The 50,502-nt window shown below is 70.3% G+C and carries 53 protein-coding genes and 3 pseudogenes; 33 read left to right on the forward strand and 23 right to left on the reverse strand.

What is annotated here, in order from left to right; translation table 11 throughout:
- Nucleotides 1-307 (reverse strand): hypothetical protein (locus ITP53_RS56115; protein ID WP_207756173.1); only part of this gene is annotated, 307 nt, incomplete at its 3' end.
- On the opposite strand from ITP53_RS56115, the pseudogene ITP53_RS20005 reads away from it, so the two are divergent.
- Nucleotides 306-548, forward strand: a pseudogene (locus tag ITP53_RS20005) (IS256 family transposase); the annotation flags it as partial. The gene ITP53_RS56115 and the pseudogene ITP53_RS20005 overlap by 2 nt on opposite strands.
- A 13-nt stretch (nucleotides 549-561) precedes the next feature.
- Here ITP53_RS20005 and ITP53_RS20010 read toward each other — a convergent pair.
- Nucleotides 562-1,527: an ArsR family transcriptional regulator gene (locus ITP53_RS20010; protein WP_195896938.1), complete on the reverse strand. Its 966-nt coding sequence runs from the start codon at nucleotides 1,525-1,527 to the stop codon at nucleotides 562-564.
- 59 nt (nucleotides 1,528-1,586) lie between these two features.
- Between ITP53_RS20010 and ITP53_RS20015 the strand changes: the two genes are divergently transcribed.
- A complete protein-coding gene (locus tag ITP53_RS20015; RefSeq protein WP_195896939.1) occupies nucleotides 1,587-2,741 on the forward strand; it encodes an MFS transporter in 1,155 nt (384 codons plus the stop codon).
- 409 nt (nucleotides 2,742-3,150) lie between these two features.
- Nucleotides 3,151-3,834 (forward strand): tetratricopeptide repeat protein, encoded by a 684-nt coding sequence (locus ITP53_RS20020; RefSeq protein WP_195896940.1) that lies wholly within the window; start codon nucleotides 3,151-3,153, stop codon nucleotides 3,832-3,834.
- A 282-nt stretch (nucleotides 3,835-4,116) separates the two neighbouring features.
- Here the strand turns inward: ITP53_RS20020 and ITP53_RS20025 are convergent, their stop codons facing one another.
- The 3 genes from ITP53_RS20025 to ITP53_RS20035 form a co-directional block, all read right to left on the reverse strand.
- Nucleotides 4,117-5,238: a cytochrome P450 gene (locus ITP53_RS20025; RefSeq protein WP_195896941.1), complete on the reverse strand. Its 1,122-nt coding sequence runs from the start codon at nucleotides 5,236-5,238 to the stop codon at nucleotides 4,117-4,119.
- Nucleotides 5,239-5,367: 129 nt separating this feature from the next.
- A complete protein-coding gene (locus ITP53_RS20030; protein WP_195896942.1) occupies nucleotides 5,368-5,643 on the reverse strand; it encodes a transposase in 276 nt (91 codons plus the stop codon).
- A 6-nt stretch (nucleotides 5,644-5,649) separates the two neighbouring features.
- Complete coding sequence (locus ITP53_RS20035; protein WP_195896943.1) at nucleotides 5,650-7,131, reverse strand: MFS transporter; 1,482 nt, start codon at nucleotides 7,129-7,131, stop codon at nucleotides 5,650-5,652.
- Nucleotides 7,132-7,192: 61 nt separating this feature from the next.
- Between ITP53_RS20035 and ITP53_RS20040 the strand changes: the two genes are divergently transcribed.
- The 16 genes from ITP53_RS20040 (at nucleotide 7,193) to hypE (ending at nucleotide 21,529) form a co-directional block, all read left to right on the forward strand.
- Nucleotides 7,193-8,164 carry a helix-turn-helix transcriptional regulator gene (locus ITP53_RS20040; RefSeq protein ID WP_195896944.1) on the forward strand — a complete coding sequence of 324 codons (972 nt, stop codon included), beginning with the start codon at nucleotides 7,193-7,195 and terminating at the stop codon, nucleotides 8,162-8,164.
- 810 nt (nucleotides 8,165-8,974) lie between these two features.
- Complete coding sequence (locus ITP53_RS20045) at nucleotides 8,975-9,271, forward strand: TolB-like translocation protein (RefSeq protein ID WP_195896945.1); 297 nt, start codon at nucleotides 8,975-8,977, stop codon at nucleotides 9,269-9,271.
- A gap of 295 nt (nucleotides 9,272-9,566) precedes the next feature.
- Nucleotides 9,567-11,855, forward strand: coding sequence for a carbamoyltransferase HypF (gene hypF, locus ITP53_RS20050; protein WP_236051006.1), 2,289 nt, complete (start codon nucleotides 9,567-9,569; stop codon nucleotides 11,853-11,855).
- Between the two features lie 166 nt (nucleotides 11,856-12,021).
- Nucleotides 12,022-13,068, forward strand: coding sequence for an NADH-quinone oxidoreductase subunit B family protein (locus ITP53_RS20055; RefSeq protein ID WP_195896947.1), 1,047 nt, complete (start codon nucleotides 12,022-12,024; stop codon nucleotides 13,066-13,068).
- Between the two features lie 16 nt (nucleotides 13,069-13,084).
- On the forward strand, nucleotides 13,085-14,890 hold the full coding sequence (locus tag ITP53_RS20060) for a nickel-dependent hydrogenase large subunit (protein WP_328815140.1): 1,806 nt from the start codon (nucleotides 13,085-13,087) through the stop codon (nucleotides 14,888-14,890).
- The gene (locus ITP53_RS20065; RefSeq protein WP_195896948.1) at nucleotides 14,887-15,333 is read left to right on the forward strand and encodes a NifU family protein; all 447 of its coding nucleotides are present in this window, start codon (nucleotides 14,887-14,889) and stop codon (nucleotides 15,331-15,333) included. Before ITP53_RS20060 ends, ITP53_RS20065 begins: the two co-directional genes overlap by 4 nt.
- Nucleotides 15,330-15,956, forward strand: a complete 627-nt coding sequence (locus ITP53_RS20070; protein WP_195896949.1) for a DUF5947 family protein — start codon at nucleotides 15,330-15,332, stop codon at nucleotides 15,954-15,956. The genes ITP53_RS20065 and ITP53_RS20070 overlap by 4 nt, the downstream gene beginning before the upstream one ends.
- A complete protein-coding gene (locus ITP53_RS20075; protein ID WP_207756174.1) occupies nucleotides 15,953-16,171 on the forward strand; it encodes a hypothetical protein in 219 nt (72 codons plus the stop codon). The genes ITP53_RS20070 and ITP53_RS20075 overlap by 4 nt, the downstream gene beginning before the upstream one ends.
- Entirely contained in the window at nucleotides 16,171-16,809 is a 639-nt protein-coding gene (locus ITP53_RS20080; protein ID WP_195896950.1) for a DUF6084 family protein, read from the forward strand. Before ITP53_RS20075 ends, ITP53_RS20080 begins: the two co-directional genes overlap by 1 nt.
- A 6-nt stretch (nucleotides 16,810-16,815) precedes the next feature.
- Nucleotides 16,816-17,742: a hypothetical protein gene (locus ITP53_RS20085; RefSeq protein WP_195896951.1), complete on the forward strand. Its 927-nt coding sequence runs from the start codon at nucleotides 16,816-16,818 to the stop codon at nucleotides 17,740-17,742.
- Nucleotides 17,739-18,554, forward strand: a complete 816-nt coding sequence (locus ITP53_RS20090; protein ID WP_207756175.1) for a hydrogenase maturation protease — start codon at nucleotides 17,739-17,741, stop codon at nucleotides 18,552-18,554. Before ITP53_RS20085 ends, ITP53_RS20090 begins: the two co-directional genes overlap by 4 nt.
- 11 nt (nucleotides 18,555-18,565) lie before the next feature.
- Nucleotides 18,566-18,673, forward strand: a complete 108-nt coding sequence (locus tag ITP53_RS61130) for a DUF6893 family small protein (protein ID WP_407941267.1) — start codon at nucleotides 18,566-18,568, stop codon at nucleotides 18,671-18,673.
- A gap of 6 nt (nucleotides 18,674-18,679) precedes the next feature.
- Nucleotides 18,680-19,045, forward strand: coding sequence for a hydrogenase maturation nickel metallochaperone HypA/HybF (locus tag ITP53_RS20095; protein WP_195896952.1), 366 nt, complete (start codon nucleotides 18,680-18,682; stop codon nucleotides 19,043-19,045).
- A complete protein-coding gene (locus ITP53_RS57680; protein WP_195896953.1) occupies nucleotides 19,023-19,295 on the forward strand; it encodes a HypC/HybG/HupF family hydrogenase formation chaperone in 273 nt (90 codons plus the stop codon). Before ITP53_RS20095 ends, ITP53_RS57680 begins: the two co-directional genes overlap by 23 nt.
- A gap of 9 nt (nucleotides 19,296-19,304) precedes the next feature.
- Nucleotides 19,305-20,459, forward strand: coding sequence for a hydrogenase formation protein HypD (gene hypD / locus ITP53_RS20105; protein ID WP_195896954.1), 1,155 nt, complete (start codon nucleotides 19,305-19,307; stop codon nucleotides 20,457-20,459).
- Entirely contained in the window at nucleotides 20,456-21,529 is a 1,074-nt protein-coding gene (gene hypE, locus ITP53_RS20110; protein ID WP_195896955.1) for a hydrogenase expression/formation protein HypE, read from the forward strand. The genes hypD and hypE overlap by 4 nt, the downstream gene beginning before the upstream one ends.
- Here hypE and ITP53_RS20115 read toward each other — a convergent pair.
- The 5 genes from ITP53_RS20115 to hutC all read right to left on the reverse strand — a co-directional run bounded on the left by ITP53_RS20115 (nucleotide 21,458) and on the right by hutC (nucleotide 24,620).
- Complete coding sequence (locus ITP53_RS20115; protein WP_195896956.1) at nucleotides 21,458-22,108, reverse strand: D-sedoheptulose-7-phosphate isomerase; 651 nt, start codon at nucleotides 22,106-22,108, stop codon at nucleotides 21,458-21,460. The two genes, hypE and ITP53_RS20115, sit on opposite strands and share 72 nt — an antisense overlap.
- Entirely contained in the window at nucleotides 22,108-22,329 is a 222-nt protein-coding gene (locus ITP53_RS20120; RefSeq protein WP_328815146.1) for a HypC/HybG/HupF family hydrogenase formation chaperone, read from the reverse strand. Before ITP53_RS20120 ends, ITP53_RS20115 begins: the two co-directional genes overlap by 1 nt.
- On the reverse strand, nucleotides 22,319-22,963 hold the full coding sequence (locus ITP53_RS20125; protein WP_207756177.1) for a phosphoheptose isomerase family protein: 645 nt from the start codon (nucleotides 22,961-22,963) through the stop codon (nucleotides 22,319-22,321). The genes ITP53_RS20120 and ITP53_RS20125 overlap by 11 nt, the downstream gene beginning before the upstream one ends.
- 10 nt (nucleotides 22,964-22,973) lie before the next feature.
- Nucleotides 22,974-23,444: a CBS domain-containing protein gene (locus ITP53_RS20130; protein WP_195896957.1), complete on the reverse strand. Its 471-nt coding sequence runs from the start codon at nucleotides 23,442-23,444 to the stop codon at nucleotides 22,974-22,976.
- A gap of 420 nt (nucleotides 23,445-23,864) precedes the next feature.
- Nucleotides 23,865-24,620 carry a histidine utilization repressor gene (hutC, locus tag ITP53_RS20135; protein WP_195896958.1) on the reverse strand — a complete coding sequence of 252 codons (756 nt, stop codon included), beginning with the start codon at nucleotides 24,618-24,620 and terminating at the stop codon, nucleotides 23,865-23,867.
- A gap of 161 nt (nucleotides 24,621-24,781) precedes the next feature.
- Between hutC and ITP53_RS20140 the strand changes: the two genes are divergently transcribed.
- The 3 genes and pseudogenes from ITP53_RS20140 to ITP53_RS56120 form a co-directional block, all read left to right on the forward strand.
- Entirely contained in the window at nucleotides 24,782-26,221 is a 1,440-nt protein-coding gene (locus tag ITP53_RS20140) for a purine-cytosine permease family protein (RefSeq protein ID WP_195896959.1), read from the forward strand.
- A 65-nt stretch (nucleotides 26,222-26,286) separates the two neighbouring features.
- Entirely contained in the window at nucleotides 26,287-27,942 is a 1,656-nt protein-coding gene (gene hutU / locus ITP53_RS20145; RefSeq protein ID WP_195896960.1) for a urocanate hydratase, read from the forward strand.
- Between the two features lie 169 nt (nucleotides 27,943-28,111).
- Nucleotides 28,112-28,501: pseudogene (locus tag ITP53_RS56120) on the forward strand (formimidoylglutamate deiminase); the annotation flags it as partial.
- A gap of 42 nt (nucleotides 28,502-28,543) precedes the next feature.
- Here ITP53_RS56120 and ITP53_RS57685 read toward each other — a convergent pair.
- A pseudogene (locus ITP53_RS57685) lies at nucleotides 28,544-29,665 on the reverse strand (amidohydrolase family protein); the annotation flags it as partial.
- A gap of 213 nt (nucleotides 29,666-29,878) precedes the next feature.
- Entirely contained in the window at nucleotides 29,879-30,025 is a 147-nt protein-coding gene (locus ITP53_RS20155; protein WP_195896962.1) for a hypothetical protein, read from the reverse strand.
- Nucleotides 30,026-30,254: 229 nt separating this feature from the next.
- On the opposite strand from ITP53_RS20155, the gene ITP53_RS20160 reads away from it, so the two are divergent.
- On the forward strand, nucleotides 30,255-30,833 hold the full coding sequence (locus tag ITP53_RS20160) for a dihydrofolate reductase family protein (RefSeq protein WP_195896963.1): 579 nt from the start codon (nucleotides 30,255-30,257) through the stop codon (nucleotides 30,831-30,833).
- Between the two features lie 28 nt (nucleotides 30,834-30,861).
- Here ITP53_RS20160 and ITP53_RS20165 read toward each other — a convergent pair whose 3' ends face one another.
- Nucleotides 30,862-31,911 (reverse strand): aldo/keto reductase, encoded by a 1,050-nt coding sequence (locus ITP53_RS20165; protein ID WP_195896964.1) that lies wholly within the window; start codon nucleotides 31,909-31,911, stop codon nucleotides 30,862-30,864.
- Between the two features lie 148 nt (nucleotides 31,912-32,059).
- On the opposite strand from ITP53_RS20165, the gene ITP53_RS20170 reads away from it, so the two are divergent.
- Nucleotides 32,060-32,665, forward strand: coding sequence for a TetR/AcrR family transcriptional regulator (locus ITP53_RS20170; RefSeq protein ID WP_195896965.1), 606 nt, complete (start codon nucleotides 32,060-32,062; stop codon nucleotides 32,663-32,665).
- Nucleotides 32,666-32,792: 127 nt separating this feature from the next.
- On the opposite strand, the gene ITP53_RS20175 is transcribed toward ITP53_RS20170, so the two are convergent.
- The gene (locus tag ITP53_RS20175) at nucleotides 32,793-33,422 is read right to left on the reverse strand and encodes a hypothetical protein (RefSeq protein WP_195896966.1); all 630 of its coding nucleotides are present in this window, start codon (nucleotides 33,420-33,422) and stop codon (nucleotides 32,793-32,795) included.
- A 217-nt stretch (nucleotides 33,423-33,639) separates the two neighbouring features.
- On the opposite strand from ITP53_RS20175, the gene ITP53_RS20180 reads away from it, so the two are divergent.
- The 4 genes from ITP53_RS20180 to ITP53_RS20195 are packed head-to-tail and all read left to right on the forward strand — an operon-like array spanning nucleotide 33,640 to nucleotide 36,198.
- The gene (locus ITP53_RS20180; RefSeq protein ID WP_195896967.1) at nucleotides 33,640-34,197 is read left to right on the forward strand and encodes an ArsR/SmtB family transcription factor; all 558 of its coding nucleotides are present in this window, start codon (nucleotides 33,640-33,642) and stop codon (nucleotides 34,195-34,197) included.
- Nucleotides 34,194-35,435 carry an MFS transporter gene (locus tag ITP53_RS20185; RefSeq protein WP_195896968.1) on the forward strand — a complete coding sequence of 414 codons (1,242 nt, stop codon included), beginning with the start codon at nucleotides 34,194-34,196 and terminating at the stop codon, nucleotides 35,433-35,435. Before ITP53_RS20180 ends, ITP53_RS20185 begins: the two co-directional genes overlap by 4 nt.
- Nucleotides 35,436-35,475: 40 nt before the next feature.
- Nucleotides 35,476-35,691 (forward strand): hypothetical protein, encoded by a 216-nt coding sequence (locus tag ITP53_RS20190; RefSeq protein ID WP_195896969.1) that lies wholly within the window; start codon nucleotides 35,476-35,478, stop codon nucleotides 35,689-35,691.
- A 33-nt stretch (nucleotides 35,692-35,724) separates the two neighbouring features.
- A complete protein-coding gene (locus ITP53_RS20195) occupies nucleotides 35,725-36,198 on the forward strand; it encodes a GNAT family N-acetyltransferase (RefSeq protein WP_328815154.1) in 474 nt (157 codons plus the stop codon).
- Between the two features lie 27 nt (nucleotides 36,199-36,225).
- Here ITP53_RS20195 and ITP53_RS20200 read toward each other — a convergent pair whose 3' ends face one another.
- Nucleotides 36,226-36,720, reverse strand: coding sequence for an AAA family ATPase (locus tag ITP53_RS20200; RefSeq protein ID WP_195896970.1), 495 nt, complete (start codon nucleotides 36,718-36,720; stop codon nucleotides 36,226-36,228).
- A 182-nt stretch (nucleotides 36,721-36,902) separates the two neighbouring features.
- Here ITP53_RS20200 and ITP53_RS20205 point away from each other — a divergent pair, with 182 nt between their 5' ends.
- Nucleotides 36,903-38,252, forward strand: a complete 1,350-nt coding sequence (locus tag ITP53_RS20205; protein WP_195896971.1) for a sensor histidine kinase — start codon at nucleotides 36,903-36,905, stop codon at nucleotides 38,250-38,252.
- Nucleotides 38,249-38,854: a response regulator transcription factor gene (locus tag ITP53_RS20210; protein WP_195896972.1), complete on the forward strand. Its 606-nt coding sequence runs from the start codon at nucleotides 38,249-38,251 to the stop codon at nucleotides 38,852-38,854. Before ITP53_RS20205 ends, ITP53_RS20210 begins: the two co-directional genes overlap by 4 nt.
- Nucleotides 38,855-38,957: 103 nt before the next feature.
- Here ITP53_RS20210 and ITP53_RS20215 read toward each other — a convergent pair whose 3' ends face one another.
- The 8 genes from ITP53_RS20215 to ITP53_RS20250 all read right to left on the reverse strand — a co-directional run bounded on the left by ITP53_RS20215 (nucleotide 38,958) and on the right by ITP53_RS20250 (nucleotide 47,931).
- On the reverse strand, nucleotides 38,958-39,629 hold the full coding sequence (locus ITP53_RS20215) for a response regulator (RefSeq protein WP_195896973.1): 672 nt from the start codon (nucleotides 39,627-39,629) through the stop codon (nucleotides 38,958-38,960).
- The gene (locus ITP53_RS20220) at nucleotides 39,626-40,942 is read right to left on the reverse strand and encodes a sensor histidine kinase (protein ID WP_195896974.1); all 1,317 of its coding nucleotides are present in this window, start codon (nucleotides 40,940-40,942) and stop codon (nucleotides 39,626-39,628) included. Before ITP53_RS20220 ends, ITP53_RS20215 begins: the two co-directional genes overlap by 4 nt.
- A gap of 43 nt (nucleotides 40,943-40,985) precedes the next feature.
- A complete protein-coding gene (locus tag ITP53_RS20225; RefSeq protein ID WP_195896975.1) occupies nucleotides 40,986-42,215 on the reverse strand; it encodes an acyltransferase family protein in 1,230 nt (409 codons plus the stop codon).
- Nucleotides 42,208-43,164 (reverse strand): alpha/beta hydrolase, encoded by a 957-nt coding sequence (locus tag ITP53_RS20230; RefSeq protein ID WP_195896976.1) that lies wholly within the window; start codon nucleotides 43,162-43,164, stop codon nucleotides 42,208-42,210. Before ITP53_RS20230 ends, ITP53_RS20225 begins: the two co-directional genes overlap by 8 nt.
- Nucleotides 43,165-43,410: 246 nt before the next feature.
- Nucleotides 43,411-44,058, reverse strand: a complete 648-nt coding sequence (locus ITP53_RS20235; protein ID WP_195896977.1) for a class I SAM-dependent methyltransferase — start codon at nucleotides 44,056-44,058, stop codon at nucleotides 43,411-43,413.
- A complete protein-coding gene (locus ITP53_RS20240) occupies nucleotides 44,055-45,479 on the reverse strand; it encodes an aldehyde dehydrogenase family protein (RefSeq protein WP_195896978.1) in 1,425 nt (474 codons plus the stop codon). The genes ITP53_RS20235 and ITP53_RS20240 overlap by 4 nt, the downstream gene beginning before the upstream one ends.
- Entirely contained in the window at nucleotides 45,476-46,666 is a 1,191-nt protein-coding gene (locus ITP53_RS60345) for a cytochrome P450 (RefSeq protein ID WP_195896979.1), read from the reverse strand. The genes ITP53_RS20240 and ITP53_RS60345 overlap by 4 nt, the downstream gene beginning before the upstream one ends.
- 167 nt (nucleotides 46,667-46,833) lie before the next feature.
- Nucleotides 46,834-47,931, reverse strand: coding sequence for a nitric oxide synthase oxygenase (locus ITP53_RS20250; RefSeq protein ID WP_195896980.1), 1,098 nt, complete (start codon nucleotides 47,929-47,931; stop codon nucleotides 46,834-46,836).
- Nucleotides 47,932-48,231: 300 nt separating this feature from the next.
- On the opposite strand from ITP53_RS20250, the gene ITP53_RS20255 reads away from it, so the two are divergent.
- From ITP53_RS20255 to ITP53_RS20265, 3 genes are all read left to right on the forward strand, one after another.
- The gene (locus ITP53_RS20255) at nucleotides 48,232-48,753 is read left to right on the forward strand and encodes a class I SAM-dependent methyltransferase (protein WP_195896981.1); all 522 of its coding nucleotides are present in this window, start codon (nucleotides 48,232-48,234) and stop codon (nucleotides 48,751-48,753) included.
- A gap of 90 nt (nucleotides 48,754-48,843) precedes the next feature.
- Nucleotides 48,844-49,578 (forward strand): enoyl-CoA hydratase/isomerase family protein, encoded by a 735-nt coding sequence (locus ITP53_RS20260; protein WP_195896982.1) that lies wholly within the window; start codon nucleotides 48,844-48,846, stop codon nucleotides 49,576-49,578.
- A partial coding sequence (locus ITP53_RS20265; protein WP_195896983.1) for an alpha/beta fold hydrolase occupies nucleotides 49,575-50,502 on the forward strand: 928 nt, incomplete at its 3' end. The genes ITP53_RS20260 and ITP53_RS20265, both read left to right, overlap by 4 nt.

Here is a 50,502-nt window from a genome sequence, read left to right on the forward strand (position 1 = left end):
CGAGATGACAGCAGAACCCCGACCCCCGCGGAGAAGCCCGACAGAACCTCGACAGGAGCCCATGGTCACTGTCCGTCGACCTACTCGTTGACCAGGGGGAACCCTGCGGTATTTCGGTCAACGGGTCTTCTTGTCCTTCGCGGTAGGCCTGACGGATCTTCCCGCCGTTGCCGTGGCAGATCTTGCGGGCCAGCCGGTTCGTCGTGACCAGCTCGGGTTTCGGCCCGGCGTCGACGTTGATCAGGCAGTCCAGGATGGTTTCGAGATAAGGCCGACGTTGCAGCGTCGGTTGGCCGGGCACACCCATGCCGCTTACCGTAGTGCCCGAGCTGCCCGCTGACGACGGCAACTCGACGTCCGAGTCGTCGTCGCTGATCGATCAGATCGTCCGCGAGGGTGCCCGTAAGATGCTGGCAGCCGTGTTGCAGGCCGAGGTGGATGCCTACATCGCCGCCTTCGCCGACGAGCGTGACAAGTTCGGTCGCCGCCTGGTGGTGCGTAATGGCTACCACGCGGCGCGCGAGATTCTCACCGCGGCCGGCGCGATACGGAACGCTGCCTTTACTTTTGGCCCTGGGCCAGGACGAGAACGTCCCCGGCGTCCGTGCGGTAGTACAGCACCGATCGCCCGGCCCGGCGGCGGCGCACGAGGCGGGCGTCGAGGAGCACTTTCAGGTGCCGGCCCACCGACCCCAGGCCCTGCCCGGTCAGCGCCACGAGCTGGGTGGTGCTCTTCGGGGTGGCGAGAAGGACGAGGACTGCGGCACGAGTGGGGCCGAGCAGCCGGCCCAGCGCTTCGGGCACCGGCTCCCAGCCCGGTTCGGCGAGCACACCCGAACACGGGTAGATCACGGCGTACGTGTGAGGCTCGTCCCAGGCGACCCAGGCGTGGCCGTGAGTGACAGGGACGAACAGCAGACGCGCGCCGGAGCTGATTGTCCGTGGTGGACGGTTGTAGGCGTTGATCTGCAGCCGGCCGTCTCCGAGCCAGCCCATCCCGGGGCGCAGGTCCTGCAGTGCCACGGCCCAGCCGCCATGGCTGAGCTGGGCCGTACGGGAGACGATGTCGGCCTCGATGATGCGGCGGCGACGCGGCCAGTCGGGCAGTACGGCCTGCGTCCATACCCACTCCAGCAGGTCGGCGATACGTTCGGGCAGATCGGGGCGATCGAGCTCGGTGGGAAGTGAGCCGCGCATGGACACGGCCACGTCCGCGCGGGCGACGTCGGATGGCGTCCGACGAATGATCTCCAGTTCCTCCGCGAAGGTGCGCCGCTCCTCAGTGGGTGGAGGGACGCAGAAGTCGGCGATCCATTCTTGTCCCAGCGCAGCCTGCACCAGCAGCGCAGTGACGGCATCGAGTCGCTCGCGGTAGGCCGGCAAGTGAGCGGCGAGCCACACCTTGCCCGCCGGGTGCGTGGCCGTCCCGGCCGCCAGGGTACACAGGCTCGCGGTGGCCTCGGCCAGCGGCGACACCACGAACCTGCTGCCCGCCAGCGTGTCGGCATTGAGCTGCCACCACCCCATCGTTTCGCCTCCCGGCGAAACTTTAACGCCCGGGCGCGTGAGGCCCTCAGGCTCTCGGCATGCGGACCTATGGACAGCTTCTGCGCACCCCCGAGTTCACGCCCCTCTTCGCAGCGACATCTGCGCACGCGGCGGCCTCAACGGTAAGCGGACTGGCGCTGGGCGTACTTGTATATGGGGCGACGCGGTCGCCGCTGCTGGCCGCGCTGAGTATGTTCGGCCCCTCCCTGGCGCAGGTGATCGGGGCGGTGGCGCTTCTGTCGGCCGCCGATCGGCTGTCACCGCGCGCCACGCTGAGCGGTATCGCCGTGGTCTTCGGCCTGGGTACCGCCGTGCTGGCCGTTCCGGGACTGCCGGTGTTGGGGGTATTCGCGATCGTGCTGGTGCTCGGGTTGGTCTCCTCGCTGAACGGCGGGGTGCGGTGGGGGCTGCTCAACGAGATCCTGCCGCGTGAGGGGTATCTGCTGGGCAGGTCGACGATGAACATGACCATGGGAGTCCTGCAGATCTGCGGGTTCGCGGCGGGGGGCGTGCTGGTCGCCGCGCTGTCGTCGCGCGGGGCCCTACTCGTCAGCGCCGTGCTGTACCTGGCCGAGGCGGTCATCACCCGGTGGGGTCTTAGTGATAGGCCGCCGCGGGGCACAGGGCGGCCGTCGGTTGCCGCGACGTGGCGGACGAACGTGCAGTTGTGGTCGTCCGTGCCCCGCCGTTACGTGTATCTCGCGCTGTGGGTGCCCAACGGGTTGATCGTCGGCTGCGAGTCGCTCTTCGTCCCCTACGCGCCGGAGCACGCCGGCCTACTGTTCGCCGTCGCGGCGGCGGGCATGCTGGCGGGTGACATACTGGCAGGCCGGTTCATCCCCTCCAAGTGGCGGGCACGCCTCGGGGCCCCGCTACGTCTCCTGCTGGCCGTACCGTATTTGGTCTTCGCGCTACAGCCGGGGATCACGGTGGCGGCGGTAGCCGTAGCGGCGGCGTCAGTAGGGTATGCGGCGAGCCTGTCGCTGCAGGAGCGTCTGATGGCACTGACGCCGGAGGAACTGAGCGGGCACGCCCTTGGGCTGCACTCCTCGGGCATGCTCACCATGCAGGGCGTTGGCGCCGCACTTGCGGGGGCGGTCGCGCAGGTCGCATCGGCGACGACCGCCATGGCGGTGATGGCGGCGTTGTCCGTGGCGGTCACGCTGGCCCTCACTGGTGGATTGCGGCCTTAACTGCTGGTGTTGGCAGTCATCGAGTCCGTATCGGCTCGCAGAGAAGCTCCCGCGCAGTCGCGGCCGAGTGGGTTGTCGTCTCTGGATGGCCGCAGGCGACGGGCATGCGTACACGACAGACAATCCTCGCGGCCAAGGACTTACAAGATGATCACCCTTGCCTCGCCCGGTCTTGTTGGCGACCCTGACGGGCGGCATTTTCCCCTCGGTTTACGGTGGTGCTGTCAATTCTCATCGACATTACTTGCGGGTAGCACCGCCCAGTGCTGTTCGAAGTCGTTGCCCTGTGACACCGAACCTTGAGTTCGTGCCATCGAAGGTTGGACGGATCTGAGAGCTTGTTGAGATCGCCGCTGTACGGTCTCATGGACCGCATACGAGGGGCATTACCGAAAAGAGCGGGGCAGGCATGGAGGGACGCATCGAGAAGGCCAAGCTGTCCTATGAGCATGCTGTCTTCGTCGGCGATGTCGGTGAGCTGGCAGCGGCGGAGCGGGAGTTGGACAAGGTCGAAGCCGATCTCGCTGTGGCCCGGGGACGGATCTTGCACGCGCGGTTCCTCGATGACCGGCGCGAGGATCCGCGTGAGCTGGCACTGTTCGAGCGTGCGACACACCTGTACCGGACGCTGGGTGATGCGGCGGGCGAGGCGGATTCGGTGTTCTGGGAGGGCTGTTTCCACCAGGTCGTACGGAGCGACCCCGACCGCGCCATTCCTCTCCTTGAGCAGTCGTACGACCTGGCAACGGCGGCAGGCGCCCGATACACCCAGTCGGAAGCGCTCCGGCACCTGGGGATCGCCGACCATGCCGCAGGCCGGCTGGACGCCGCCCGGGAGCATTTGGAGGCATCGGTACGGCTACGCCGGGAGATCGGGCTGCTGGCCGGTGTCGCCGCCGACCAGGTAGGGCTGATCTACATCGCCGCCGCGCAAGGCCGACAGGACGACGCGGTGGCGCTGGCCGCAGAGGCGTATGCCACCGCCGAGGAGTGCGGGGCCCGCCGCATCATGCGGCAGGTCGCGGAGGCGCGTATGCAGATCATGGCGCCGGACACCGATCACGGCGAGACCTACAAGCAGGGCGCACCTTGAGCCGCTGAAGCTTCGATGTCGCAAGCTCAAGGTGCATGGTCACCGGACGGAAGTCGCCGACAAACGCTGCTGTTCCTCGCCGACATAATCACCACAGGTTGAGACCCCTCGGGGCGAGCCGCGGATGCACTCATCCAGCGAACCACCCGCATGACTACCTGGTCGGTGACGCCCACCAGGTGCTGGATGCCCTCGTCGTACGGCGAGATCGTGATGTTGTCCGGGCTGTCATAGGGTGTCCTCGTCGGGGAGGGGTTGACGCCGAATCCTCCTGTGGACGGTTCACCAGGTGGTGTGGACGGCCTTGGGCCCGATGTCCACTGCGTTGGTCGTCCATTCGATGTCCTCGACCGGTCCTTGCAGTCGCAGCCCGGGCAACCGCCTGGCCAGGGCGCGGAGGGCGGCGGTGATCTCGATGTGGGCCAGGGGTGCGCCGAGGCAGTAGTGCATCCCGTGCCCGAACACCAGAGGCGTGCCGGCGCGCCGCTCGGGCCAGAATCGGTCCGGGTCGGCGAAGTGCTCGGGGTCGCGATGGGCGGCCTCCAGCCGGACCAGGACCAGGTCGCCCGCGGCGATCGGCACGCCACCCAGTTGCAGGTCGTCCTGGGCGTAGCGGGGGAAGGGCTCGCCGGTCCGTCCCGCCTGCAGGCGCAGGACCTCCTGGACAGCCGTGTCTGTCTGCTCGGTCGTGGACGTCGCAAGGGCGGGCAGCCGGCCTTCGGCCAGAAGCCGGATCGCGCCGGTGGAGATCGCGTTGGAGGCCGACAGGTAGCCGGCGGAGACGATGGTCGTGGTCATGGCGATCAGCTCGGCGTCGCTGGGTGTCTCCCGCTTGGCCGCGACCAGTTCCCCGGCGTAGGCGCCGAGCTCGTTCCATGCTTGCGCGGCCGTGGCCAGGTCCTCCTCGTCGGCGAAGAGGAAGTCCGTAGCGCTCGCGGCGTCGGCGAGCCCGCGCAGCCGCGCGCGATCGCCTGTCGGCACACCGAGTAGCTCGCCGATCACCCTGATCGACAGGGGGGCGGCGAGGTCCGTCACCAGGTCGGCGGGTGGCCCGTGGTCCGCGAGCGTTGAGACGTAGTCGCCGGCCAGCCGCTCGACGTGCGGCCGCAGGGCGGCGATGCTCCGTGGGCTGAAGGCCTTCGACACCAGGCGCCGGAGCCGGGCGTGGGCTTCGCCGTCCTGGAACAGGGTGTCATTCCCCGACATGTCGGTGCCGGGTGGCGCCAGCCCGAATCTGCGGTCGGACAACACCGCCGCGACGGTCTCGTACGAGGTGACCAGCCACGCGCGTCGCCCATCCGGCGTGAGCACCGGGGCGACGGGTGCGCTCGCGCGCAGCCGCGCGTACTCAGGCGGCGGCGTCAGAGGGTCGGGTCGGTCGAACGGCAGGGTGGGCGTCGTCATGGTCACTGTGGCTCCTCATCTCTCTCGGATCCAGTGAAAACGTTGACGTCGCGTCAAGGTCAACCCAGGGAACGGCGCGGCACCGGCTCGGTTCCGGACATCTGTTGCTCGAGCGGACGAGAACGCGTTTCAATCCCGGTCCTGGGTGAGATGCCTGGCGGTCCCACTCACCGGCTGGCGCCAGGGTGCTCCCATGAACGTGGCCGGGTGACAACTGCCGGTCGAACGCGATCGCGCCCACGGCGCCGGGCCGGCCTCCGGGGCGGCGATCCACGAGTACTTCCAGCCCGGCACGATCTGCGCCGCCCCACGGCTGCGACCGTAGACATGGCAGAACGAGCGGTCCGGGCTGGTGGCGGCGTCCGGGCGCGACCAGTTCGACACGTCGACCGCGAGGTCCCCCACACGGGTTCACTGGTCGACGTGCTCGGCCGCGGTCTTCGGGAGCGCGAGCATCACGAGTGCCGCCACGACGTAGAGCACCGCGGAGACGACGAGGGCGATGCTGAGCGCGTGACCGTAGTCGGCCAGTCCCGGTGTGCCGGTCGTCGATCCGGTGACGGCGGTGAAGAAGACCGTGCCGAGAACGGCGATGCCGATGGCGCCGCCGATCTGGTTGACGGTGGAGAGCAGGCCGCCCGCGGCGCCTGCGTTGCGTCCGGGAATGCCGGCGAGGACGACGTTGACGAGGATGGGGGCGGCAAGACCGAGCCCGAGACCGCCGATGAGAAGAGCGAGGGCAAGATGCCAGTATCCGGGATCGTTGCCGTCCCTGATGATCGCCCACAGGACGAGCTGGGATGCCGCGATGGTGAGCGAGCCGGTGATCAGCAGGGCTCTCCCGGCCTTGGCGGCGAGAGCGACGCCGAGCCCTGAGGTGATGATCGAACCGAGTGCGTAAGGCAGGATCACCAGGCCGGTCTCCCACGCGGTGCGGTCGGTGCCGTTTTGGAGGTAGACCGACAGGGTGAGGAAGAACGACCCGATGCCGCCGAAGAAGAGCACGGACGCGCTCAGGCCGATCGCGAAGGCGCGGATTCGGAGCAGAGCCGGATCGAAGACGGGTTCGTTCCCGCGTCCGGTGAGGCGGCGCTCGTAGGCGAGGAAGATCGCCAGCACGATGATTCCGGCGGCGAGGAGGGCGTAACTGGCCCAGGTCCATCCCCCGGTCTCGGTCTGGATGATCGGCAGTAGCAGGAGCAGGATGCCCGAGGCCGCGAGCAGCGCGCCCAGGAGGTCCAGCCGCGCGGTCGAGGTGGAGCGGGACTCCGGCAGAACCTTCGCGCCGATGATGAGCGCCAGGATCGAGACAGGCACGTTGATCCAGAAGATTGTGCGCCATCCCAGGTCGAACAGGTCGCCGTCAACGAGCAGCCCGCCCAGCAGCGGGCCGGCGACCGACGCGAGACCCTGGACCGCCCCGTAGGCGCCGAACGCCTTGGCACGCTCGCCCGGAGCGAACGATGCCCGGATGATCCCGAACACCTGCGGGACCATGATCCCTGCGGTCAGTCCCTGCGCGGCGCGCATGCCGATGAGCATTCCCGGATCGGCTGCCAGCGCGCAGAGTGCGGAGGTGAGCATGAACCCGGCCAGCCCGATCATGAACAGGCGCTTGCGGCCGTACTGGTCACCGAGCCGTCCGCCGGTGATCAGGCCCGCACCCAGGGCGAGGACGTAGGCGGCGATCGTCCACTGGATCTGGGCGTCGCCGGCCCCCAGGTCTTGGGCTATCGCCGGGGCCGCGACGGTGACGATCGTCGCGTCGAGAAGGTCCATGAAGGAGCCGAAGAGCACCACCAGGAGCGCCGCGCTCGCGCCCGCGCCGGAGATGAGTGCCGAGGAAGCGGCGGGTGCATGCGTGCCCTCTTGAGGGCTCTGTGAAACGGTCATGCTGGCCACGATCACAGGTATAGTTGCCATCGAGTGACCGCTTTATGTGAGGGGATAAGCGATGGCTACCACCTCCGCGCGGACGCTCAAGCTGCTGTCGATCTTCGGGATCGGCGCGACCCTGACCGCCGAGGAGCTCGCCACCAGGCTCGGGGCGTCTGTGCGGACCGTGCGACGCGACATCGACACGCTCAGAGAGCTCGGGTACGAGATCGAGGCCGTGCGCGGGGCGGGCGGAGGTTACCGGCTCGGCCGCGCCAACCGGTTGGCGCCGGTCGTCTTCGACGAGGACCAGGCTGTCGCGGCGGCCGTCGCGCTCCAGACCGTCCCCACGATCCTGTCCGGCATCCGCGAGAACTCGGCCCGCGCCCTCGCCACGCTGCAGCAGGCGATGCCCGCCCGCAGCCGTATCCACGCCGAAGCGTTCACCGTCTCCGCAGCGCGCAACTACTGGGAGTTCCCCGCGGCGCCCATCGACGCCGAGATCATCCGCGTCATCGGTGGCGCGATCAACCGGCAGCACATCGTTCGCGTGGACTACACCGGCGAGGACGAACCGACGACTCTCACGCTGGAACCGCACGACCTCGTCGTGTGGGCGGCACGGTGGTACCTCGTCGCGTTCGAACCGGACGCGGACCGATGGCGCGCGATGCGAATCGACCGCCTCGAACCACGCATGCCCACGGGGAGAACCTTCGACCGCCGCGACGTCCCGCACAGCGATCCGGTCGCATTCGTCATGAGCACGCACGACCGCGGCGACACCCCGGCGGACTGGCCATGCCGCGGGTCGGCGCTCGTCGCACTACCTGCGCCCGTCGTCGCCCGGTTCGCCCCCGGCGGATCGACGGTCGAGTACGACACCGACTCCAGCTGCCGACTCACGCTCGGTGCATGGTCATGGGCAGGGCTGGCAGGATTGCTCCTGACTTTCGACGCTGACGTCACGGGCATCGAACCGGCAGAGCTCAGGCAGGCGCTGCGCTCCTTGCGCACCCGCATCGACGAAGGACTCAGGCGCGCTATGTGAGTTCACTGGGATGTGTCGAGGCTGGGGACTGCTGCACGGATAGGTGGAGCAGGTGCCGGAGAACGAACCGGCCAGGTGGTGGCGCCCGACGTCCCGCGTGCGGCCACAACCGCTGCCGGCCCTGGCGCTTCCGGCTCGGATGGCTCTCGCCCCGCCGACGACGTCGAACTCGATTACGTCGGCTAGCTGGACAACGCCGCGAAGCTGATCAACGCGCGGGGGCTGCGCGGGACGGGCCGGCGGCAACACCTGATCCCAGTCCTACGCCGCGCCAGCGTTCCGGCGGGCGGGCTGGTCCGGGGATCGGCCACAGCGTGGGCGGGAGCTTGGTATCGGGCTGCTGGCTGGGCTGCGGCAGGCTTGGCGCCCGCCGGTAAGGCGGAGAAAAGCGCGACGAGTGTCATCATCGCTAAGATGATCAACGGGGGACGGTGCCTACGTGAACGCATGTGATGTTCCTCCCGTAAGGCGTTCGACAGCCGTGACCGGTCGAAGTGCTCGTTCCGCAGAATACGCGGCACGGGCTTAGGCGAACCTGAGACCCACTGTGAGGGCTCTCAGCATTCTCAGCCTGGTCTCAGCCGGGCCCTGCGGCGCACCTGATGGCCGACGCCCGGGGCGGGCGGAGTTAGTCGCCGTTAGGTATCGGGTGCAGCGGAGGTAAGAAATGACCCCGCCCTCAGCGCCGACGGCACCCGGCCGGCCTACGCCACGCCGCTGATCGGAGGCGGCGCCAAGATCTCCGTGCTCGACGTCGCCACCGGCCGACGCCGAGACTGGAAGACGTTGACGCACTCGATGGTGAGCGGCTTGTCCTGGTCCCCGGACGGCCGCTCGCTCGCCTACGTGCTGGGTGGCCGGGCCATCGCCTTGCTCGACCTCGCCCGCCTGGGTGCCGACCTGGACGGCGCCGCGTCCCGGATAATCAAGAACGCCACGGGCGCCCTCCCGATCGAGTCGGTGGCTCACACCCCCGACGGCAGCGCGCTGATCCACGCGTCCGGGCACACCGTCGAACGCGTTCCCGTGACGGGCGGGGCGGCTCAGATCCTGGCCCGGCCGGAACCGATGCTCGCTCAGCGGGATGGAGCTCATCGGTTCCTTTGATCGTTTGCCGTCGATTTGCCACCGCGAGCGTTCGTCACCGGGTGACAGAGATCAGTCCACATCGACACCAGGCAACCAAAGCCTGGAGCGGCTCCTTCTGGCGTTGGTCATTTGCCGGATCGCCCGGTGTGGTCTCGGCCGTTGAGTGCGAACGCGGGTAGATTCCCATCCATCACAGAGCGTGACCATCCACGCGTTAGAAGGGATGGCATGGGGATGCGAACGTCATTGCCGGCCGCGCGCGGCCGGCAGCCGTAGGCGCAACCGTCCCGTCGACGCTGTCCAGGAGGTCTTCTTGCAGACTGACCCGATAGGGGTACGGGTTCAGGTCGAGGGCGTCGTCCAGGGGGTGGGGTTCCGGCCGTTCGTCTACGGGCTGGCGAGCCGTCTCGGGTTGGCGGGACAGGTCGGCAACGACGGCCATGGCGTCTTCGTCGAGTTGGCGGGTGGCCGGAGCCAGATCGGGGAGTTCTTGCGGCTGCTGGAACACGACGCGCCCCCGCTGGCCGTGATCGAGCGGGTGACCGTCACGCCGAGCGCTCGTACGGTGCGGGCGGGCGGCCGGTTCCTGATCGTGCCGAGTGACCGGCTCGGCTCGTCTCGCACGCTGGTGTCACCCGATATCGCGACTTGTGCCGACTGCTTGGCCGAACTGGCCGACCCCACCGACCGGCGTTACCGCTATCCATTCGTCAACTGCGTCAACTGCGGGCCCCGGCTGACGATCGTGCGTGCGATGCCGTACGACAGGCCGCTGACCACGATGGCGGGGTTCGCGATGTGCGCCGGCTGCCTGGCCGAGTACCACGATCCGGCCGATCGGCGCTTTCACGCCCAGCCCATCTGCTGTCCGGCGTGCGGCCCCGGCCTCAGCCTGGCAGGCGCGCCAGGTGACCCACTTACCGGCGCCGCCGCCGTGCTGCGGGAGGGCGGAGTGCTGGCGGTGAAGGGGATCGGCGGCTACCACCTCTCGGTGCTTGCCTCCGACGAGCGCGCAGCCGCCGAGCTACGGCGACGTAAACGGCGCGCGGACAAGCCGTTCGCCGTCATGGTCGCCGACCTGGACGAGGCCCGGCGGCTGTGCGAGGTGGACGAGGTGACGGCCGCACTCCTGACCGACCGCGCACGGCCGGTCGTGCTGTCGCCTCGGCGCGCGGAGGCGGCGGTGGCCGGCGCGGTCGCACCGGGCAACCGCTGTCTCGGTCTGATGCTGCCCTATACGCCGTTGCACCACCTGCTGCTCGCGGAAACGGCCGCCCCGATCGTGCTGACGAGCGGGAACAGCTCGGACGAGCCGATCGCGTACGACGACCGCGACGCCTACGACAGGCTCGGCGGCATCGCGGACGCGTTCCTGACGCACGACCGGCCCATCAACCTTCGCGCCGACGACTCGGTGGTGCGTCCCTTCCGGGGAAAAGGGATGCTCTTGCGGCGCTCGCGCGGCTACGCCCCCAGCCCGCTCACGCTCGCCTGGGAGGCGCCCAGGCAGATCCTCGGCTGCGGTGCCGAGCTGAAGAACACGTTCTGCCTGGCGAAGGGGCGCCACGCGTTCGTCTCCCCGCACATCGGCGATCTGGAGAACTACGAGACGCTCCGGTCTTATGTCGAGGGGATCGAGCATTTCGCCGCCCTCTTCGACGTGCGTCCGGAGGTGGTCGCGTACGACCTGCATCCGGAGTACCTGTCCACCAAGCACGCCATGGGCCTGCCGGACGTCGAACTGACCGCGGTGCAGCACCACCACGCGCACATCGCCTCCTGTCTCGCCGACAACGGAGAGTACGGCCGCGTGATCGGTGTCGCGTTCGACGGGCTCGGCTACGGCATCGACGGGACCTTGTGGGGTGGTGAGTTCCTGCTGGCCGACCTGGGCTCGTTCGACCGAGCCGGCCACCTGGCGCCCGTGCCGATGCCGGGTGGCAGCACGGCGATCAGGCAGCCATGGCGGATGGCCGCCGCCTACCTGGCCGGCCTTCCCGGCGTCGAAGCGCCGGCCGTGGTCAGGCGCGACCAGCCGCAGTGGGACGACGTGACGTCCCTGGCCGTGCGTGGGGGAATCGGCGCGCCGCTGACGTCGAGCGCCGGCCGCCTTTTCGACGCCGTGGCGGCGCTGCTCGGCGTACGAGACACGATCACTTACGAAGGGCAGGCCGCGATCGAGCTGGAACAGCTCGCCGATCCCGCCGAACGGGGCCGCTACCCCACGACCCTCTCCCAGAACGGCGGCATGATCGTGGCGGCCGGCTCGGATCTGGTGCGGGCCGCCGTGGCGGATCTCGCCACGGGCACCGATCCGGCCGTCATCTCCGCCCGCTTCCACAACGGCGTGAGCGATCTCATCGTGCGCTGCTGCCTGACACTGCGCGACGCGACCGGATTGACCACGGTCGCGCTGTCAGGCGGGGTCTTCCAGAACATGCTGCTGGTTCAGCGCACGCTGGAACGGCTGAGCGGCGCGGGTTTCCGGGTGCTCACCCACGTCAACGTGCCGGCCAACGACGGCGGCATCAGCCTGGGCCAGGTCGCCGTCGCCGCCGCCCGGGACCGCGATCACCCCGTGGTGCGGCCGGGCCTGTCCTGACGAGAGCGTGGTGCTCGTTCGCGCTGGTCATCGTACGTGCAGGTACAAGACAGTCATGGTTTGCAACCTTCGTCAGCGCGGTATGTCCGCTACGTAGAGTTCTAGGTCGGATACCAAGAGGCACCGGGCCTGAACCTCTACGCGGGCCAAGAAGGGGGCTTGGGCCATGACAGCCACGCGAACACCGACCGCCCTGGACGAGGTGCACATCCTGTGGACATCGGAGGGCATGAGCTGCGACGGCGACACCGTCTCCGTCACCGCCGGAACGCTGCCGAGCCTTGAGGATGTTCTGCTCGGGCTCGTGCCGGGCCTGCCCAAGGTGCACCTGCACAACAAGGTCCTGGCGACGGAGGTGGGCGACGCCTTCATGGCCGCCTTCCACCAGGCCGATCGCGACGAGCTCGGGCCGTTCATCTTCGTGGTCGAAGGCTCGATCCCGAACGAGAAGATCAACGGCGACGGCTACTGGACGTCCATGGGCAACGATCCGGTCACCGGCGAGCCCATCACGGTCAACGAGTGGATCGACCGGCTCGCGCCCAAGGCGTGGGCCGTGGTGGCCATCGGCACCTGCGCCGCGTACGGCGGCATCCATGCCATGGCCGGCAACCCGACCGGCTGCATGGGGCTGGCCGACTACCTGGGCCGCGACTTCCGCTCCGCAGGAGGGCTGCCCATCGTCAACGTGCCCGGCTGCCCTGTCCAGCCGGACAACTTCATGGAGACGCTGACCTGGCTGCTGTATCAGGCGGCGGGCATGGCCCCGACCATTCCGCTCGACGAGATGCTGCGTCCCACCTGGCTGTTCGGCAAGACCGTACACGAGGGTTGCGACCGTGCGGGCTACTACGAGCAGGGCGATTTCGCCCATGACTACAACTCCCCCAAGTGCCTGGTGCGTGTCGGTTGCTGGGGCCCGGTGGTCAACTGCAACGTCACCAAGCGCGGCTGGATGGACGGCGTCGGCGGCTGCCCCAACGTGGGCGGCATCTGCATCGCCTGCACCATGCCCGGCTTCCCCGACAAGTTCATGCCCTTCATGGACGAACCCCCAGGCGGATCGGTGTCGGCCGCGGTCAGCGGCGCGTACGGCTCTCTGATCCGCAGGCTACGCGCGATCACCAACAGCTCGGCCAACAAGGAGCCGAAGTGGCGCCACAACCGCCGCAAGCTGACAAGCGGGTACGACCCGCGCTGGGGAAACGGCTAAGAGGGAGAGCAGCGAGGTGACAACCCGGACAGCGGGGTCCAAGCAGCAGACGGGCGAATCCCGCGAGCTGGTGGAGATGTCGTGGGACCCGATCACCAGGATCATCGGGAACCTCGGCATCTACACCAAGATCGATTTCAACAACCGCGAGGTCGTCGAGTGTAAGAGCACCTCGTCGCTGTTCCGCGGCTACAGCGTTTTCATGAAGGGCAAGGACCCGCGCGACGCCCACTTCATCACGAGCCGGATCTGCGGCATCTGCGGCGACAACCACGCGGTCTGCTCGATCTACGCGCAGAACATGGCGTACGGCGTCAAGCCCCCGCCCTTGGCGGAGTGGATCATCAACCTTGGCGAAGCGGCCGAATACATGTTCGACCACACGCTCTTCCAGGACAACCTGGTCTTCGTCGACTACTGCGAGCAGATGGTCAAGGAGACCAATCCCAGCCTGCTGCGCCGAGCCGAGACGACGCAGGCGCACAACGCCGGCGTCCACGGCTACCGGACGATCGCCGACATCATGCGCGCGTTCAATCCGTTCAGCGGCGACATGTACCGCGAAGCGCTGCAGGTGAGCAGGATCACCAGGGAGATGTGCTGCCTGATGGAGGGCAGGCACGTGCATCCGTCCACGCTGTATCCGGGAGGCGTGGGCACCGTCGCGACGCCCCAGGTGTTCACCGACTACCTGGCGCGGCTGCTGAGGGTGCTCGACTTCGTGAAGAAGGCCGTCCCGATGAACGACGACATCTTCGACTTCTTCTACGAGGCGCTGCCCGGCTATGAGGAGGTCGGCCGCAGGCGGGTGATGCTCGGTTGCTGGGGCGCCTTCCAGGATCCCGCGGTCGTCGACTACGACTACCGCACCATGAACGAGTGGGGCAGGCAGATGTTCGTCACGCCCGGCATCGTCCTGGACGGCGAGTTGCTGACGACGAACCTGGTGGACATCAACCTCGGCATCAGGATCCTGCTGGGCAGCTCGTACTACGACGACTGGCAGGCCGAGGAGAGGTTCGTCACCCACGATCCGCTCGGCAACCCGGTGGACCAGCGTCATCCGTGGAACCAGACGACTCTGCCCAAGCCACAGAAGCGCGACCTGGACAACGGCAACTACAGCTGGGTCATGAGCCCCCGCTGGTACGACTCGCGCACCGGCGACCACCTGGCGCTCGACACCGGCGGCGGCCCGCTGGCCCGGCTGTGGACGACGGCGCTCGCCGGTCTGGTCGACACCGGCACGGTGCGCGCCACCGGCCACAGCGTGGAGATCAACCTGCCCAAGAGCATGGCTTTCCCTGAGACGCGGCTGGAGTGGAAGATCCCGCGGTGGGCGAACACCCTCGAACGCAACCGGGCCCGCGCCTACTTCGTCGCGTACGCGGCGGCCATGGCGGTCCACTTCGCCGAGCAGGCGCTGGGCGAGGTGCGAGCCGGCCGCACGCAGGTGTTCACCGACTTCGACGTGCCGGAGGAGGCGATCGGCTGCGGCTTCCACGAGGCGGTGCGCGGAGTGCTGTCGCATCACCTGGTGATCCGCGAAGGCAAGATCGCCAACTACCATCCGTACCCGCCGACGCCGTGGAACGCCAGCCCGCGCGACGTCCACGGCACGCCGGGGCCGTACGAGGACGCGGTTCAGGGGATGCCGATCTTCGAGGAGAACGGTCCGGACTCGTTCAAGGGCATCGACATCATGCGCACCGTACGTAGCTTCGACCCATGCCTGCCCTGCGGGGTCCACATGTACCTCGGCGGCGGCAAGGTGCTCAAGCAGGTCCACTCGCCCACCTTCGGCGCGAGCGTCTCCGGATGAGCGAGCGCATCGGCAGGATCGAAGCCCTGCTCGAGACGGCGGGACCGGCCGCCACCGAACTCGTCAAGGAGCTGCTCGACCTGTACGGCGACGGCCTGGCGAGGGTCATGGCGATCGTGGGCGAGGAGCAGGGGGCCCGGCTGGCCGCCGACGAGCTGATCTCGTCCCTGCTCCTGCTGCACGATCTGCACCCGCTGGACATCCGCGCCCGGGTGCGGACGGCGCTCGCCGGCGGCTCGGCCGAGGTGCTCGCGATCGAGGGCGACCTGGTACGGCTGCGCGTGCGGCCGACCGGTTGCGGCTCATCCGCGGCGACGTCGGCCCTGCGCCAGTCGGTGCTCGACGCGGCCCCGGAGATCGAACGGGTCGAGATCGAGTTCGCGGACACGTCCCTGATCCCGGTCGAGAGCCTGACCGTCCGCCCCGCCACGACGGCGCCATGAGCGGCCTGCTGCGCCGGCTCGCTTCGGGGGCACGTGAGCGCGGGGAAGAGCGCTGCGAGCTGTGCGGCGAGCCGCTGCCCGCCGTCCACCGCCACCTGCTGGAGCTACCGGCACGCGAGCTGCGCTGCGCCTGCCGCGCCTGCCAGGTGCTGTTCGACCATGGGGCGGCCGGCGGTGGGCACTACCGCCTGGTGCCGGAACGCCGCCGGCGGCTGTGCGGGTTCAGGCTGGACGAGGAGACCTGGGCACGCCTGCGGGCGCCGGTGCGCACGGTGTTCCTGGTCGACGACTCGGCCGCCGGGCTGCCGATCCTGCACTACCCGAGCCCGGCCGGAGCGGTGCGGGCACCCGTCGACCAGGGCGCATGGGCGCTCCTGCGGCGCGACAACCCGGCGCTCCTGCAGCTGCGGCCGGACGTCGAGGCCCTGCTGGCCGACCGTGACCGCGGTGCCTGGATCGTGCCGGTTGACGACTGTTACGCGCTCGTCGGCGCCATCCGTACCCGGTGGCGCGGCCTGACAGGAGGCGCGGACGTACGCCGGCACATCGCCCAGTTCTTCACCGACCTCGACGACCGGTCCGTCACCGTACCGGCCACTGACAGCGACAGGAGCTCAGCGTGAGCAAGAAGGAACCGATCAGGACGGGCAGGCGCGACGTGCGTCCCGACGCCCCTTCCCACGTCAAGGGCGTCAAGGAGGGCAACTCGCGCGGCAACTACGAAAAGCAGAAGGGACATCTTCCCGACGGCAGCTCCACGGCCAGGCGCTCGACCGGCATCAACCCCGGCAAGCATGACCCGATCGACCCCGACATGCCCAACCTGTCGCCCGCCTGATGCCGGCGACATCACCGGCCGTGCGGATCGAGGTGCGCGGCGTCGAGGCGGCCGCGCCCGCCGTCGCGCCCGCCCTGCGGTTCCTGCTCCACCTGCACGCGGACGCGCCGATCCGCGCGCTCACGCTGGCCACGCAGGTCCGCATCGACGCCACCGGCCGCGGCTACGACGAGCACGCGCGGCAGCGGCTCAGGGAGCTGTTCGGCCCGCCGGAAGCATGGGGACGCAATCTCTCCAGCCTGCTGTGGACACAGACGCTCACCCATGTTCCCGCCTTCACCGGCAGCACGACCACGCAGATCATCGTCGCGTGCACGTACGACTTCGACGTGGCCGCGGCCAAATACCTGCACGGCCTGCCCGACGGAGAGGTGCCGCTGCGGTTCCTGTTCACCGGCACGATCTTCTACCTGGACGACGGCCGCCTGCAGGCCGCACACCTGCCCTGGGACACCGAGTCGGACTTCCGCATGCCGGTGTCGGCGTGGCAGGACCTCATGGATCGCCACTTCCCGGACACCGCCTGGATCCGGCTGGAGCGCGACACCTTCGACCGCCTGTACGCGCACAGAGTGCGGCACACCCTGCCCGGCTGGGACGACGCGGTGCGGTCACTGCTGGAGACGAGCGGAGGCTGAACCCAGATGGACCACGTCAGACAGATCGCGCAAGCCGTGCTGTACGAGGGCTACCTGCTGTGGCCGTACCGGGAGTCGTCGCTGAAGAACCGGCATCGCTGGACGATCGGCGGCGTCCACCCCGAGGCCTACGGCAGAGCGCACGACGGCAACCCGTGGCTGATGCGTACCCAATGCCTCCTCGAGGCCGAGCCCCGCGACACCGTCGACGTGTGCGTGCGCTTCCTGCACGTCGTGACCCGTCTCCCCGACGATGACGGCCGGGCGCCCGGTCAGGAGGCGGAGGAGCGTGAGGTGAACGTGACGGGCCTCGTCCTGGACGAGTTGCTGCGCGGCCCCGTCATCACGAAGATCGACGTTCCCGCCGGACAGCGGCGGCAAGAGACCGTATCGCGTAGCCGGCGGGAGCTGCGCGGGCGGATCGAGGCGAGCGCGCTGCGGCTGCGGCCGGACCTGTTCCGGATCACGGTCGAGGTGGTCAACACCACGCCCTGGCACGGAGGCACCCGCGACGACGCACTCCAGCGCACGCTGGTCTCCGCGCACACCGTGCTGCACGCGCCGAGCGCCCGGTTCGTCTCGCTCATGGATCCGCCGGCGGAGCTGCGGACGTACGCGGCGGGGTGCGACAACGCCGGCGCCTGGCCGGTGCTCGCCGGGCCGGACGGCGACCGGCACACCGTTCTGTCCGCACCGATCATTCTCTACGACCACCCGCGGATCGCGCCGGAGAGCCCCGGCGACCTGTTCGACGCGACGGAGATCGACCAGCTGCTCACGCTGAGCGTGCTCGCACTCAGCGACCAGGAGCGGCAGGAGATCCGCGACGGGGACCCGCGCGCCCGCGAGATCCTCGACCGCTGCGCCGCCCTCACGCCCGCGGAGCTGATGCGGCTGCACGGCCTCATGCGGAAGACGGAGCCGCTCGCATGAGCGGCTTCTGGGACCGGATGGCCGGTCGCGGTCCGGCCGAGGTGCTCGTCGCAGGAGTGCCGGTCGGGCCGGGCAGCAAGGTCCGGCTGCGGCCCCGAAGCCAGGCCGACATCTTCGACCTGGTGCTCGACGGCCGGGTCGCGATCGTGGAGAGCGTGGAGCAGGACGACGAGGGCGCCTTCCACGTCGCGGTCACGCTCGACGACGACCCCGGGCGCGACCTGGGGGAGGCCCGGCTGCCCGGGCACCGGTTCTTCTACTCCGCCGAGGAGATCGAGCCCCTCGGGGAGCGGGACGGGCGCCCGGCCGGCGGACGTGTTCTGGTCGCCGGGATCGGCAACGTCTTCCTGGGAGACGACGGGTTCGGCGTCGAGGTGGCCCGCCGCCTGGCCGACCAGACGCCGGTCCCAGGCGTGGACGTCGTCGACTTCGGCATCCGCGGCATGGATCTGGCCTACGCCTTGCAACGGGACTACGTGGCCGTGGTCTTCGTGGACGCGGCGCCACGCGGCCACGCCCCCGGCACGCTCACCGTGCTCGAACCCGAGCCGCCGGACGATGACGGCGCGCTGGTGGAGACGCACGGCATGGACCCGGTCCGGGTCCTGCGGCTGGCCAGGCAGCTCGGCCGCGTCCCGGCTCTGGTGAGGGTGGTCTGTTGCGAGCCGGCCACGGTCGACGAGGCGTTGTTCGAGCTGAGCGGGCCGGTGCGCGCGATGATCGACGAGGCCACGAATCTAGTGAAGTCCCTGGTTATGGACATGATTACGGAAAGCGGCCGCCCAAGCTCCGGCGATCGGCTGCCGCGGTGAGGTGATGTGAGATGTGGAAGTCGCGCCTGGTGAAGCTGCTCGTGCTCTGCGGGCTCACGGCGATCGTCGTTCACCAGTGGCCGGAGATCCAGCGATACCTGAAGATCGAGCGAATGTAGGGCGGCATGCACGAGATCGGGATGTGCGAGGGCCTCGTCGAGCTGATCGAGCAGCAGGCGGGAGGCAGGCGGGTCACGGGCGCCCGGGTACGCGTCGGCGTCCGGCATGCCGTCGTGGACGACGCCTTCGGGCAGGCGTTCACGCTCGCCACCACGGGCACCGCCGCCCAGGACGCCGTGGTGGAGCTCGTCATCACGCCGATGACGGTCGGCTGCCGAGCCTGTGGCAGCCGTTCCACGTCCATGGACGTGCTGGCCGCCTGCCCGCGCTGTGGCGATGAGGGTATCGACCTCAGCGGCGGCGACGAGCTGGTCCTGGAGTCCGTCACTTACGGCGAGGAGGTGTCCCGTGTGTCTCGGCATCCCCGGTGAGCTGGTCGGCTTCGTCCAGGAGCATGAGGATCTGGCCATGGTGGACGTCAGCGGCGTGCGCCGGCGCATCAACATCGGCCTGCTCGCCGACGAAGGGCTCAAGGCGGGCGACTGGGTGCTGGTGCACGTCGGGTTCGCGCTGTCGAGGATCTCCGAACGGGAGGCGCAGGCCGTGCTCGACTACCTGCGGGGGCTCGGGCAGCCGTACGCGGACGAGCTCGACGCGCTGCGCGACTCGGACATCGCATGAGGAGGACCGATGCGGTTCGTCGATGAGTACCGCGACGCCGGGCAGGCGCGGGCGCTCGCCGCGCGGATCGCCGAACGCTGCGAGCCGCAGCGCCGGTACACGTTCATGGAGGTGTGCGGCGGCCACACCCACACCATCTACAAGCACGGCCTCGAAGACCATCTGCCACCCGAGGTCAACCTCGTGCACGGCCCGGGCTGCCCGGTCTGCGTGATCCCGATGGGCCGGGTGGACGACGCCATCCACATCGCCCGCAGGCCGGACGTGATCATGGCCTCGTTCGGCGACATGATGCGCGTGCCCGGCGCGGCCGGCTCGTTCCTGGACGCCAAGGCGGCGGGGGCCGACATCCGCATGGTTTACTCGCCGCTGGACGCACTCAAGATCGCCCGAGCCAACCCGGACCGGCGGGTCGTCTTCATGGCCATCGGCTTCGAGACCACCGCGCCCTCCACCGCCATGACCGTGCTGCGGGCCGAGGCCGAGGGTCTGACCAACTTCTCCGTCTTCTGCAACCACGTCATGATCATTCCAGCGATCAAAGCCATTCTCGACTCGCCGGACCTGCGCCTCGACGGGTTCATCGGCCCCGGCCACGTCTCGGCGGTGATCGGCTGCCAGCCGTACGAGTTCATCCCCCGTGAGTACGGCAAGCCGCTGGTGGTCGCCGGGTTCGAGCCGCTGGACATCCTCACCTCCGTACACATGCTGCTCAGCCAGCTCGCCGAAGGCCGCTGCGAGGTGGAGAACCAGTACGCCCGCGTGGTGCCGTGGCACGGCAATCAGATCGCGCTGTCCGCCATCGGCCGGGTGATGCGGCTGCGGCCGCACTTCGAGTGGCGCGGCCTCGGGTTCATCGCGCACTCCGCGCTCGCCATGGCCGACGAGTACGCCGCCTTCGACGCCGAACGGATCTTCGAGCTGCCCGGGGTGCGCGTCGCCGACCCCAAGTCGTGCCAGTGCGGCGAGGTGCTCAAGGGCGTGCTCAAGCCCTGGGAATGCAAGGTGTTCGGCACCGCCTGCACCCCGGAGACCCCGATCGGCACGTGCATGGTGTCCTCAGAAGGAGCTTGTGCCGCGTACTACAACTTCGGACGATTCAGCCGCGAGCAGATGCGCGCGGCGGCCCGCGAGCCACTCGCGGAGAAGGCGAGCCGGGCATGAGCCGCGAACAGCAGGTCCTCGACCGCATCGAGCGCATCCGGCGACGCAAGCCCGTCGTCAGGGAGGACCGCATCACCCTCGCGCACGGCGCCGGAGGCAAGGCCACCCACACCCTGATCGAAGCCGTCTTCCTCGAGGCGTTCCGCAACCCGCTGCTCGCGCCCCTGGACGACGGCGCGCTCCTGCGGTTCGGGAACGAACGCATGGCCTTCACCACCGACGCCTTCGTCGTCTCGCCGCTGTTCTTCCCCGGCGGGGACATCGGCGACCTGGCCGTCAACGGCACCGTGAACGACCTGGCCATGTGCGGGGCCCGACCGGCCCACCTGTCGGCGGGCTTCATCCTGGAGGAGGGCTTCCCCATCGCCGACCTGCGGCGCATCACCGACTCGATGGCCGCCGCCGCCTCAGCGGCCAACATCACGGTCGTCACCGGCGACACCAAGGTCGTCCAGCGCGGCAAGGCCGACGGCTGCTACATCACCACGGCCGGAGTCGGGATCGTCGAGCAGCCGGTCACGCTGTCCGCCTCGCTGGCGCGGCCAGGGGACGCCGTCATCGTGTCAGGCCCGATCGGCGAGCACGGCGCCGCCATCATGCTGGCCAGGGACGACTTCGACATCGAAGCCCCGATCGCCTCCGACACGGCTCCGCTGCACGGAATCGTCTCCGAACTGTTGAAGGCGCTGCCGCGACACGTCAGGACCCTGCGAGACGCCACCCGGGGCGGGGTGGCCACCGTGCTCAACGAGGTGGCCCGCGCATCGGAGGTCGCGGTCGTACTTCGGGAGGACAAGATCCCGGTACGACCCGAAGTCACCGGCGTCTGCGAACTGCTCGGCCTCGACCCCCTCTACGTCGCCTGCGAGGGCCGCTTCGTGGTGGTGATCGACGGGGAGCACGCCGAGCAGGCCCTCGACATCCTGCGCTCCCACCCGCTGGGCGCAGATGCCGCGATCACCGGCACCGTCACCGCCGACCCACCCGGGCTGGTCCTGCTACGCACCGGCTTCGGTGGCACCCGGGTGGTCGACGTCCTCGTGGGCGATCCCCTGCCCCGCATCTGCTGACACCAGCTCGGCCAGCACGTGGTAGAGCGTCGCCTGCGCCTCCTGGATGCGGTGCACCGACGATGACGGGACGACGAACAGGTGCTCGGCCAGCCGATCTTCGGCCATGCGTCCCCCGCCGGAACCCGCGAAGCCGATCGTCACCATTCCCTGGCTCCCGGCCTGCGCCAGGCCCCGCAGCACGTTCGCCGAGCCGCCGCTGGTCGACAACGCGCAGGCGATGTCACCCTCTCCTCCCAGCGCGGCGAGCTGGCGAGCGAACACCACGTCGAACCCGACGTCGTTGCCGAGCGCCGTCACCAGCGCGGAGTCGCAGGCAAGCGACACCGCTGGCCGGCCACGCCCGGTGAACAGCGACGCCACCGACCGTGCGTCCGTACTACTGCCTCCGTTGCCGAAAGTGAACAGCCGCCCACCGCCCCGGAAGGCGGCCGCCATCGCCGCCGCGCAGGTCGCCAGCGGCGTCTCCAGCTCATCGAGCACCTGCCGCCGCAACTCCAGACTCGCCCGAGCCTTCTCGGCAGTGGACGCGCCGACGTCGAGCGGGTCGCGCCGCAGAAACGGGTAGAGCGTCTCCATCACTGGCCGTCCCCGCCGAGTACGGCGATCGCCTCGCCCGCGTGCACCAGCACCGTGTCGCCGACACGCGTCTCCACCAGCGCCACGCTGATCTCCTCCGTCCCGTCGCCGGTGTCGGCCTGCGCGAGGCCCCCAGGCAGCAGACCCGTGATCCGCACGCGCACGGCGACATCGCCGCACGTCACACAGGAGTCGCAGCCGTCCTCCATGTCACGGGACACGCGGGGCCTCCTGGAACACATGGACCAACTCCCACAGCAGGTGGTACATCGTGACGTGGATCTCCCGCGCCACCAGCGGATCCGCACTGCGCGCCGACAGCACGTGATCCGCCTCCGCGCATGCCTCGTTCGCCGTCAAGGCGATGGTGAGCATGCCGTGCTCGCGAGCGGCGGCGAGATCGCCACTGTCCGGCCGGATTCCGACGGCTATGTCCTGTGGCCGTCCCAGTATCGATAGCAGAGAGGGCTCGGCGCCCAGGCAGTGTGCAGGAAGCGCCCGCTTGCCCACGATCACCGGGTGGGTGAACTCCACCGCCACGTGCGCCGCGTCCGCGGCCGCCTCGGCCCGGCCGAAGGCCAGCAGTCTGCCTGCTCGCCCGAACCGCCGGGACATGGCGGCCGCGGCCTCGATGACCGCACCGACGTCTTCCACCAGTGCCGTACCCGCGGCGTCACGGTCGGCACGGATCCCATCGAGCACTCCGACATCCCGTCTTCCTGCGCTGCACGACACCGCCCATTCCACCGCGACCGGACGTAGACGGTGACGCTTTCTCCGCCAGCTGTTCGGCAAAGTCCCGGCAAGGTTGCCCAATAACCGCACCCGGGACTCGTACACGACCAGCGCGTCCATCGCGCGGCTTCTATTCGTTCTCGTGGGGCAGGACGGGTTCGAGGTGGAACATCCCGGTGACCACTTCGCCGGGACCTTCGGTGTCCACGGCGCGTCCGGCGACGGCCCACAGCACGTCGCGAACCGTGATCATCCCGACCAGCCCGTCGCCGGACAGCACCGGCACCGCGTCACAGCCGGCGTCGAGCATGACGGCCGCGACCCGTGCCAGCGGCGTGTCCGGCCGCACGCGTGGCCGCGGCCCGCAGCCGAGCAGGGCACGGACCTCGCGGCCCGATTGTTCCTCGAGACCACCCGACCAGGACGCGGCGAGTTGCTCGCGCGTCAGGATGCCCACCACATGCCCGCGGTCCACGACCGGCAGGTGGTGCACATCGGCGCGGCGCATCAGCTCCCAGGCCATCAGCGGCGACTCGTCCGGCTTGACGACCACCAGGACGCGGCTCATCACCTGCCCGGCGGTCAGCGACTCGATGTTCACGACGCCTCCTCACTGCGTGGCCGCGTCCCCCCGAGGTGACCGGCCATCGCGCCGCTCCTTCACACGGGCCTTTCACCTCCACCGTCTCGGCAACCGGCTCGCCGCGCCCGGGGACGAAGTCCCGAATGTGGCTGCCGTTGGTCCTCCACCGGCTGGAGACGCGTGGTGAGGCGCTTGGCCGTCCCCGTCAGGAGAGAACTACCCGAAGCATGTGGCTGGGCACCTTCGTGAGCCGAAGGTCCCGGCCTTTCCGTCCCCTGGCGTAGGTCATCTCGGCAGGGCAGGAAACCCGGGGCCTTCCAGCCGGCGGCTGGGAAGGCTTGCGATCAGGTCGGCCATGGGGGCCGCGGGTCCTCGATGGGTGATGGCGACCGTGCCGGCGTAGGAAAGGATCTCGAAGCTCACCGTCACGCGCCGTCGTCATCCGGCCCCGAAGCCGCCTTCGAGCCGGTGGCGCGAGCCGGGGTGGAGGAGGCGGGCCGTGCTCACCAGGACGTCGTGTGACCATGTGCGGCGGCGGATGAGCAAGCACGGTTCGTGACGGCCGATGCGCAGCAGGCGCCGCTCGGCGGCGTCTGCGAGGACCGCCTCGACGATGTGCTCGCCGCGGGTGAGCGGGGCCACCTCATTGAGGTAGACGTGCGGGGTCTCGCGGGTGAAGTCACGCTCCAGGTAGCGGGGGGCGGCGGCGGGGTTGACGAGGCGGTCCTCGAGCTGGATCGGCAGGTCATCCTCGTAGTGCACGATGAGCGAGCGGAACACGGTCGGCCCGGCCGCCGCCCGGAGGTCCGAATCGGCCGCCTCGGAGGGCTCCTCGCGTACGTGGACGACCTCGGTGCGGTGGCAGTGCCCGTGCAGCCGCACGTCGTCGGCGATGTTTCGCACCCCCTGCAGAGCGGAGGCGGCCTTGGGCACGGCGACGAACGTCCCCACGCCGGCCCGCCGCACGATCAGGCCCTCGTGGGTCAGCTCCCGCAGCGCCCGGTTGATCGTCATGCGAGATAAGCCGAGCGCGCCGACGAGTTGGTGTTCGGACGGGAGTTGCTGGCCGTGTGTCCAGCGGCCCGAGCGGACGCCGACGGCGATGACGTTCTTGACCCGCTCGTAGGCCGGTACGGAGGCAGGGCCGGCTTCCTGGAACCGAACAGCGAGCTCGACCGCCGTGATGGGCGCCATGGCCTTCCGATCCTCGGAGATTGGGGACGGGCGGATGTCTCCTGGCCCATGGCCCGAAGTTTATCCAGACCCAGGGGTGGCCTGTTGTATATACAGGACTGTACATTTCCTCCCGTCCCCGTTTCTCCCACGGCGCATTGACGCGCGAGAGGTGGACCGTAATGAGCCAGCAAGCACCCCCAGGTTCGGGTCAAGCCGTGGAGCGCCGGACGATCGACGTGATTCCCGACGCCGAGCGGCACGGCTCGGCGCGCAGCCAGTTCACGCTCTGGTTCGGCGCGAACATGCAGATCACCGCGATCGTGGACGGCGCGCTGGCCGTCGTCTTCGGCGCCGACGCCCTCTGGGCCATCGTGGCCCTGCTGATCGGGAACGTGCTGGGCGGCATCGTCATGGCGCTGCACTCCGCCCAGGGGCCGCGACTCGGCCTGCCACAGATGATCTCCAGCCGAGCGCAGTTCGGCGTGCTCGGCGCGGTCGTGCCGCTCATGCTGGTCGTGCTGATGTACCTCGGGTTCGCCGCCACCGGCAGCGTGCTGGCCGGGCAGGCGCTCGGGCGGATCCTGCACGTCCCGGCGACCGCCGGCATCCTGCTCTTCGGCGTGCTGACGGCGATCGTGGCGGTGACCGGATACCGGCTCATCCACACCGTGGGGCGGATCGCGACCGTCGTCGGCATGCTCGGCCTGGGCTATCTGCTGATCGCCCTGTTCACCAAGTACGACGTGGCCTCGGTCGTGGGGGTCAAGGCCTTCGAAGCCCCGACGTTCCTGCTGGCCGTGGGGTTGGGCGCGGGCTGGCAGCTCACGTTCGGGCCGTACGTGGCGGACTATTCGCGGTACCTGCCGCGCGAAACGAGCGAGCGGACCACGTTCTGGTCCACGTTCGCGGGTAGCGTGATCGGGTCGCAGTGGGCGATGACGCTGGGCGCGTTGATCGCCGCGGTCTCCGGTGGCGCGTTCGTCGGCGACCAGGTGGGGTTCGTCGGCGAGCTGGCCGGCCCGGCGGCGGTCGCGCTGCTGGTCTACCTCGTGATCGTGATCGGCAAGCTGACCGTCAACACGCTCAACGCCTACGGCGGGTTCATGTGCGTGCTGACGACGGTGACGGCGTTCAGTGGCCGGTCACGGATCTCGCCGACGGCGCGCGCGCTGTACATCGTCGGCTTCACCGCCGTGTCGATCGCGGTGGCGATCGTGGCCAGTGCCGACTTCCTGGACAACTTCAAGAACTTCGTGCTGGTGCTGCTCATGGTGTTCACTCCGTGGAGCGCGATCAACCTGACCGACTACTACCTGGTCTCCAAGGAGCGGGTGGACATCCCCGCCCTGTACGACCCGGCCGGCCGCTACGGTCGCTGGAACGTGACCGCGCTGGTCAGCTACGCATTCGGCGTGGCGATCCAGATCCCGTTCCTGGCGCAGAAGCTCTACACAGGGCCGATCACCGAGTTGCTCGGCGGCGCCGACATCTCCTGGATCGTCGGCTTGGCGGCGACCGCGGCGCTCTACTACCCGTGGGCAAGGCGTGCCGCGAACCCGCCTGCCGCCATGATCTACCCCTCGGAGGCGACGCCGCCCATGCGCCGGCTCAGCTCCTGAGCCGTCCGGATCACCCGGGCCTGAGGCTTTTCTTGAACAGACGTAGGACCGAAGGGAAGAACATCATGGAAGGCGCACGCCCCGTCAGGGCTCCGCGCGGCACCGAGCCGACCGCTCTGGGCTGGCCGCAAGAGGCCGCGCTGCGGATGCTGCAGAACAACCTCGACCCAGAGGTCGCCGAGCATCCTGACGACCTGGTGGTCTACGGTGGCACCGGTCGCGCCGCCCGCGACTGGCGCTCGTTCGACGCGATGGTGCGCACACTGCGCACGCTGAAGGCCGACGAGACGATGCTCGTCCAGTCGGGCCGGCCGGTCGGCGTGATGACCACCCACGAGTGGGCGCCGCGCGTGCTCATCGCCAACTCCAACCTGGTCGGCGACTGGGCCAACTGGGAGGAGTTCCGCCGTCTGGAGGCGGCCGGGCTCACCATGTACGGCCAGATGACGGCCGGTTCGTGGATCTACATCGGCACGCAGGGCATTCTGCAGGGCACGTATGAGACATTCGCCGCGGTCGCGGCCAAGAGGTTCAGTGGCTCGCTGGCCGGGACGATCACCCTCACGGGCGGGCTCGGCGGCATGGGCGGCGCGCAGCCGCTGGCCGTCACGATGAACGGCGGCGTGGCGATCTGCGTCGAGTGCGACCCGTCCCGCATCCAGCGCCGCCTGGACCACGGGTACCTCGACGTGCGCGCCGATGATCTGGAGCATGCGCTGCGGCTCGCCGCCGACGCCCGCGACGCCCGCCGCCCGCTGTCGATCGGCCTGCTCGGCAACGCCGCCGAGGTGCTGCCGAGGATGCTCGCCGAGGGAGCCCCCATCGACATCGTCACCGACCAGACCAGCGCCCACGACCCGCTGTTCTACCTGCCGCTCGGCATCGCCTTCGAGGACATGGCGGCCCAGCGCGACAAGGACCCGGCCGGCTTCACCCAGCGGGCCCGCGAGTCGATGGCCCGGCACGTGGAGGCCATGGTGGGCTTCCTGGACGCCGGGGCGGAGGTGTTCGACTACGGCAACTCCATCCGCGGCGAGGCCCGGTTGGCCGGATACGCGCGGGCCTTCGACTTCCCCGGGTTCGTGCCCGCCTACATCAGGCCGTTGTTCTGCGAGGGCAAGGGCCCGTTCCGGTGGGCGGCCCTGTCGGGCGACCCGTCCGACATCGCCGCCACGGACCGCGCGATCCTCGACCTGTTCCCAGAGAACGAGCCGCTGGCTCGCTGGATCCGCCTGGCCGGGGAGAAGGTGCACTTCCAGGGGCTTCCCGCGCGGATCTGCTGGCTGGGATACGGCGAGCGCGACCGGGCCGGCGAGCGGTTCAACGCCATGGTGGCCTCGGGCGAGCTCAAGGCCCCAGTCGTGATCGGGCGTGACCACCTGGACTGCGGCTCGGTGGCCTCGCCTTACCGGGAGACCGAGGGCATGCGCGACGGCTCCGACGCGATCGCCGACTGGCCGCTGCTCAACGCGATGGTGAACGTGGCCTCAGGCGCGTCGTGGGTGTCGATCCACCACGGCGGCGGAGTCGGCATCGGCCGATCCATCCACGCCGGGCAGGTGACCGTGGCCGACGGCACCGCGCTGGCCGGGGAGAAGATCCACCGCGTGCTGACCAACGATCCGGGCATGGGCGTCATCCGGCACGTGGACGCCGGATACGAACGCGCCGAGGAGGTCGCCCGCGACAGCGGCGTGCGCATCCCCATGCAGGAGTCCTGATGCCGGGCTCGTTCATGGAGATGTGGGCGGAGCTGCTGCCGGTCGGGCGGCACGCCGGGCCCGGGGGGTACCGGCGCTACGCCTGGACCCGGCCGGTCGCCGTGGTGAACTTCGGCGACGAGGAGGGCGCCCGCTTCTGGCCGGCCTGCGAGGTGCTGGAGGGACTGGCGTGCCGGTGACGTACTACGCCGAGCACGCCTGGACCGGCGGCGCGGTCGAGTCCGGGGTCGTGATCGAGACGGCCGGGGAGCGGATAGCGGCGGTGCGGACGGGGGTCTTCTCGCCCCCGCCCGGGGCGGAGGTGCTGCGCGGGCTCACCGTGCCAGGGCTGGCCAACGCACACTCGCATGCCTTCCACCGGGCCCTGCGCGGCTTCGTCCAGCGTGGCTCCGGCACGTTCTGGACCTGGCGCGAGACCATGTACGACGTGGCCGCCCGCCTCGACCCGGGCTCCTACCTGGAGCTGGCGCGGGCGGTCTACGCGGAGATGGCGCTGGCGGGGATCACCTGCGCGGGAGAGTTCCACTACCTGCATCACGCGCCCGGCGGCATGCCGTACGCCATCCACCAGCCGCCCCTTCCATTTGCGGACCTTGCCGGCGACGATCACCGTCTCGACGTTGCTGCGGTCCATCAGTGAGACGACGGCCCCCGGGACGTTGTTGAGCGGGGTGACGTTGAGTGCGGTGGCGTCGAGGAGGACGATGTCGGCCTCCTTGCCGGGGGTGAGCGTGCCGGTCTTGCGCCCGAGCCCGAGGTGCTCGGCGCCGTTGACGGTCGCGTAGCGCAGCACGTCGCGGACGGTGAGGAGGGCCGGCGTGCCCTCGGCCGGCTTCGGCCATTCGTTGGGCGGGGTGAAGTCACCCTGTTCCAGGATCATCTGGTTGACGAGCATGCGCTGCATGGTCATCGCGGAGCGCATCAGGGTGAACGAGTCCGCGGCCATCGTCGTCTCGACGTCGGAGCTCAGCGACGGTTCCATGCCGAGTTCCTGCATCTTGAGGATGGGCGGAGTGCCGTGCCGCATGGCCATCTCGATCGGGAAGGCCACCGAGACCTGCACGCCGGCGTCACGGAACCGTTCCCAGGCCAGGTCGGACACGCCGGTCATGTGGAAGAAGAGGTTGTCCTGCCCCACCCCGAGGTCGTTGCCGGCTCCGCCGGTGCCGCGGGCGAGGTCGTCGAGGATGGGCCGGACCTTCGATCCGGAGACGGCGTGCGCGGAGATCTTCAGACCCAGTTCGCGGCCGAGCTTCCAGGCCCGGGTGTACACGTCCTCGGTGGCACTGTAGAGCTCGCCGCCCATGATCATGCTGACCAGCTGGTCATCGGAGGAGAACCACTGGTCCCTGACGCGCCGGGCGTCTTCCGGGTACCGGGACTCCGCGCGGCCGTCGCCCTCGGCGTATTGGAGCACCGAACGCCGGCCGGTGTCGATGAGCGCCTGGATCGCGGCATCGGTGTGCTGCGGCGAATGGGGGATCTGCGACGTGTCGTGCACCGTGGTGACACCGGCGTCGAGCTGTGAGAGCCCGGCGAACAACACGTTGATGTGGACGTCCTGCGTCCGGTACTGCGGCGTGAACTTCTGCAGGATGTGTCCGGCGTAGTTGGGATCGGCGCTGGGGGAGCCCGAGCCGTCGTCGAAGAGAATGCCGTTGGCGAGGAACGAGCGCAGCGCCGTCTCGAACTGGTGGTGGTGCGTGTCGACGAAGCCCGGCATGACGATGCGCCCACGCGCGTCGATCACGCCGGCGCCGGCGACGCGGATGTCCGGCCGGACGTCGACGATCACCTGACCCTGCCCCTGGACCAGGCGGCAGAAGGGTACAAGGCCATGGACGAACGCCGCGCCATCAAGACTCTCCTCACTCCCTGACCCGCGAACCGGCAACGCAGCCGACCGCAGGACAAAGGGAGACCGGGATAGACGACGTCAGGCGAGTTCGTGAGTCCATCCGGAGACGAGGGAGGAGGAGACCGAGACCTCGCCGCCGGAGCGGGTGACGGTGAACCGTGTGGGCTCGCCGGAGGCGTGGTCGGTGACCGTGAGGGTGGTCTCGCCGTCCGGTCCCGGATACACACGCCGGCGGCCTCGGCGAACAGCGGTGAGCGCTGGCCGATGTAGGGATTGATCCACACGCAGACCCGCAGGTCCTTGGCGTGCAGGCGAGCGAGCATGCCTTCGGGATTCACGTTCGAGTTCATTCCCACTGATCTTTTCCGTCGCGGTGTCGAGACGGTCGGATCGGCTCCGACCTTCTCGTGACGGCGCCGGATGGCGGCTCCGGTGGATCGAAGGAAGGCTCGCGATGAGCAAGGTAGTGCTGGATGTGTCGATGTCCCTGGACGGGTTCACGGCGGGACCGAACGTCCGGAAGGAGGAGCCTATGGGGGACGGCGGCGAACGGCTGCACGAGTGGATGGCGGGGAAAGGGCCGGACGGCGGGGTCGACCTCGACATCCGCCGGCAGGTGGACGCGGCGGTAGGAGCCGCCGTCATCGGACGGAGTACCTTCGACCTCGGCGTGGTCCCGTGGGGCGGCACACCATGGCCCGGAGTCCCGAGCTTCGTGGTCACCCACCGGACCAGGGAGGACCTCCTCGGCGACAACGGCGGGACGTTCGCCTTCGATGGGCTGGAGGCCGCGGTCCGACGTGCCAAGGATGCCGCCGGGGACAAGGACGTCCTGGTGCTGGGTGCGGACGTCGCCCGGCAGTTACTCAGGGCGGGCCTGCTCGACGAGGTATGGCTCCACATCGTCCCCCTTCTGATGGGGGCGGGCACGCCGCTGTTCGCCGGGGAGCGGGCCGAGCTGATCCCGGAGGGGAGAGCCGTCGCGGGAACCGAGTCCGTGACCCACCTGCGCTACCGCGTCCTGAAGCCCTGACGCCCTTGACGTTCGCTGCCTCGCACATTCACCGGACGACGGCGCGGCGACGACGCATCGGGTCGGCCAGGACGGCCGCGCCGTAGCCCGCGTCGTCGGGGTTGAGGTTGGTGCCAGGCGCCACGATGCTGTCGATGCGGTCCAGCACTGCGGGTTCCAGGACGATGTCCGCGGCGCTCAGCTGGTCGCGCAGGTGCTCAGCGGTGCGCGGGCCGATGATCGCCGCCGAGACCACCGGGTGCGTGGTGACGAACGCCAGCGCGAGCTGGATGAGTGTCAGGCCCGCTTCGTCGGCGATGCCGGCGAGTTCGGTGGCGGCGTCGAGCTTGGCCTGGTTGCCTGGTACGTCCAGGTCGTAGTGGGCGGACGTTTGGCGGAAGGGCATCGTCCGCGTACGGTGGCTGGACAGGCTGGCCGCGTCGCGGTGCCAGCGGCCGGACAGCCAGCCCCCGGCCAGAGGACTCCAGGCGAGCACCCCCATCCCGTACGCCTCGCAGGTGGGCAGCACATCGGCCTCGACGCCCCGGACCAAGAGGGAGTAGGGCGGCTGTTCGCAGACGAAGCGCTCGCGCTGCCGTCGCTCGGCGGTCCACTGCGCCTGGACGATCGTCGAGGGCGCGAACGTCGAGGACCCCGCGTAGCGGATCTTGCCTGCGCGGACGAGATCGGAGAGCGCCCCCAAGGTCTCGTCGAGATCGGTGGCGGGATCGGGACGGTGCACCTGGTACAGGTCGATGTAATCGGTGCCCAGGCGGCGCAGGCTCTCCTCGCAGGCCCGGACGATCCAGCGCCGCGAGGCGCCGCGCTCGTTGGGGCCGGCGCCCATTGGGCTCGACACCTTGGTCGCCAGGACGACATCGTCGCGCTGTCCGGCGATCGCCTTTCCGATGATGATCTCGGACTCGCCGCCTGAATACACGTCGGCCGTGTCGATGATGTTGACGCCCGCGTCGAGCGCCGTGCGGATGATGCCGATCGAGTCGTCATGATCGGGGTTTCCCCACTTCCCGAACATCATCGCGCCCAGGCATAGCGAGCTGACGTGGACTCCTGTACTACCCAGCGTGCGGTACTGCATGACTTGGGCGGTCCTTCCGTGGTCGAGGTGCTCTGATGGAACGGTCGACAGCCATCTGCTACCGTCTCCAGATAAGCGGATCCGGGTCCGGTTAGCCGTCACACTAAACGGAGCCGACTCCGCATGGCAAGTCGAGAGGAAGAACCGCATGCCTGATCGGTCCGGTCGATCGCTCCGAGCCGACGCACGGGCCAACGAGGACAAACTGCTCGCCGCGGCCGCCCTGGCCTTCGCCCGGGACGGCGCCGCGGCGACCCTGAAGCAGATCGCAAAGGATGCGGGCGTCGGGATCGCCACCCTGTACCGACGCTTCCCGACCCGCGAGCAGCTCGTCGACGCCACCTACCGCTACGAGACGGCCCGGCTCGCCGCCCGAACTTCGCACCTCCTCGGCGAGCTGCCCGCCGACCTGGCTCTGCGGGCCTGGATGTCCCAGGTGCTGGACTACCTCGCCGCCAAGCACGGTATGGCCGACACTCTCAAGACCCTCCTGCAAAGCGACGAGCAGCTGAGCTCCGAGACGCGCGAGCAACTGACCGGCGCGATCGAAGAGTTCCATCGCGCCGGGACGGCACAGGGGATGATCCGGGAGGACGTGCCCTCATCCGACATCCTCATGGCCCTGGCGGGCGTCACCCTCGTAGCCGGGGCCGCCCACCAGCGCCCGCAGGCCGAACGGCTGCTCGATCTGCTGATGGACGGTCTCACCCGCGCGGACGGATGGCGCCGGGACACGGAGCGGTCCGCGCCGTGATCCGGGCTCACTCGGACGCGTCGCGACGAACCCGCCACCACGTCGAACGAGCGGTCCAAGCGCACGACGCCACGCCGATCGGCACCCTGCCCGAACGCCTGGCCCGAATTCGGTCCAGGCCCAGGCGTCAGGGTTGTGTGCGCACGACGGCCACAGCGATTTCGCCGCTGACCGCGTGGGCCGCGACCATAGGGGCGACGGCGCTGTCGATGATGACCGTGGCCTGGCGGGCCGACCCGGATGTGTAGCTCACGCTGTCGACCACAGCCTCCTCCGCGAGGAGTACAGGTTCTTCCGGCCCACGCCCGCGCACCGGCACGTGGATGATCTGGACGTGGTCTCCGCGCTGCAGGTCATACGGCGTCTGGCCGGGTTTGAGTGCCAGTCCCACCTTGACGGCCTGCCCGGTGACCACCCCGTTGCCGCCCGCGGCGGCCATGGGTCCGGCGAGCAACGTCCCCGGCAGGACCGTGACGGTGGCGACGGTCGCGGCGACCTGGTCCCGCTGTGACCAGGCCCAGTAGGAGCCCCCGTCGTCGGCGATGCGCGCCTCCTGCAGGGCGCCGCGGTCGAAGGGTTGGCCGGCGCCGATCCGCTGCGTGACGCGGATGACGGAGATGCGTTCGTCGGCGCGCATCACCAGCAGGGTCGTGGCCAGGGCACCACCGAGGACGAGTAGCACGGCCAGCGCGGCGAGTCCCGGCCTGCGCCGGCGAGACGGCTGCGGTAGTTCGCGGGAAGCGACTCCGGTCAGCATGCCCGTTTCCGCCGGTCGTCTACGAGGCGAGGCAGTCCTGGTGTGTCCATCGTGGCATCGCCTTTCCTTCCCTTCGGTGTCAGGGATCCCATGATGTCACCAAGGGAAATCGTCCGTACTCGAAGAGTGGTTTCTCGCTGCTCCGGCACGGATGCGGAGGTGACGGGTAAGCGAAAGAGTTATTGCGAAAGAGTTGTTTCGAGTATAGATTCGCTGAGTGAAGATCAAGGACCCGAAAGCGATGCGGGCGCTCGCCCACCCCTTGCGCATCCAGCTCCTCGAACTGCTGACCATCGAAGGCGCCGCGACAGCCACCCGGCTGGGCGAGCTCGTCGACGAGAGCCCGTCAAATTGCTCCTTCCACCTGCGGGTTCTGGCGAAGTTCGGATACATCGAACGCGTGCCGGGCCGGACAGGGCGCGACCGGCCCTGGCGGCTCATCGATATCGAGCAGTCCTGGGACTCCGAGCAGCCGGAGGAGGACGGCAGGTCGGCAGCGTCCGCGTTGAGCCAGGTCTTCCTGGACTGGGAGTATTCACGGATGAAGGCCGCGGCCACGGCAGCGGTGCCGGAGGCGTGGAAAGGCAGGCTGGCGAGCGGCGGCGCCACCCTCTGGCTGACGCCTGAGGAGGCCGAACACCTCGGAGAGACCATCGCCCAACTGATCAGCCCGTACACCGAACGCTGGCAGGAACCGGACTCGCGCCCGGCAGACGGTCGTCCTGTCCGGCTGTTCCACAACACCTATCTCCTGCCGAGCACGGACCATCGGTGAGGGGCGCACTAGCCAGCCCGCCGTTCCGGCGACTGCTGGGCGCGTGGACGATCGGCAGCCTCGCCGACAGCGCGCTCTATCTCACGCTGGGAGTATGGGCCAAGGACCTCTCGGGCAGCAGCAGCGCCGCCAGCCTGATCTTCCTCGCGCTGGCCGCCCCGGTGGTGCTCTTCCCGCTCATCGGCCTGCTCGCCGACAGAGTCAACCGCAAACCCCTGCTGGTCTGGGCGAACCTCGCCGGTGCTCTGGTCGCCACGACGCTGCTGACCGTGCAGACGGCCGGGCAGTTATGGCTGCTGTACGGCGTGGCATTCGCGTACGGCACACTGGGCCTCGTCAACTCCGCCGCCCAGACCGGCCTGGTCCGGGACATGCTGCCCGTCCGGCACCTCGACACGGCCAACGGCCTGCTGACCACCATCGACCAGGGACTACGCGTCCTTTCCCCGGTCGTGGGAAGCGCCCTGTATGTCGCCTGGGGAGGCAGCGCGCTCGCCATCGGGGTGGCCGTCTGCCTGGTGCTCACAGCGCTCGTGCTGCTGATGGTCCGGGTACGCGAGTCCGCGCCGGAACCCCGCCGGCCGGAGCACACCTGGTGGCAGGAGACGGCCGCCGGCCTGGCCCATTTGCGAAGCGTCCCGCTGCTGTGGCGCATGGTGATGGTGAGCGCGGCGGCCTTCGGCGTCGTCGGCTTCTTCGACTCGGCCCTGTTCGAGCTCGTTGACAAGGGTCTGGGGATGGAGGCGGCGTTCTTCGGGGTGCTGATGGGCATCCAGGGAGCCGGCAGCGTACTGGGCGGTCTGACGGCTGCCCTGGTGCTGCGTCGCCTGGGGCCGGCGGTGATGGTCGCGACCGCGCTCGCGCTGCTCGGCGCTGCGGGTGTGGCGATGGCCGCCGACCTGGCCGGCGTTCCGCTGCTTCCCGTCGCGGTGACGGCGCTGTTCGCAGCCGGCGTCGCGATCCCTTGGCTGATGGTCGCGATGGTGACCACGCGCCAGCGACTCACGCCCTCCAGGCTGCAGGGACGCGCCGCCGCGGCCGCCAACGTCGCCACCACCCTGCCGCAGATGGCCTCCATCGCGGCCGGCGCCGCGCTCGTCGCCGTCGTCGACTACCGATGGCTGATGATCGCAGCGGGAGGGATCCTGATCGGCTGCGCACTGACCCTGACGACCAGCTCGACTCCGGCCTCGCGGGTCCAGCGGAAGGCCTCCTGGAAGTCCTCGTCAGGCCGATGAGTTGCGGGCCGGTCGGATTGCTGATCTTGGCGGCGCGCGGTTGGACTGCGGTCACATCGAGTCGCTGGCGCTCGCCCCGACCGGCCGCCATGTGCTGGTCGGCGTCGACCGTCAGGCGGAGGAGATGGACAGGTCGCCGCTGGCCGGGCTGCCGCCGTGTGGCGGTGCCCGCTTCCAGCTGCTGCGCCTCGACCTCGAATCCGGTAACACCCAGATCGTGCCCGGCGAACAGGACACCTGGATCCAGGCCTGGTGACCGGCGTGAGCGGAGCCTCACTATGGTGGCCGAGTGGACACCATCGAGACCCCTCGCCTCGTCCTCCTCCCCCTGCGCAGCGAGTACGCCGACGAGATGGCCGCCGTACTCTCCGACCCTGACCTGCACACGTTCACCGGAGGCGCCCCTCTCACCGTGGAGGAGCTGCGCCTTCGATACGAGCGGTTGGTAGCCGGGTGGCCCGCCTGGCGCAACTGGGTGATCCGGTCGCGAGAGGAGGAGCGTCTGGTCGGCTATGTGCAGGCTACGGCGGACGAAAGAACCGCGGAGATCGCGTGGGTCATCGGTACGCCCTGGCAGGGCCGCGGTCTGGCCACCGAGTCCGCCAAGGCCCTCGTCAGCCGGCTCATGGAGCAGGGAATCGACACGATCATCGCGCACATCCGCCCCGGCCACGCGGCCTCGGCCGCCGTCGCGAGTTCGGCCGGCCTGCGCCCCACCGATCAATGGCACGACGGCGAAGTCCGCTGGGAACGTACCTCCTGACCCGATGATCCACGCGCAAGCACTCGGTCATCCACGTCGGTCCGGCGGCGGTTCGTCGTAAAGACCGAGCTCGTCATCGTCGGGGGCCTGGAAGAGCTTCACGTACTCCTCAAGCAACTCGCGGCTGACCGGGACCGTCCCCAGCCGCCCCTCCCCATTACGGGCGTCGAGGCGGCGGCGCAGCTCATCGATCGGCGTGGCAAGGTAGTGCAGTTCGACGGGAACGCCGAGTGCGCGCGCTCCCAAACGCTTCTCATCCCGCTCAGAACGCGCCCAGAACCCATACTCCAGGATCACGCACAGCCCAAGCCTCAAGAGATCCTGGGCATGCTCCCAGAACCGCCTCTCAAGCCGGTCGCGCGTTTCCTCATCGAACAGGTCGACGCCGAGATCGGCCAGCCATTCGTCCGGACACAGACGCACCCCTGGAATCTCTCTCGCCAGGCGCTCGGCCAGCGTCGTCTTCCCGGAGCCTGGCAGCCCGCACAGCAGGATCAGTCTGGGCCCGGGGCTCGCATCCATCAGGCGCCTCCACAACACCGCGGCAAGGTCACGCCGACATGCTCCCGCAACAGTCATGCCCAACGAAAATGGTTTCCGTCGGGTCCGGATACGCGGCGAGGACCCCGCCGTGACATCTGTCAGCTCGACTTCCGGCTGTTCGGCACTTGAGGGCAGGGTCGGCCGGGGCGCACGATCAAGGCATGGCGGACACACACCCCACCTCCCGCACGGCGGGAGCGCCGTTCTTCGTCGATGGCGGTCACGAAGAGCGCGGGACCGCGATGCCCACGGCGCGGCGGCCATCCGTACGGCTCATTAAGATCGCGGCCTCGGCGCACGCGGTGTTCCTTTTCGCGGCCGTGATCGAGCTGGCCCGGCTGTCCCCACCCTGGTACGGCACGGCCTTCGCCGCCACGGGCATCGTGCTGTTCGCCGTCTGCTTCGTCAGGATCGTGTGGCGGAATATGGAGCGGCTGCACCAGAACGTGACCCCGGTGGCGTTCGCCGCCATGGTCGGCACCGCGGCGGCGCTGCAGGTGGTGCTGGAGCGGACGTGGCTGCTGACCGCGTCGTACTACGTCGTCACCCTGCTGGTCGTCGCCCAGCCGCCGCGCCGCTGGGCCCCCGGCGTCGCTGCGGTGCTGGTGGCCGGTACGGCGGCCGGCGTCCTACGACTGGGAAACGATCTCGGCGACGCGGTCGCGACGATGTTGCCGGTGCTGGGTTACGCGGTGATCCTCGCGTTCGGCTACTGGTTCACCAGGATGGGCGCGGAGCTGCGCAGGGCGCGGATCGACCTGGCACGGGGGGCGGTGTCCGCCGAGCGGACGCGTATCGCCAGGGACCTGCACGACGTGCTCGGCCAGCGGCTCACCGAGATCGTCCTGAAGGCGGAACTGGCGTCCAGGCTGGTCGGCCGTGACCCGGAGCGGGCCGCCGCCGAGATGTCGTCGGTCGGCAGGGCGGCGAGAGCCGCCCTCGACGAGATGAGGTCCACCGTGTCGGGGTATCGCGACGTCACGCTGGCCGGGGAGATCGCCACCGCCGGTGAGATCGCCAAGGCGGCGGGGATCGCGCTCTCCGTGCACGTGCCGCCGGCCCTGCCGGGCGGTGCGGCGGGCAGGACTCTCGCCTGGGCGGTGCGCGAGGGGCTGACCAACGTGCTGCGGCACGCGGAGGCCGGATCGTGCGTGATCACCGTGACCGGCAGTGACCCCGTGGTGGTGACCGTGACCGATGACGGCCCGGCGCGGCGGGGCGGGCGGGCACGCGGCGAGGTGGCCTTCGGCACCGGACTGGCAGGGCTGGCCGAACGGGTCACGGCGGCCGGGGGACGGCTGTCCGCGTCAGCCGGTGAGTCGCGGTTCACCCTGCGGGCCGAGGTCCCCGCCCGAGCCCCCGACGACTCACCGAGCGGGACTCCGCCCGGGAGCGGCCGCGATGACGCATCGAGCGGGAGTCCGGCCGGCAGCGGCCGGGGCGCGGCAGAAGCCCGCGATGACGCATCGAGTGGGACTCAGTCCGGCCGGGGCGCGGGGGAGCCGGAATGATCCGCGTGCTGCTGGCAGAGGACCAGCATCTGGTACGCGGCGCGCTGGCGGCGCTGCTGGCACTGGAGGACGACATGATCGTCGTGGCGAGCGTCGCCGACGGGGCGGCGGCGGTGGCCGCGGCGGTCGAGCACCGGCCCGACGTGGCGCTGCTGGACATCGAGATGCCGGTGATGGACGGCATCGAGGCGACCGCTGGGATCCGGGCCAAGGTGCCGGAGGCCAAAGTGGTCATTCTGACCACCTTCGGCAGGCCGGGATATCTGCACCGGGCGATGGACGCCGGGGCCTCCGGCTTCGTGGTGAAGGACACCGAGCCGGAACGCCTGGCCGACGCCGTACGACGGGTCCTCGCCGGGCAGATCGTCGTCGATCCCGCGCTCGCCGTGGCCTCTCTGCAACGCGGTCCCAATCCGCTGACCGACCGGGAGCAGGCCGTGCTGCGCGCGGCCGAGGACGGCGCCACCGTGGCCGCTCTGGCCGTACGGCTCAACCTGTCCGAGGGGACCGTACGTAATTACCTGTCCAGCGTCATCGGCAAGACCGGGGCGCGGACCCGCGCCGAGGCCGCGCGGACGGCCCGCGACAACGGCTGGCTTTGACGCGCTCCCCAGCCTGAAGGCCGGAGCACCGGCCCGCACTCCGGTAGCCGGGCACCGACCACGAGACCGCACCGCCGTACGCGGTGTCCCTCGCTGAAGGCGGTCAGTAGCCCGACGGCCGCACCAGCCCCGTTTCATAGGCGAAGACCGCCGCCTGGGTGCGGTCGCGCAGCCCGAGCTTGACCAGCATCCTGCTCACGTGGGTCTTGACGGTCTGCTCGGCGACCACCAGGCGCTCGGCGATCTCCGCGTTCGACAGGCCCTGCGCGATCAGCGACAGCACCTCGGTCTCGCGCTCGGTCAGGTCACCCACGCGCTCCTTAAGCGGGGTGCGCGGGGCTCCGCTCACCCGGGAGAACTCGGCGATCAGGCGCTTCGTGACGTTCGGGGCGAGCAGGGCGTCCCCGGCCGCGACCACCCGCACCGCGTGGGCCAGTTCGGCCGCCGACGCGTCCTTGAGCAGGAACCCGGAAGCCCCCGCGCGCAGCGCCTCGTAGACGTAGTCGTCGAGGTCGAAGGTGGTCAGGACCAGGACCTTCACGGTGGCGTCCGGCTGCCCGGCGATGCGGCGGGTCGCCTCGATGCCGCCCAGCTCGGGCATCCGCACGTCCATCAGCACGACGTCGGGGTCCAGTTCGGCGACCTTCGCGACGGCGTCGAGGCCGTTCACGGCCTGGCCGACGACCTCGATGCCGGGCTCGGCGTTGAGCAGGACGGTGAAGCCCTGACGGACCATCGCCTGGTCGTCGGCTATGAGCACGCGGATGCTCGTCATGAGGTGGCCTCGATGCCTTTCTGCGAGTCGACGGGCAGGAACACGCTCACTTCGTAACCGCCGTCCGGCGTGGGACCCGTGACGAGGTCGGCGCCCAGCATGGCCGCGCGTTCGCGCATCCCCAGCAGCCCGTGCCCCGCGCCGGTCGAGGGCAGGGCCGGCGCGGCGGGTGCGGCGTTGACGACTCGGATCGCGAGGGCGTCGGGGTGGTAGAACAGCCGGACCGACACCGGCGCGCCCGGCGCGTGCCGCATGGCGTTGCTGAGCGCCTCCTGCACGATCCTGAACGCCGACAGCTCCACCCCGGGCGACAGCGGGCGCGGTTCGCCCGACGTCTCGGCGGTGAGCGTGACGCCTGCGCCGCGTACGTTCGCGAGCAGCTCGTCGAGCCGGTCGAGCGCGGGCTGCGGCGCGTCCCCGGGTGTTTCCTGAGCGCGCAGTACGCCCAGGACCCGGCGTAACTCGGTCAGCGCCTCGACGGCGTTCTGGCGGATGCCCGCGAGGTTCTCCTTCAGCTCGTCGGGCGGATTCTCCACCAGGTGCGGCGCCACCTGCGCCTGAATGGAGATCACCGACATGTGGTGCGCGACCACGTCGTGCAGCTCGCGGGCGATCCTGCTGCGCTCCTCCAGCAGCGTGCGCCTGGCCCGCTCCTCGGCCGTCAGCTCCTCCTGGGCCTCCAACCGGGTACGGGTCGTCCTCAGCAGACGCACCCCCACCCCGATCACGACCGCGATCGCGTAGACCGGCACGGCCACCACCGGATATCCGGGCCCGTTGCCCTCGGGCATGAAGACCACGCACATCACCGCCGCCAGCGTGGTGATCGCCAGTGCCGCCCCCGCGACGCGCGGGCGTACCCGCAGGGCCAGCAGGAGCAGCACCCCGGCCTGCAGGGCGATGCCGGAGCCCGTCCACGGGAAGGAGATCGCGTCGCCGGACGGGACCCTCGGGTGAGCCCGCTCCACCGGCGACCCCGAGTCCACCATCCAGGGAAAGGACAGGCTTTGCGAGAGGTACGTCATCCCCGTCCTCGCGCCGATGACCATGACGGCGATCGACGCCCACCAGGCGGGCAGCGGGCGCGACATCGCGATCACGAGGATCACCGCCTGGGCCATGGCGAGCAACGGGACCGTCGGGTCCACACCTTCCGCGTCGGGGAACATGCCCATGACCAGCGCGTACAGGATGACCATGACGTGTGGGAGCCGGGACAGCAGGCGTGGCCGCGCCATGCGGGGGAGCGGGTCGGCGGCCGTCGTCCACAGCTCCGCGCGTACGGTGCCGAGAGCCTTTCGCAGCCTGCCCATCAGCCCTCGTCCCTCTACCCTTGTCGTCCCGGGTTGATCCAGCCTAACGACGCGCCTTCGAGCGCGGCCGTCCTCGCTCGTAACCGTGGAACACGGCACAGCACACCAGCAGCGCCGCCACGAACACCGGCAGCCAGGCCACCCGGGCGAGCACCCAGCCAGGCCCGTCGGGGACGGTGTGCAGACCGGTCAGCATCCCGCCCCCGCTCCCAGCGGCTCTGTCCCCGAGCGCTGCGGTCTGCCGCATCGCGCTCTCGGCGAGCAGGCCGAGCGAGGTGACCGCGATCATCGCGGTCTGGTGCCAAAGGAAGATCGTCATCGCGGCGAGGTTCGGCAGCGCCACCGCGGCCCAGGCCGCGGGGCGGCGCAGCAGCCGCCGCAACGGATCGAGCAGCAGCAGGGCCGCACCGCACTGCGCGAGCCCGAAGGTGACGGCGGCGAGGGAGGGCGGGTCGAGGTTGGACAGCGGCGCCCCCGGGACGCCGACCATGGCGGCGGGGTAGCCGCCCCAGATGACGAGCGCGGCGGTGGCGGCCGCACCGCCGAGCAGCAGCTTCCATCCGGTCGCGCGCCCGCGCAGGCCGCCACGGGCCCAGGCCGCCCCGAGGCAGTACGGCACCAGCCACCCGGCCGCCACGTTGACCCACCCGATGTTGACCCACCCGATGTCCCCTTCTGGCCCGACCGCCGCGACCACGAGTTCGCCCAGCGGGCCCTCCGGAATGGCGCCGAACCTGATCAGATCGACGCACACGACCACGGCGAGCGGCCATGCCGGGTGCAGTCTCGACACCAGCGGGGTCGCCGCGGTCAGCGCCGCGAAGACCAGCAGGAACCACATCGGGGACAGTACGAGCTTGACCAGCGCCTGTACGCTCTCCAGCCTGGCCCCACAGGCCAGCATCGCGAGGGCCGTCACCCCCCACACCACCATCACGGCGGTGGCCGGCCGCGCCAGCCGGGCCATTCGCCCCGCGAGCCACCGCCCGTACGGCACGCCTCCCGCCCGGGCACGGAGGTGACCCCGCGTCCCCACCAGCCCGCCCACCAGGAAGAAGACCGCGAGCGTCTGGAACACCCAGGAGACCGGGGCGAGCTGCGGCATGTATCGCAGCGGGCTGGCGGCCCGCACCGCCCCGCTGTCCATGACCAGCGCGGTCACCAGCCAGTGCCCGCCCACCACGCCGAGGATGGCCAGCGCGCGCAGAGCGTCCACGGCGCGGTCGCGGTCGGGAGGTGTCTCGGCGTCGAGCCGCGTGACGAGGTCACGCATCGCCGTCGGCCCGTCCGGACACGATCCGCGCGATGTTCATCAGCGCGGTGGATCCGGATGCCAGGTAGTCGCCGTGCCCGCCGCCGCCCGCGGCGAAGACCTGGGCGCCGAACCCAGGCGATATCGGGTCGCCGCCCAGCCCCACCGTGACGAACGGCAACTCGATGGACGCGTGCGGCAGGCCGCCGACCCAGTCCCCGGCGGTGCGTCCGGCCCATACCGTGGCCGTGGTTCGCAGGGCGGCGGCGTCGGCCATGCCCGCGCCGGGGCTGCCGTACAGGACGATGTCGGCGACGTCCAGCCCCGGCGCGGCCCGGCCGCACACGACGGAGCCGTAGGAGTGGCACAGGAGCGAGATGCGTGCGCCCGGTCTGGCCGCGCCCAACTCCCTTACGAAGGCGCGCAGGCGGGGGGCCGCCTCGTCGGCGCGGCCGGGGGTCACCACCTGGAGGCTCACGCTGCTCGGCGTGGCGTACCCGAGCCAGGCGACCACGGCCGACCGGTCGCCGAGCGTGTCCTGGAGCCTCATCGAGCCGCCGCGCAGCAGACCGTACTTGTCCAGGTCGATACCGGCGCCCGGGACCATCACGGCGATCCGCTCGGCGGTGGACAACTCGCCGAAGACCTCCACGGTACGGCCGCCGTCACGACCGTCGAAGGACAGGAAGTGCCGCGCGGGATCGGCCATCTCGCGCAGCCGCGAGGCACGCCAGTGGTCACCGTGCCGGGCCGCCGTCCGTTCGGCCGCCAGGATCTCCGCGTGACTGGCCGCGTACCGCTCGGCGAGTGCGGCCGGGGTCGCGACGCCCAGCGGGGGCACGGGGGTGGGAACGGGCGCCGGTACCGCGCCTGGCCGGGTCACGCCCGTCAACGGCCCCGCCACCGAGGCGGCGGTGAGGGCTGCGAACAGGAGGCGTCGCAGGCGGCTGCCACGCGAGCGGGTCGCCATGGGCGGTGGTCCTTCCGTGCCGGAGATCAGTGCTCGGGCATCAAAAGGTATGAATCACCGCTTGTAGTCGGCTTCCCGCTGGAGAGCGCACATTTCGGGTAGCTCTGAAGTACTACGGGGTCCAGACGCCGCCGCGCGACGTACTCACCGCGTGACGGCTTTCACGACGATCGCGGCGGTACCCGTGACAGCGCGCGGCGAGCACGATCCGATCCTGGGCCGCGGATCGGGAGACCGCGAGACCGGTCACGTCGTCGGCGATCCCTGCCTGGTCACGACGGCATGGGCCGCACCATGCGGCTTCTCGCCAGGGACGCGCTGGAGCCGGTAGAAGCCCGCGTGCCCGCGCTCCCTGTCCTCCTCGGTCTCCACCTCCCAGCCGTCGGCGAAGCGGGCGGCGATCTCCCCTTTCGCGATGCCCGCCGGCTTGGGCCACGGACCCCTGCTCGGGTAGCAGCCGTGGATGAGCAGCACGGCTCCAGGCGCGGCGATCCGCGTGACCGCCCGCACGTACGCGTCCCGGCCGCCGTGCGGGATGCTGTGCAGGCACCCCCTGTCGAAAAGCAGCCCGTACCCGTCGCCCAGCCCGAGCCGCTCAGGCTCGGTGAAGTCGCCCACGTACCAGCGCGCCTCCACTCCCGCGCGCCTGGCCTTCTCGCGGGCGCGGTCGACGGCCACGGACGTCAGGTCCACGCCGGCCGCGTCCCAGCCGTGCCGGGCCAGCCAGATGACGTGGGTGCCGGTCCCGCAGCCGATGTCCAGCGCCCGCCCGGCCGGGAGGGCGGGAAAACCGGCCGTCCCTGCCACGGCCTCGACCAGTTCGGGTACGGGCTCCCTGGTCTCCCAGGGGGTCAGGTGGATCCGGTAGAGGAACCTGAACCAGCGCTCGCTCATGTCTCCGCTCCGCCGAGCAGCGCCTTGGGCTGGGTGAACTCCTCGAGCCCGTACCGCCCGCCCTCCCGGCCGTGGCCGGAGTGCTTGAAGCCGCCGAACGGGGCTCCCAGGTCGAAGCCGGCGCCGTTGATGTGCACCTGACCGGCGCGGATGCGACGCGCGACGCGCGAGGCCCGCTCCCTGTCCGCCGACCACACCGCCGCCGACAGCCCGTACGGTGTCGCGTCGGCCAACTCGACCGCCTCGTCCTCGTCGTCGTACGCCTGGACGCACAGGACGGGCCCGAAGATCTCCTCGGAGGCGACCGCCGCACCAGCGGGAACCTCCGTGAAGACGGCCGGACCGGCGAAGAAGCCGCGCGCGGGCAACGCGCGGTGTCCCGTGATCAGGCGGGCGCCCTCGGCGACGCCGCGGTCGATGTACCGGCGTACCCGGTCGAGTTGCCGCCCGGACACCAGCGGGCCGAGCGTGGTGTCCTCGTCCCTGGGGTCGCCGACGGTGTTCGCCTCCGCGGCCGCCACGGCCAGCTTCTCGACCTCGGGAAGCCTGGTCCTGGGCACGAGCAGGCGGGTGAGCGCGTCGCAGGTCTGGCCCGAGTTGAAGAACGCGTTCGTGACCGTGTCCCGCACGGCCGGCTCCAGCGAGGCGTCGTCGAGCAGGACGCAGGGTGACTTGCCGCCCATCTCCAGTGCGGTCTTCGTCACGTTGCGGCCGGCCGGCTCGGCGACCCGGCTGCCGGTGGCCGTGGAGCCGGTGAAGGACAGCAGGTCGATCAGCGGGTGGGCGGCCAGCGCCGCGCCCGCCACCGGACCGGTGCCTGGGACCAGGTTGAACACCCCGGCGGGGAGTCCTGCGGCGTCGATGAGCTCCGCCAGGCGGAGCGCCGCCAAGGGGACGACCTCGCTCGGTTTGACCACCACCGTGCAGCCCACGGCCAGCGCGGGGGCGGTCTTGGCGGCGATCTCCTGAAGCGGGAAGTTCCAGGGTGTGATGGCGCCGACGACGCCTGCCGGCTCGCGTACGACCAGTGTGTTCGCCGCCGCGCCCGGCGGGTGGGAGGGGACGGAGAGGCCCTCGGCCAGTTCCGCGGCCATCATGAAGATCTCGGCGGGGGCGCCGACCTGCGCCTCGCGGGCCATCGCCCGCGGCATGCCGAGGTCGGCCACGATGAGCTCGGTCAGCTCGTCGGCGTGGGCGGCGACGAGCCGGCCGATCTCGCGGACGTATCCGAGCCGCTCCCGCTCGGGGGTGCGCGACCAGCGGGGGAAGGCGCGCGCCGCCGCACGGACGGCCCGGTCGACGTCCTCGGCGTCACCCAGGCGGATGGCTCCGATGGCCTGCTCCGTGGTGGGGTCGAGGACGTCGAGCGCGTCCGTGCCGTGCGGGGCCACCCAGGCGCCGTCGATGTAGAGGCCCTTCATGGCCCTGCCACCGTGACCGGCAGGCGGGACAGGCCGCGCAACGTCGCGTTGCGCCGTGGCACGGGCTCCCCGGCGAAGCGCAGCCGAGGGCGGCTCAGCAGCGCGGACAGGACCACCCGCGCCTCGACGCGGGCGACGTTGAGCCCCAGGCACGAGTGGGAGCCGCGGCCGAAGCCGAGGTGGGGGTTCGGCTGACGGTCCAGCACCATCGTCTCCGGGTCCGGGAACTGGGCCGGGTCACGGTCCGCGGCCGCGATCATGGCGGTGACCACGTCGCCCTGGCGGATCTTCACGCCGCCCAGCTCGACGTCCTCGGTGCAGCCGCGGCTCAGCGCGTGCACGGGGCTCGACAGGCGCAGCAGTTCCTCGATCGCGAGGTCGAGCCCGGCGCCGCCGGTGCGCAGGGCGTCCTCCGCTTCGGGGTGCCTGAGCAGGCGGGCGACGGCGTTGCCGAGGAAGCGGCTCGGCACCTCGAAGCCGGCGTGGAAGAACGCCCGTACGGAGCTGACCAGCACCTCGTCGGCGGCCACCCCCGACCCCTCCAGGTGCGCGGCCACGTAGCCGAGCGCGCCCTCGCCCGGCGGGCCGGCCAGCCAGGAGCGGATCAGGTCGTTGAACGCGGCCCTGGCCTTCAGCCCCGGATCCAGCGCCTCGGGCGCCAGCTGGGCGTCCATGCTGCGGTCGAGGTCGTCGTTCAGGCGGTCGAAGGCGTCGCCGGTCCGCGGCGGGTCGACGCCGATGAAGCGGGTGATGGCGAACAGCGTGAACGGATCGGCGAAGTCCCGTACGAAGTCGAACTCGCCCCTGTCCATGAGCGGATCGAGGAGGGCGTCCGCCCGCTCGGTCAGCACGGCCTCGACGGCCGTCAGGTCCTGGGCGCGTACCGCCTCCAGAGCCAGATGGCGCAGGGGCGTGTGCTCGGGCGGGTCGAGCGTCTGCAGGCTCAGCAGCGTGGGCGGGGTGGGCTCGCCGATGCGGCGGAAGTCGGCGGCGAACCGCTCCGAGTCCCGCAGTACGGTGGAGCAGTCCGCGAACCTGGTGAGCAACCAGCACCGAAGCTGCTCGTGCCAGTAGACCGGCGCGGCCTCCCGCAGCCGGCGATAGGCCGGGTAGGGGTCGGACACGACGTCGTCGTCGAGCGGGTTGAACAGCGGATCGGCCGCATGCGTCGTCGTGGAAGCCGTCACTCGAGGCACCTCCTCACCTCGCCTCGTGCGGGCACCCCGACGGTAGTCGCGGGCGGCCGATCCCAGATACGCGGCGAACGGGACATCTCCCGCCGCCCAGGCTTTCCGGTCTCCGGCAAGTGTGAGCGGGCCCAGTGGTGGGCCCAGTGATGGACTCAGTGGTGGACTCAGCGGTGTACGAAGTTCGGTAGCAGGTCCACGTCGTCGTAGTGGCGGTGGAAGACGGGCGTCGCGGCTCCGGACAGCGGCGGGACGATCCACGCCCACTCGGCGGGCACCCGACGGCCCGCACGGCGCTCCCGCTCCAGGTGCCGCATGAACCGCTCCGCCTCGGTGTGGTGGTCGCTCATCGTCACCCCTGAGCGCTGGAACGACCAGAGCACGGCGACGTTCAGTTCGACGAGCGCGCGGTCCTTCCAGAGCGTGCGCGGGGCCGCCGTGGACAGCCCCATCCGGCGGGCGATCTCGGGCAACATCGCGTACCTGTCGTCGTCGGCCAGGTTGCGCGCGCCGATCTCCGTGCCCATGTACCAGCCGTTGAACGGCGCGGCCGGGTATCGAAGCCCGCCCGCCAGCAGCGTCATGCAGGAGATCGCGGGCACCGCGTGCCAGCGCAGCCCCAGCTCCCCGAACCACGGCAGGCCGGGATGGCCGATGGGCACCTCGTGAACGGACTCCACGGGAATGTCGAACAGCCGCGGCCGCTCCCCCGGCGTCTCGACGAGCAACGGCAGCGGGTCGAACGAGGTCCCGGGGCCGCCGGGCCAGCCGAGCTTCATCACGTGCTCGGTCAGGGCCACGTTCCTCGGGTCGCCCAGGACGGTGCCGTCGTCGCGGCGGTAGCCGGCGTACCTGATGAGCTGCTCGTTGTGGATGCGCGGGCCTGCCCGGCCGGGGGCCGCGGGGGCGAAGACGGTGATCATGGGGCGGATCCGGCCGTGCGCGAACGCCTGCCGCAGGTGCGCGACGCACTCGAGGTAGACGCCCTCGGCCGTGGTCACGTGGCGGCGGTCGCGTACCACCAGGTTGCGCCAGTAGAGCCTGCCGATGCATCTCTTGCTGTTGCGCCAGGCCACGCGCGCGGCGTGGGCCAGCTCGGCGGAGGTGTGCGCGTAGGTGCCGTGCTCGCCGATCGACCTGCGCACCTCCTCCAGCCGCCGTCCTGGCGGGCCGGCGCCGGGGTTCTCGTCGTGGAACTGCCGCACGAACGCCTCGGCCTCGTCTTCCAGGCTCTGGCCGGAGGCCGGGACGGTCACCTCCGTCATGTCCTCCTCCTCGCGCGGCGGGGTGGTGACCCGGCGGGGAGGCCGGGCCACCGGGTTGGTACATCCGCGTTACGTCAGTGCAGGTAACGCATCTGCGCTCACCTCCTCCGTCCCATCCGGTTCCGCGGCGCACGCCCCCGAACGCGGTGTGGGAGTGATGGTGATGGGCCGAATGTACGGGGACGGCCAGGCGATCCGAAGGTCCGAGCACCGACGCCCGGTCCGGTCCGCCCTTCCGGACACCGGAAACGTCGAGCCTGAGGTGTTCCAGGGCAGGAGTCCCTCCCCTACGGTTGAGCGATGGCCGGGACCCGCGCGGACTGGGACGGCCAGGCCGCGGACTATGACCAGGCGATGCGGCCGTTCGAGCGGCACGCCTTCGCCAGGGCGCGGGCCTGGCTGTGCTCCCGGGCTCACGGGGACGTCCTGGACGTCGCCGCGGGCACCGGCGCGAACCTGCCGCACTACCCGCCGGGGTGCCGCGTCACGATGGTGGACTACAGCGGCCCGATGCTGGCCAGGGCCAGGCACCGCGACACGCGCGTACGGGTCGCGCTGTGCCAGTCTGACGCCCATCGGCTGCCCTTCCTGGACAGGTCGTTCGACGCAGCGGTGTGCGCGCTGAGCCTGACGCTGCTCGGCGGCGGCCCGGCCTTCGCGGAGATCAGGCGCGTGCTGCGGCCTGGCGGCCATCTGCTGGTGTTGGAGCACGTCCACGCCAGGCGGCACGCGTGGCGGCCCGTGCACGAGGCGGGGTTCCGCGTGGCCGGCCGGCGCAGGCTGCTCCTGGGCCTCGTACGAGCGGTCGACCTGTCCTTGTGAATCCTTCTGAATTCCGGAAACCCGCCGCGGAACCGAAGGTCGGGGATGGCACCTACCTCCGCCGCCGGAGCCCGGCCTACTCTCCACCGCATGTCGGAACCCGTAGATGTGACGGTCCGCCACCACGTCGCCAAGGTGCGGCTGAACCGTCCAGAGGTACTCAACGCGGTGGACGGCGCGGCGCTGGCGGAGTTCGGCCTGGCCCTGCGCGACTGCGCCGACTCTTCAGACGTCCACGCCGTCGTCATCCACGGCGCGGGCCGTTCGTTCTGCAGCGGCATCGACCTGACCGCCCTGGCGACCGGGCGCATCCCCCTGGAGTGGTTCGACGACTGGGAACGGGCGGTCGCCCTCTGCGAGGAGATGCCCAAGCCGGTCATCTGCGCGATCCACGGCCACTGCCTGGGCGGCGGGTTCCAGATCGCGCTGGCCTGCGACGCCCGCGTGGCCTCTCCTGACGCGGTCTTCGAGTTGCCCGCGATCCGCGAGGGGCTGATACCCGGATTCGGCGTCCACCGCCTGCCCCGCTACGTCGGCGTGGCGCTGACGCGGCGCATGGTGCTGTTCGGCGACCGGTGGACGGCCGCGCGCGCCGCGGAGCTCGGCGTGCTGGACCAGGTGAGCCCCGACCCGCTGGCCGCCGCCGTGGAGATGGCGAGTGAGATGGCGCCGCTGTCCCAGGTGCGGAGCTTCGCGGTCTGCAAGCGGCTGCTGAGCCTGGCCGGGGCCGGCGCCGACCCACTCCAGGAATACCTGGCGCGGCAGGCGGAATGCCTGGGCTCGGAGGACCACCGCGCCTCGGCCGAGGCCTGGTTGTCGCGATGACGCGCTGGGGCGGGTCGCTGCTGCTCGTCGCCCTGCTGGCCGCCGGGTTCCTGCTGGTCGGGCTCGGCGCCGAGAACTGGGGCGGGCCACCGAGGCGCGACGTCGAGATCGCCGGGCGGATCCCGGCCACCGTCTTCATGCCTGGACAGCCCCCTCCCGGGCACCCGGCCATCGGGTTCACGCTGCCGCGCCCCGCCGGGCAGCGGCCTCCCGTCGTGGTCATCGCGCACGGCCACAGCGCCGACAGGGAGATGATGAGCCCGATCGCGCGCAGCCTGGCCCGAGCCGGGTACGCGGTGCTGGCCTTCGACATCGCCGGTCACGGGGCCAGCAGGACGCCCTTCTCCGTCACGCCCTTCGCCTCGGAGCCCGACCGGCTGCGGGCCGATCTCAAGGCCGTGGTCGACTGGCTGGGCGCCTACCCCTACGTGGACGGGAAGCGGGTGCTGCTCATGGGGCACTCGCTCGGTGCCGCGCTGGTGATGGACTTCGCCTCACGGGACCCGAGGCCGGTCGCCACCGTCGCGCTCTCCGGCTCCGTGAACCCGGCCCTGGCCGGGCCGCTGCGGCCGCGCAACGCGCTCTTCCTCGTCGCCGCCGGGGACGCGCAGCCGATCCACGAGGAGACGATGGGTACGGCGCGGCAGCTCGCGGGCGTGACTCCCGAGGAGGGGCGCACGTACGGCGACCCCGGGGCGGGCCAGGCCGTGCGGCGGAGCCTCGTCCCTGGCACCGACCACATGACGGTGCTGTACTCGGACACGGCGTTCCGCGAGGCCGTCGCCTGGATGGACACATCGGCCGGCAACCCGGCCAGGCGGCCACCCGGGCTCGACGACCCGCGCCTCGCCCTCAGCGCGTGGTACCTGCCGTGCGTGCTGGTCCTGATGGCCGGGCTCGGCTTCGCGGCGGGCAGGGCAGCCC

This window comes from Nonomuraea cypriaca, assembly GCF_015645445.1.
GTDB lineage: Bacteria > Actinomycetota > Actinomycetes > Streptosporangiales > Streptosporangiaceae > Nonomuraea > Nonomuraea cypriaca.

What these genes read in the sequence shown, in the direction of transcription:
- ITP53_RS20010 (WP_195896938.1), bottom strand. Translation starts at nt 1,527, where the DNA reads ATGGGGTGGTGGCAGCTCAATGCCGACACGCTGGCGGGCAGCAGGTTC.
- ITP53_RS20015 (WP_195896939.1), top strand. Translation starts at nt 1,587, where the DNA reads ATGCGGACCTATGGACAGCTTCTGCGCACCCCCGAGTTCACGCCCCTC.
- ITP53_RS20020 (WP_195896940.1), top strand. Translation starts at nt 3,151, where the DNA reads ATGGAGGGACGCATCGAGAAGGCCAAGCTGTCCTATGAGCATGCTGTC.
- ITP53_RS20025 (WP_195896941.1), bottom strand. Translation starts at nt 5,238, where the DNA reads ATGACGACGCCCACCCTGCCGTTCGACCGACCCGACCCTCTGACGCCG.
- ITP53_RS20035 (WP_195896943.1), bottom strand. Translation starts at nt 7,131, where the DNA reads ATGACCGTTTCACAGAGCCCTCAAGAGGGCACGCATGCACCCGCCGCT.
- ITP53_RS20040 (WP_195896944.1), top strand. Translation starts at nt 7,193, where the DNA reads ATGGCTACCACCTCCGCGCGGACGCTCAAGCTGCTGTCGATCTTCGGG.
- ITP53_RS20055 (WP_195896947.1), top strand. Translation starts at nt 12,022, where the DNA reads ATGACAGCCACGCGAACACCGACCGCCCTGGACGAGGTGCACATCCTG.
- ITP53_RS20065 (WP_195896948.1), top strand. Translation starts at nt 14,887, where the DNA reads ATGAGCGAGCGCATCGGCAGGATCGAAGCCCTGCTCGAGACGGCGGGA.
- ITP53_RS20070 (WP_195896949.1), top strand. Translation starts at nt 15,330, where the DNA reads ATGAGCGGCCTGCTGCGCCGGCTCGCTTCGGGGGCACGTGAGCGCGGG.
- ITP53_RS20080 (WP_195896950.1), top strand. Translation starts at nt 16,171, where the DNA reads ATGCCGGCGACATCACCGGCCGTGCGGATCGAGGTGCGCGGCGTCGAG.
- ITP53_RS20085 (WP_195896951.1), top strand. Translation starts at nt 16,816, where the DNA reads ATGGACCACGTCAGACAGATCGCGCAAGCCGTGCTGTACGAGGGCTAC.
- ITP53_RS20090 (WP_207756175.1), top strand. Translation starts at nt 17,739, where the DNA reads ATGAGCGGCTTCTGGGACCGGATGGCCGGTCGCGGTCCGGCCGAGGTG.
- ITP53_RS61130 (WP_407941267.1), top strand. Translation starts at nt 18,566, where the DNA reads ATGTGGAAGTCGCGCCTGGTGAAGCTGCTCGTGCTCTGCGGGCTCACG.
- ITP53_RS20095 (WP_195896952.1), top strand. Translation starts at nt 18,680, where the DNA reads ATGCACGAGATCGGGATGTGCGAGGGCCTCGTCGAGCTGATCGAGCAG.
- hypD (WP_195896954.1), top strand. Translation starts at nt 19,305, where the DNA reads ATGCGGTTCGTCGATGAGTACCGCGACGCCGGGCAGGCGCGGGCGCTC.
- hypE (WP_195896955.1), top strand. Translation starts at nt 20,456, where the DNA reads ATGAGCCGCGAACAGCAGGTCCTCGACCGCATCGAGCGCATCCGGCGA.
- ITP53_RS20115 (WP_195896956.1), bottom strand. Translation starts at nt 22,108, where the DNA reads ATGGAGACGCTCTACCCGTTTCTGCGGCGCGACCCGCTCGACGTCGGC.
- ITP53_RS20125 (WP_207756177.1), bottom strand. Translation starts at nt 22,963, where the DNA reads ATGGACGCGCTGGTCGTGTACGAGTCCCGGGTGCGGTTATTGGGCAAC.
- hutC (WP_195896958.1), bottom strand. Translation starts at nt 24,620, where the DNA reads ATGGCGCCCATCACGGCGGTCGAGCTCGCTGTTCGGTTCCAGGAAGCC.
- ITP53_RS20140 (WP_195896959.1), top strand. Translation starts at nt 24,782, where the DNA reads ATGAGCCAGCAAGCACCCCCAGGTTCGGGTCAAGCCGTGGAGCGCCGG.
- hutU (WP_195896960.1), top strand. Translation starts at nt 26,287, where the DNA reads ATGGAAGGCGCACGCCCCGTCAGGGCTCCGCGCGGCACCGAGCCGACC.
- ITP53_RS20160 (WP_195896963.1), top strand. Translation starts at nt 30,255, where the DNA reads ATGAGCAAGGTAGTGCTGGATGTGTCGATGTCCCTGGACGGGTTCACG.
- ITP53_RS20165 (WP_195896964.1), bottom strand. Translation starts at nt 31,911, where the DNA reads ATGCAGTACCGCACGCTGGGTAGTACAGGAGTCCACGTCAGCTCGCTA.
- ITP53_RS20170 (WP_195896965.1), top strand. Translation starts at nt 32,060, where the DNA reads ATGCCTGATCGGTCCGGTCGATCGCTCCGAGCCGACGCACGGGCCAAC.
- ITP53_RS20175 (WP_195896966.1), bottom strand. Translation starts at nt 33,422, where the DNA reads ATGCTGACCGGAGTCGCTTCCCGCGAACTACCGCAGCCGTCTCGCCGG.
- ITP53_RS20200 (WP_195896970.1), bottom strand. Translation starts at nt 36,720, where the DNA reads ATGGATGCGAGCCCCGGGCCCAGACTGATCCTGCTGTGCGGGCTGCCA.
- ITP53_RS20205 (WP_195896971.1), top strand. Translation starts at nt 36,903, where the DNA reads ATGGCGGACACACACCCCACCTCCCGCACGGCGGGAGCGCCGTTCTTC.
- ITP53_RS20210 (WP_195896972.1), top strand. Translation starts at nt 38,249, where the DNA reads ATGATCCGCGTGCTGCTGGCAGAGGACCAGCATCTGGTACGCGGCGCG.
- ITP53_RS20215 (WP_195896973.1), bottom strand. Translation starts at nt 39,629, where the DNA reads ATGACGAGCATCCGCGTGCTCATAGCCGACGACCAGGCGATGGTCCGT.
- ITP53_RS20220 (WP_195896974.1), bottom strand. Translation starts at nt 40,942, where the DNA reads ATGGGCAGGCTGCGAAAGGCTCTCGGCACCGTACGCGCGGAGCTGTGG.
- ITP53_RS20225 (WP_195896975.1), bottom strand. Translation starts at nt 42,215, where the DNA reads ATGCGTGACCTCGTCACGCGGCTCGACGCCGAGACACCTCCCGACCGC.
- ITP53_RS20230 (WP_195896976.1), bottom strand. Translation starts at nt 43,164, where the DNA reads ATGGCGACCCGCTCGCGTGGCAGCCGCCTGCGACGCCTCCTGTTCGCA.
- ITP53_RS20235 (WP_195896977.1), bottom strand. Translation starts at nt 44,058, where the DNA reads ATGAGCGAGCGCTGGTTCAGGTTCCTCTACCGGATCCACCTGACCCCC.
- ITP53_RS20240 (WP_195896978.1), bottom strand. Translation starts at nt 45,479, where the DNA reads ATGAAGGGCCTCTACATCGACGGCGCCTGGGTGGCCCCGCACGGCACG.
- ITP53_RS20250 (WP_195896980.1), bottom strand. Translation starts at nt 47,931, where the DNA reads ATGACGGAGGTGACCGTCCCGGCCTCCGGCCAGAGCCTGGAAGACGAG.
- ITP53_RS20255 (WP_195896981.1), top strand. Translation starts at nt 48,232, where the DNA reads ATGGCCGGGACCCGCGCGGACTGGGACGGCCAGGCCGCGGACTATGAC.
- ITP53_RS20260 (WP_195896982.1), top strand. Translation starts at nt 48,844, where the DNA reads ATGTCGGAACCCGTAGATGTGACGGTCCGCCACCACGTCGCCAAGGTG.